Genomic DNA, 55824 nt, shown 5'->3' on the forward strand with positions numbered 1-55824 from the left:
CCGCCCACCCCCTCGCCGCCCGAACCAGCGTTGAGCTCAGGGATCTGTGCGACGACCCCTTCATACTCACCGAGGCGGGCTCGTCGGAATTGGTCTGGCGGCTGTTCAATAGCGCGCGACTCACTCCGAACGTACGCTATCGCTGCTCGCAACTGCTCAGTACACTGGATATTGTCAGCCGCGGGGACGCGGTGAGTGTGGTGTCTGAACGCTCGTTGCCTTCCATCGAGAATCCAGGGTTCGTTTTTCGGCCTCTGTCGCCTCCGATTCCAAGGCAGATCGGCCTGGCGGTGCTCGACCGCCGCCAGTCCTCGCCAGCAACCCTGGCGTTTATCGAGCTGGCCAGGACGCTGCTCGCGGTCTAGCGTCAAGCATGCCCGCCGCGGCGAAGCTTGCTCACTTGGCGGGCATGCTTGAGTTATAAATAAATCGAGGGGAACAAGATCATAACTTTCGATAATCTTACCAGCATGAATCTAATAGCCAGATTCGGCCGCCAAGGTCTTGACGTTGGTGGCGTGCCTGAGGTGAATCCGTGCTGTTGTTACATAACGAAAAAGTTACGATTTACACTTTTTGGTTTAACTACTACAATTTTTTCTGCCTGTACCAGATAGCAGGAGAGACATTAGTCACCGAGTCGCTACAAGGCGCTGGGCTTATAGCTTTGTTTGCGGTTGGTATCAGCCATATATTTTGATTGGAGTAATGATATTGTCCAGACTCGCTGAATTTCGCAAAGCCGAAAAGGCCCTTCAAGAGCAGCTCGCGCAGCTGGAAGCCTTGAAGAATGACGCCGGGCTCAAGAAAGAAATCGAATTCGAAGAGAAGCTCCAGGGGCTGATGAAGACTTATGGCAAGGGCCTGCGCGACATCATCGCGATTCTCGATCCGAATCCATCCAAGTCAGGCCTGTCGCCGGCCAAGACGCCGAAGACCCGGCGTGCCCGTGTCGTCAAGGTGTACCAGAACCCGCATACTGGCGAATTGATCGAAACCAAGGGCGGCAACCATCGCGGCTTGAAATCCTGGAAAGAGGAGTATGGTGCGAGCACCGTTGATTCCTGGTTGCGCAGCTGAGAGCCACTACAATGCAAAAGCCCTGACGTAGACTCAGGGCTTTTTTATGGGCTGAACTTCTGGCTTGCTTCGAGCGCATTACGCCGAAGGTCTTATAGTTTCAGGCTATTTCGTACTGACTGTATTTCATCCTGGCTTTCAACAAATACCTGCGCCTGTCCAGCGTAGGACAACACGTAGGCGCTCCCCTCGCTTAATGCTGCAACCAGCGTCTGCGACAATACATGACTGCCGTTCTGCGTGATTGTGCAAGTGGTTTCCAAAGCGTCGACGCCGCCCAATATGGAAGGGTGAATCTTAGTGCATGCACTTTGATATCCGCCTTGAAAAAAATCTTTTTGGATGGATTTGCGCATTTCCAGCAACACGCCTTGCAAGTTGACTTGGTGACCGGCCTCCACGGGTGTGGCGGTCAGCTCCATGACCATTACCGCGTTGCCTGAAGGGTCGTTCTTGGTCGCACGCTGCCGGGTGGTGCCCGGTGGTGTCACGGGAGCTGACGCGTCGCCAGGGAGCGACTCGATGAGCCAGCCCTGGGGCCAGGTAACCTGCGGTTCGGCCGCACTGGCCCCAAGACTTGCAGCGATGACAAACAGCGGGACAACCAGCGAAAGGAACGGTCGAAACATTGCGTTGCACTCACGGACGAATCGTCAAGTCTGAAGCGCGTCGCACCGCCAGGCAATAGCCAGGTTTGGCGATGTCGCCCCCCTTGCGTATCATGGACACACCTGCAAGGAAGCCGTCTGACGCAAGCCCAGGACCGTCGCGCCAAGCGTGCGACGCCGTTTGCCCCACTTATTTTCCGGAGGGCCCATGAGCCTGCACGAACTCAACACTTTCCCTGGCGTCACCGCCCAGCCCGACGCTGCAACGGCCAAGTTCGTCTTCAACCACACCATGCTGCGGGTCAAGGACATCACCAAGTCTCTCGATTTCTACACCCGCGTGCTGGGTTTTTCCCTGGTGGAGAAACGCGATTTCCCGGAAGCCGAATTCAGCCTGTATTTCCTTGCGCTGGTCGACAAGAGCCAGATCCCGGCGGACGCTGCGGCGCGTACCGAGTGGATGAAATCGATCCCCGGCATCCTCGAACTGACCCACAACCATGGCACCGAAAACGACCCGGCATTTGCCTACCACAACGGCAACACCGACCCACGCGGATTCGGCCACATCTGCATCTCGGTGCCGGACGTCGTCGCCGCCTGCGAGCGCTTCGAAGCGTTGGGCTGCGACTTCCAGAAGCGCCTGAGCGATGGCCGCATGAAAAGCCTGGCGTTCATCAAGGACCCGGACGGCTACTGGGTCGAAATCATCCAGCCCGCACCGCTGTAAACGCCTCGCCGGATAAAAAAACCCCATGGGCCGAAGCCCATGGGGTTTTGTTTTTCCAGCGGCTGGCGTCAGGCCGGCGCGGAGGTGCGGATCAGATGATCGAAAGCACTCAGCGAAGCCTTGGCGCCCTCGCCCACGGCGATGACGATCTGCTTGTACGGCACGGTGGTCACGTCACCGGCGGCGAACACACCCGCAATCGAGGTTTCACCCCGGGCATCGACGATGATCTCGCCACGCGGTGACAGCTCGACGGTGCCCTTGAGCCAATCGGTGTTAGGCAGCAGGCCGATTTGCACGAAGATGCCTTCCAGCGCCACGTCGCGCAGTTCACCGCTTGGGCGGTCCTTGTAGCGAAGGCCGTTGACCTTCTGCCCGTCACCAGTCACTTCGGTGGTCTGGGCGTTGGTGATCACCGTCACGTTCGGCAGGCTGTGCAACTTGCGCTGCAACACCGCGTCGGCGCGCAGTTGGACGTCGAACTCCAGCAAGGTGACATGAGCCACGATACCGGCCAGGTCGATCGCCGCTTCGACGCCGGAGTTGCCGCCGCCGATCACCGCCACGCGCTTGCCCTTGAACAGCGGACCGTCACAGTGCGGGCAGTACGCTACGCCCTTGTTGCGATATTGCTGCTCGCCTGGCACGTTCATTTCGCGCCAGCGGGCACCGGTCGCCAGGATCACGGTCTTGGCCTTGAGGCTCGCACCGCTGGCAAACTTGATTTCATGCAGCCCGCCGTCCTTGCCTGGCACCAGGCCGTCGGCACGTTGCAGGTTCATGATGTCGACATCGTACTGCTTGACGTGCTCTTCCAGGGCGACGGCCAGTTTGGGGCCTTCGGTTTCCTGGACCGAGATGAAGTTCTCGATGGCCATGGTATCGAGCACCTGGCCGCCAAAACGCTCGGCCGCAACGCCAGTGCGGATGCCTTTACGGGCCGCGTAGATTGCCGCCGAAGCACCGGCCGGGCCACCGCCGACCACCAGCACATCAAAGGCATCCTTGGCGCTGATCTTCTCGGCCTGGCGTTCGATGCCGCTGGTGTCGATCTTGGCGAGAATCTCTTCAAGGCCCATGCGGCCCTGGCCGAAGTTGACACCGTTCAGGTAGATGCTCGGCACGGCCATGATCTGGCGCTCATCGACTTCGGCCTGGAACAGCGCACCGTCGATGGCGACGTGACGGATGTTCGGGTTCAGCACCGCCATCAGGTTCAGCGCCTGGACCACGTCCGGGCAGTTCTGGCACGACAGCGAGAAATACGTCTCGAAGTTGAACTCACCTTTAAGGGAGCGGATCTGTTCGATCACTTCGACACTGGCCTTCGAAGGGTGGCCACCGACTTGCAGCAGGGCCAGCACCAGCGAAGTGAATTCATGCCCCATGGGGATACCGGCGAAACGCAGGCTGATATCGGCGCCCGGGCGATTCAACGAAAACGATGGCTTGCGCGCATCGGTGCCGTTGTCGAGCAAGGTAATCTGGTTGGAAAGACTGGCAACGTCTTTGAGTAACGCGAGCATTTCCTGGGATTTCGCGCCGTCGTCGAGGGATGCGACGATCTCGATCGGCTGGGTGACCCGTTCCAGGTATGACTTCAACTGAGCTTTAAGATTGGCGTCCAACATACGGGCGATTTCCATGTTTGAATTTCAGAAAAAACAACGCCCGAGCGAATCTCGCCCGGGCGTTTTTTGGGGCGAAGCGGCTTACTTGGTTAAGAGCGAATCGCCCTCGGATAACGCACTGGCTTAGATCTTGCCGACCAGGTCCAGGGACGGAGCCAGGGTGGCCTCGCCTTCTTTCCACTTGGCTGGGCAGACTTCGCCTGGGTGAGCAGCTACGTACTGGGCGGCCTTGATCTTGCGCAGCAGCTCGGAAGCGTCACGGCCTACACCACCGTCGTTGATTTCAACGATCTTGATCTGGCCTTCAGGGTTGATCACGAAGGTACCGCGGTCAGCCAGGCCAGCTTCTTCGATCAACACGTCAAAGTTGCGGGAGATGGTCAGGGTCGGGTCGCCGATCATGGTGTACTGGATCTTGCCGATGGCTGGCGAAGTGTTGTGCCAGGCAGCGTGAGCGAAGTGAGTGTCGGTCGAAACGCTGTAGATCTCGACGCCCAGCTTCTGGAATTCGGCGTAGTTGTCGGCCAGGTCTTCCAGTTCGGTTGGGCAAACGAAGGTGAAGTCAGCTGGGTAGAAGAATACGACAGACCACTTGCCTTTCAGGTCGGCGTCCGAGACTTCGACGAAAGCGCCGTTTTTGAAAGCGGTGGCTTTGAACGGTTTAACTTGGCTGTTGATGATAGGCATCGTTGACTCTCCGTCAGGGGTTGAAAAGTTGATGAGGTGAATCTTAGCCACTCATTCCGCTGAAGGCTCATTGGCAAACCTCATGCGAATGATTGGTTTTGGCTATCAGGAATCTATATAGATAGAAGAAATCTGTAGGCGCAGCCAAAGGTGGCGATCTGTTGATCGTGGCAATCGACGGACAGTTCACAAGGCTGGACCGATGGATCGCAGCCTTGTATTTGACGACGTTGAGTCAGGCGGTTGGTGTACGCATGGTGACGAATTCTTCGGCGGCGGTGGGATGAACGCCGATGGTTTCGTCGAAGTCGCGCTTAGTGGCGCCAGCTTTCAGGGCAATCGCCAGTCCTTGGACGATTTCCCCGGCATCCGGCCCGACCATATGGCAACCCAACACTTTGTCCGTCTTGGCATCGACCACCAGCTTCATCAGCGTGCGTTCCTGGCATTCGGTGAGGGTCAGTTTCATCGGCCGGAAACGGCTTTCGAAGATTTGCACTTCGTAGCCCTCTTCGCGGGCTTGCTCCTCGGTCAGGCCAACGGTGCCGATATTCGGCAAGCTGAACACGGCCGTGGGGATCATCCGGTAATCCACCAGGCGATATTGCTCGGGCTTGAACAGGCGGCGCGCCACGGCCATGCCTTCGGCCAGCGCGACCGGTGTCAGCTGCACGCGACCGATCACGTCGCCAATGGCCAGGATCGACGGCTCGGCGGTCTCGTACTTTTCATTGACCTGCACAAAACCTTTCTCATCCAGCGTGACGCCGGTGTTCTCCAGGCCGAGGTTGTCGAGCATGGGGCGCCGGCCGGTGGCGTAGAACACACAATCGGCAAGCAACGTTTTGCCATCCTTGAGCTCTACCCTCAGGCTGCCATCCTCCAGTTTTTCGATGCACTTGATGTCCGCGTTGAACTGCAGATCCAAGCCGCGACGCTCCAGCTCTTCGGCCAGATGCTTGCGCACCGCGCCGTCGAAGCCGCGCAGGAACAGGTCACCGCGATAGAGCAAGGAAGTTTGCGCGCCCATGCCATGGAAAATCCCGGCGAACTCCACCGCAATGTAGCCGCCGCCCACCACGAGGATGCGCTTGGGCAGTTCCTTGAGGAAGAACGCCTCGTTGGAACCGATGGCATGCTCGCGGCCTGGAATGTCCGGAATCACCGGCCAGCCGCCCGTGGCGATCATGATGTGTTGGGCGGTATGGCGTTGGCCGTTGATCTCGACTTCGTGCGGACCGGTAATCTTCGCGTGGCCTTCATGCAGCGTGACGCCACTGTTGGCCAACAGGTTCCGGTAGATGCCGTTGAGTCGATTGATTTCGCGATCCTTGTTGGCGATCAGCGTGGCCCAGTCGAAACTTGCCTCGCCTGCCGTCCAACCATAGGCTGACGCCTGCTCGAAGTCCTCGGCGTAATGCGCGCCGTAGACCAGCAGTTTTTTCGGCACGCAGCCCACGTTCACGCACGTACCGCCCAGGTAACGGCTTTCCGCCACGGCCACCTTCGCGCCGAAACCGGCGGCAAACCGCGCCGCCCGCACACCGCCGGAACCGGCGCCAATCACATACAGATCAAAATCGTAGGCCATCTTCTATCTCCTTCGGCAGGTCATCAGCATACCTGCTGTTTTCACCTGAGGCAGCGTTGCGATGGTTATGGGGGCGGAACCTGAAAAGCCAAACGGCATTTTCGCGAATTGCCTTTGTGGCGAGGAGCTTCGGCGCCTGCGATTTGGACGCATAAAAAAACGCCCCATCGGGGCGTTTTTTTAAGGCATGGCGCAGGCTATCAGTAAGCCTTGCCGGTCTTGTAGAAGTTCTCGAAGCAGAAGTTGGTCGCGTCGATGTAACCTTCGGCGCCGCCACAGTCGAAACGCTTGCCCTTGAACTTGTACGCCATCACGCAGCCGTTCTGGGCTTGTTTCATCAGGGCGTCGGTGATCTGGATTTCACCACCCTTGCCTGGCTCGGTCTGTTCGATCAGGTCGAAGATGTCCGGGGTCAGGATGTAACGACCAATGATCGCCAGGTTCGACGGTGCATCTTCCGGCTTCGGCTTTTCAACCATGCTGTGAACGCGGTAGATGTCGTCGCGGATCATTTCACCCGCGATTACGCCGTACTTGTTGGTTTCCTGCGGATCGACTTCCTGGATCGCCACGATAGAGCAGCGGAATTGCTTGTACAGCTTGACCATCTGGGTCAGTACGCCGTCGCCTTCCAGGTTGACGCACAAGTCATCCGCCAGCACCACGGCGAACGGTTCGTCACCGATCAGCGGGCGGCCGGTCAGGATCGCGTGGCCCAGGCCTTTCATTTCAGTCTGACGGGTGTAGGAGAACGAGCACTCGTCCAGCAGTTTGCGAATGCCGACCAGGTATTTCTCCTTGTCGGTGCCCTTGATCTGGTTTTCCAGCTCGTAGCTGATGTCGAAATGGTCTTCCAGGGCGCGCTTGCCACGGCCGGTGACGATGGAAATTTCCGTCAGGCCTGCGTCAAGGGCTTCTTCGACGCCGTACTGGATCAGTGGCTTGTTCACCACCGGCAGCATTTCCTTGGGCATGGCTTTAGTCGCTGGCAGGAAGCGAGTACCGTAACCGGCTGCTGGGAACAAGCATTTCTTGATCATATAAGTCCTTGAAAAGGCGGTATGTACGAGTTTCGGCGCAGTCTAATCAGCCAGCAGGCGCCTTACAATGCCTGCACTGGCCAACCGATGCCATCATAGAGAAATAAACCGTCGGATAGTTCAATCCCCTTTCGTTCCGATGGTTCCAGCGGTCCCACTGTACGCCCCTGAGCGCTGTTTGCGAGCATTTGGCGTATCATGGCCGCCTTGATCACGCCAACGAGGCAGCTAGATGTCGGCAACACAGAACGCAAACGGTTATTCGGTCACCCAGGACAAGGACGGCCAATGGTGGATTACCAACTACCACGGTGAACAAGTCGCCGGCCCCCTGCCCAGCAAAGCCATGGCGGTTGAAGTGGCCGCAGTTTTCCAGGACGAACGCTCTGCCCCGGCCCCTCGGGAGCGTGAGCAGGTGCCCGCGCGCAATAATCGCCGCAAGAAGTAATCGATCGATCCCCATCGAGGCCAGGTTGTCTTGATGGGGCGCGTGGTTTAGCTGTACCGGAATGGCCATTCGCTATAATCTCGCGCCATTCCTCCCTTCTCGATGACGATCCCATGAAAAAAATCCTGGCGCTGTTCGCAGTCCTGGCCTTGGCAGGCTGTGCCTCGGCACAAAAGACCTATCTGGATAACGGCGAACAGGGCCTGACCATCGATTGCTCGGGCGAGGCCAACTCCTGGGCGACTTGTTACGAGAAAGCCGATGCGTCCTGTGCCGGTACGGGCTACCGCATCGTCGGCACCGACGGCACGCCACAGGCCAAGGAAAGCGAGAAAACCCTTGGCGTCGACATCGGCAACTTCACCAGCCGTAGCGTGCTAGTGGTATGTAAATAATCTAGATGTGGATCTCGGCGAACTTGATGCCCAAGCCCCTCAGGGTCTCGATCAGGTCGTCGAGCCGGCTGAAAGATTCGACTTCGTCCTGGTCATCCACCAGGAAATAACTGCGCCCGGCGCTTTTCTTGAAAAATACGATCCACTCGCCCGGGCTTCCAGGGTTCTGGATCACATGGGTGGCGTGGATCAACCCTTCTGCGTGGCGCTCGCGCACCTGCTCGCGTTTCATCGACTCAACTCCATAAATGACAATGCCGCCAACGTTCACCGTGGCGGCATTATTTTTGTCGAGGGCGCAGCTTAACCGATGCCCGGCCTGCTCGTCAGGCCGAGCGTGCTCAGCCGGAGATGCAAGCGTTGGCCGCGTCCTGCACATCACCCGGGCGCACCGGCACGTTGGACATGCTTTCGTGCAACTTGATGCTGCTGCCGCTGGAGCGCTCGTCAATGTCGAATACCGCGGCCGGCAGCGCCGACAGCTTGCCGGGGACGATCATCCGGACACCGTTCTTGTGCGGCTCCATCTGCAGCGGGCCACGGGTCTTCAGCAACTTGTCGGCCACGCACTTGGCGTATTCATGGGGTTTCTTCCCGGAGATGACGCTCATGGTGGGAGGCGACTGGTTGATGTCCGATACCGATGCACATCCACCCAAGGCCAAGGCCAATACCCACACGCTGCGCTTCATATGATTCCTCCGGTAAAGACCCTCCGACAATGCAAACGCCGTTTTTCTCCGGCGCCCTGCGCTTTTTTATCCATCCCGCGCGCAGTAAATGGACGGCACCTGGAACGGGGGACGGATATTAACCCGCGGTGCTGATAAACTGCGCGCCATAATTATTGCTCCACCTTACCGTCTTGATTTGCAAGAAATGCCCTTCTGGAGGCGCCCATGAAATTCATCCACCAGCGCGAGCACCTCAACGAGGACGATATCGTCGTTATCGAATGCTCCCAAATGTGCAACATCCGTTTGATGAACGACGCCAATTTCCGTAGTTTCAAGAACGGTGGCCGGCACACTTACCATGGCGGCGCATTCGACACGTTCCCGGCCAAGATCACCGCGCCTAGCACCGGTTTCTGGAACATCACCATCGACACCGTCAGCCATCGCGCCATCAGCGTCACACGCAAGCCGACCCTGACCCACAAAATCAAGATCATCCGGCGCTCCAGCTCGAAACTGAGCTGAACAGTGCCCCAGACGAAGACAGGAACAACCGTGGCCCAGACGACTAAATACGTGATCAAGTACAAACTCAACGGCGAACGCCGCTTCGAGTTCGCGCAACTGGAAAAGGGCACCGATGAAGAAGCCTTGGCAGAGCTGAAGAAGCTGCATGGCGAGAGCGATGATGTGATCAGCGACCTCAAGGTCAGCAAGGCGCTTTAAAGACGCAGCCATATGCATCCGTGGCGAGGGGATTTATCCCCTCACCACAAAAGCTTTTCAATACCGCAAGAATCGGGGTGCCCGACAACACAGCACTTTTCAGACTGAGCAGTCCTTCCATCAAGGGTTGCAATAATGTCCCCTACGCTCCCCCTGCCCCGACCCATCGCCGACCTCGACTGTCCCGCCCTGGAACAAAGCCTCGACCAGGACGGCTGCGCGATCGTTCGCCAACTGCTGCCGGCAGCGCTGTGCCTGGAGCTGCGCGGCTTGTACAGCGACCCGGGGCTGTTTCGTTCCCGGGTGATCATGGCGCGTCATGGATTCGGCCGTGGCGAGTACCAGTATTTTCGTTACCCGCTGCCTGAGGCCATCCAACAACTGCGTCAGTCGCTGTATCCGCTGCTGGTGCCGCTGGCTAACCGCTGGAATGAATGCATGGGTTTGCCAGTGCGATATCCCGACCAGCACGCCGATTTCGTCCAGCGCTGTCACGCTGCCGGGCAACAACGTCCCACGCCCTTGCTGTTGCAATACGGCCCGCAGGATTACAACTGCCTGCATCAGGATCTGTACGGTGAGCACGTGTTCCCTTTGCAGGTGGCGATCCTGCTGTCGGCACCGGACCTGGACTTTACCGGTGGCGAGTTTGTCTTGACCGAGCAACGTCCGCGCATGCAGTCGCGTCCCCAGGTCATCGATCTGAAACAGGGCGATGCCGTGGTGTTTGCCGTGCACCAGCGCCCCGTCAAAGGCGTTCGCGGTTATTATCGGGTGAACTTGCGCCACGGCGTCAGCCGCGTGCTCAGCGGCCGCCGGCATACACTCGGGATCATTTTTCATGATGCGCAATGACAATACGCCCATCACCTTGGACCTGTTCGCCGACCAGGCGCCCACCACGCCCGGCCAGGCCGAACAGATCGGCGAGCAGTCCTTCGTGCTGCGCGGGTTTGCCTTGCCCTGGCTCGATCGGTTGCTGCCGGCGCTGGATGCAGTGTTGCAGGCCGCACCGTTCCGGCAAATGGTCACGCCCGGCGGCTTTACCATGTCGGTCGCCTTGAGCAGCTGCGGCGCGCTCGGCTGGACCACTGACCGCAGCGGCTACCGTTACACAGCCCATGACCCGCAGACAGGCCAACCCTGGCCGGACATGCCGGCGGTTTTCCGCGAACTGGCGCGCGCCGCTGCCCGGCAGGCACAGTTCGAGCATTTCGAACCCGATGCCTGCCTGATCAACCGCTACGTGCCCGGCGCGCGGATGTCGCTGCACCAGGACAAGAACGAACGCTCCCTCAGTGCCCCTATCGTCTCGATGTCCCTGGGCCTGCCGGCGGTGTTCCAATTCGGCGGCTTCGAGCGCAGCGATAAAAGCCTGCGGATCCCGCTGTTCCACGGTGACATCGTGGTCTGGGGCGGCGTGGATCGGTTGCGTTATCACGGCGTGCTGCCACTCAAGCAGGGAGAGCATCCGCAACTGGGCGCCCAGCGGATCAACCTGACGTTTCGCACCGCCGGCTGAAGGTGCCGAATTCAACCGCAAGACCCGGAGTGTTGCCGCCATGCGGGCTCGCTACTGTAGGCAAAACGGGCCAATGGATAGAACGACCATGAACAACACTTCCAACACCCTCGCCCCTGAACTCGACCCTCGTTGGGCCGCCGTGCTCGCTCGGGACCCGCGCGCCGATGGGCAATTCGTCTACGGTGTGAGAACCACCGGCATCTATTGCCACCCCAGCAGCCTGTCGCGCCTGCCCAACCCGCGCAACGTCGAATTCTTCGATACGCCGGAACAGGCCCAGGCAGCCGGGTATCGTCCCAGCAAACGCATCGCCAGGGACCAGACGCAGATCGCCGCGCAGCAAGCGGCGCGGGTCGCGGCCGCTTGCCGGCAGATCGAGGCAGCTGAAAACCTTCCTGGGCTCAGTGAACTGGCCGAAGCCGCGGGCCTGAGCCCGTTCCATTTTCATCGGGTCTTCAAGGCCGTTACCGGCCTGACGCCCAAAGCCTATGCCGCCGCCCACCGCTCACGCAAAGTGCGCGAACGCCTGGCCGATGCCGGGACAGTCACCGAAGCGCTGTACGACGCGGGGTTCAATTCCAACAGCCGGTTTTATGAAGCCGCCGATAAAGTCCTCGGCATGAAACCCGCCGACTACCGCGCCGCCGGGCAGAACACCGACATTCGCTTCGCCGTCGGCCAGTGCTCCCTCGGGGCGATCCTGGTGGCGCAAAGCGAGCGAGGCGTGTGCGCGATCCTGCTGGGGGACGACCCGGATGTCCTGGTGCGCGACCTGCAAGACAAATTCCGTCGCGCCAACCTCATCGGTGCCGACCGGGAATTCGAGCAATTGATTGCCCAGGTGGTGGGCTTCATCGAAGCACCGGCGCTGGGGCTGGACCTGCCACTGGATTTACGCGGCACCGCTTTCCAGGAGCGGGTCTGGCAAGCCCTGCGGGAGATCCCGCCAGGCAGCACCGCCAGCTACGCCGAGATCGCCCAGCGCATCGGCCTGCCCAAGGCGGTGCGCGCCGTGGCCCAGGCCTGCGGCGCCAACAGCCTCGCGGTGGCGATCCCCTGCCACCGGGTGGTGCGCAGCGACGGCAACCTGTCGGGCTATCGCTGGGGCGTCGAGCGCAAGCGTCAGTTGCTGGCGCTTGAACGCTCGTCCGAAGACTGAACGCCGATGTAGATCGCGACCGAGTCGGGGGCGTTGTACACCTCGAAATCGGTGGTGAAACGACGCAGGGTCTGCGGGTTATCGGCGAAATACGCCCAGATCAAGCCCCAAGCCTCGATCACGCAGTCAGGCATCGGCCCCTTGGCCGAGAACATCAGGTAATCCCCGCCCTCGACGTTAACGGCGGGGTAGCCTGCGCTGGTGGCATCGACCTGCACACCGGCGGTCACGTTGAAGTAGCCGGTGGCGTCGGATTCATAGTCGGAGTACACCCCATAGACGAACGATTCCGACTGCCTGGCCGGGATCTGGTCGAACAGTCCTTCGGTGAAGAATTGCTGCCACATCGGGCCGATCCTTGCCGTGTCGCCCTGTTGCTCCTCGGAGTTGCGGGTGCGCACCTGCAAACCGGCAACGGTGAACGGTTCGACTGTCTTGAGTTTCACGTCCATGGGTCAGGCTCCTTGATGAGTGAAGCCGCATGGTACCCATCCCATCGCCAGGAACAAACCCGCGTACCGATTGAAAAACTCGACTGGCCTCGGCCGGGGCACTCCTGCTAAAAGCGTTGTTTCCTTCTGCCGTCGGAGACCCGTACATGAGCCAGTGGCCAGACACGCGCATTCTTGACCTGCTCGGGATCGAGCTTCCCATCATCCAGGGGCCGCTGGCCGGGGTGACCGGTCCGGCCATGGTGGTCGCCACCTGCAATGCCGGGGGGCTGGGCTCGATGCCGGCGGCAATGCTGGATGTGGAGCAATTGCGCCAGGCGCTGACGACGATCAGCGAACAGACCGACAAACCCTTCAACGTGAATTTTTTCTGCCACCAGCCACCGGCGTTCGACGCGCAGCGGGCCGAGGCCTGGAAGCAACACCTCAAGCCTTATTACCAAGAGCTGGGCGCCGATTTCGAGGCGCCGACACCCCTGTCAAATCGCACTCCGTTCGACGATGCGGCCTGCCGGGTGCTGGAAGAAATGCGCCCCAGGGTGGTGAGCTTTCATTTCGGCCTGCCGGAAAAATCGTTGCTGGATCGCGTCAAGGCCACCGGGGCGAAAATCCTCTCTTCGGCCACCACCGTCGACGAAGCGATTTGGCTCGAACAGCACGGTTGCGACGCGATCATCGCCATGGGCTATGAAGCCGGCGGCCATCGCGGGATGTTCTTGAGCGACGACCTCAACACCCAGGTGGGCCTGTTCGCCTTGCTGCCGCAGGTGGTGGACGCGGTGAAAGTGCCGGTGATCGCCACCGGTGGTATTGGCGATGCACGGGGAATCGTCGCGGCGTTTGCCCTTGGCGCGTCGGCGGTGCAACTGGGCAGCGCCTATCTGTTCACGCCAGAAGCCAAGATCAGCGACTCCCATCGCCGGGCGCTGCACACGGCCAAGGAAAGCCAGACCGCCGTCACCAACCTGTTCACTGGTCGCCCCGCCCGGGGCATCGTCAACCGGGTGATGCGTGAAGTCGGCCCGATGAGCCCGCTCGCGCCGGCCTTTCCTCTGGCGGGCGGTGCATTGATGCCCCTGCGTGCCAAGGATGACGCGGACTTCGCCAATCTCTGGGCCGGCCAGGCTTTTCCCATGGGTCGCGAGCTGTCGAGCGGCGAGCTGACCCGGCGCTTGGCCGAGGAAGCGCTGGCCCGTTTCAAGGGCTGACTGGACGGCGACGTCTACACGAGCAAGGCCGCTCCCGCAAATGCAGCGTTCCGTTTGTGGTGTATTCGCTATATATTCCGCTATATAGCGATACCGCCCCACGGAGCCTCTTTCATGCGCCTCACCCGCTTTGCGCCGTTGCTGCTGATCCCGCTGCTGGCCATTGGCACTGCCCAAGCCGAGGAAGTCCAGGTCGCCGTTGCGTCCAACTTCACCGCGCCGATGCAAGCTATCGCCAGCGATTTTGAAAAGGACACCGGCCACAAACTGACAGCCGCCTTCGGCGCGACCGGGCAGTTCTACACCCAGATCAAGAACGGCGCGCCGTTCGAGGTCTTCCTCGCCGCCGACGACACGACGCCGGCCAGGCTGGAAAGCGAAGGCGATACGCTCAAGGGCTCGCGCTTCACCTACGCCATCGGCACGCTGGCGTTATGGTCGGCCAAGGCCGGTTATGTCGACAGCGAGGGCCAAGTCCTGCTCGAGAACGGATTCCAGCATCTGTCCATCGCCAACCCGAAAGCCGCGCCCTACGGCCTGGCCGCCACTCAGGTACTGGAAAAACTTGGGTTGACCGCGCAAGTCAAAAGCAAAATCGTCGAAGGCCAGAACATTACCCAGGCCTATCAATTTGTCTCCACGGGCAATGCCGAGCTGGGCTTCGTGGCCCTGTCCCAGGTGTACAAAGACGGCAAGCTGGCGAGCGGTTCAGCGTGGATCGTCCCGCCCGAGCTGCATGATCCGATCAAGCAGGACGCGGTGATTCTCGGCAAAGGCCGGGACAACCCCGCCGCGCTCGCATTGTTGGAATATCTCAAGGGCCCAAAAGCCGCCGCGATCATCCAAGCCTACGGTTATCAACGCTAAATGCCGCTGACCAGTGCCGACTACGCCGCCATCTGGCTGACCCTGAAACTGGCGTCGCTGACCACGGTCATCCTGCTGCTCATCGGCACGCCCATTGCCCTGTGGCTGTCGCGCACCCGGTCATGGCTGCGCGGGCCTGTGGGCGCGGTAGTCGCCCTTCCGCTGGTGCTGCCGCCCACTGTTATCGGCTTCTATCTGCTGCTGGCGTTAGGACCCAATGGCTGGATCGGCCAGTTTACCCAAGCGCTCGGGTTGGGCACCCTCACCTTCAGCTTTACCGGACTGGTGATTGGCTCGGTCATTTACTCCATGCCCTTTGTGGTGCAGCCGTTGCAGAACGCTTTTTCCGCCATCGGCAGTCGTCCGCTGGAAGTCGCCGCCACCCTGCGCGCCGGCCCCTGGGACACGTTTTTCAGCGTGGTCGTGCCCCTGGCCCGGCCCGGCTTCATCACTGCGGCGATTCTCGGTTTCGCCCACACCGTCGGCGAATTTGGCGTGGTGCTGATGATCGGCGGCAACATCCCGGAAAAGACGCGGGTGGTGTCGGTGCAGATCTACGACCATGTCGAAGCCCTCGAGTACGCCCAAGCCCACTGGCTGGCGGCGGCGATGTTGGTGTTTTCCTTCCTGGTGCTGCTGGCGTTGTACTCCAGCCGCCGGGCACGCGCAGGTTGGAGCTGATCGATGATCCAGGCGAAATTTCAACTCAGCCATGGAGATTTTTCCCTGGACCTGGACGTGCGGCTGCCCGGCAATGGCGTGACGGCGCTGTATGGCGAGTCCGGCTCCGGCAAGACCACGTGCCTGCGCTGCATCGCCGGGTTGGAGCGGCCGACGCAGGGTTTCATCGAGGTCAATGGCCAGGTGTGGCAGGACAGCGAGCGCGGCGTATTCGTGCCGCCCCATCAACGCGCGTTGGGGTACGTCTTCCAGGAGGCAAGCCTGTTCGAGCACCTTTCGGTAAGCGACAACCTTTCATTCGGTCTCAAGCGGGTGGCACCGGCGCAGCGACGCGTGGACATGGACCACGCGACGCAACTGCTGGGCATCGGTCATTTGCTCGACCGGCGACCGTACAACCTGTCCGGCGGCGAACGCCAGCGCGTGGGCATCGCCCGCGCCCTGCTCACCAGCCCCCGCTTGTTGCTGATGGATGAGCCGCTGGCGGCTCTCGATACGCGGCGCAAGAATGAAATCCTGCCGTACCTGCAACGGCTGCATGACGAGCTGGACATACCGATCCTCTACGTCAGCCATTCCCAGGACGAAGTGGCGCGCCTGGCTGATCACATCGTCCTGCTCGACGCCGGCCGCGCCCTGGCCAGCGGCCCGATCGGCGAAACCCTGGCCCGGCTCGACCTGCCCCTGGCTCAAGGCGATGACGCGGGCGTGGTAATCCAGGGCAGCGTCAGCGGCTATGACCCCGCGTACCAATTGCTCACCTTGACACTGCCCGGCAGCCAGCTCCAGGTGCGCGTCGCCCATAAGCCAATGGCTGTCGGCCAGCCGCTGCGCTTCAAGGTCCAGGCCCGGGACGTCAGCCTGAGCCTGGCGAACGACGCGCAGACCAGCATCCTCAATCGCTTGCCGGTCACGGTGGTCAGCGAACTGGCCGGCGACAACGCCGCCCATGTCCTGATCCGACTGGAAGCCGCCGGCACGCCGCTGCTGGCGCGCATCACCCGTTACTCCCGGGACCAGTTAAAGCTTCAACCCGGCCAGGTGCTGTGGGCGCAGATCAAGGCAGTGGCGGTGTTGGCGTAGAACCTAGGATTGGGGCGACAGCAGAATCTCGGCACGACCGCAACGGGCAGCGGTCAATGAATTCACAGGCCACTGAATTCGTCGCCAAGGATCAATCATGCCCGACACGCTACTGCCCGATGCACTCCCGGCCGACCTCCACTATGTCGATGACACCGCCCCGGGCATCACCCGCAAGAAATTGCGCGGCAAGTTCTGCTATTTCGACCCGTCGGGCCAGCGCCTTACCGACCCTGCCGAAATCCAGCGCATCAACGCCCTTGCCGTTCCGCCGGCCTACACCGATGTGTGGATCTGCACCGACCCGCGCGGCCATATCCAGGCCACCGGGCGCGACGCTCGGGGACGCAAGCAGTACCGCTATCATTCGCGCTGGCGCGAAGTGCGCGATGCCGACAAGTATTCACGCATGCTGGAATTCGGACGCACCCTGCCCCGCTTGCGCAAACGCCTGGAGGAAATCCTCGCCACACCCGGTTTCAGCCGCGATAAAGTCATGGCGACGGTCATCACCTTGCTCGACGTGACGCTGATCCGCGTCGGCAACACGCAATACGCCCGGGACAACCGCTCCTATGGCTTGACTACCCTGCGCAACAAGCACGTCGAGGTCAACGGCAGCGCCATCGCGTTCCAGTTCCGCGGCAAGAGTGGCGTCGAACACCAGATCACCGTGAAAGACCGGCGCCTGGCGCGAATCGTCAAGCGCTGCCAGGAAATTCCCGGACAAAACCTTTTTCAATACCTGGACGAGAACGGCGAGCGTCACGCCATCACGTCTTCGGATATCAACGCCTACCTCAAGACGCTCACTGGCGCGGACTTCACCGCCAAGGATTATCGCACCTGGGCCGGCAGCGCCGCGGCGCTGGACGGGCTGCGGACGTTGCAATGGGAGACCGAAACCGAAGCCAAGCGCCATGTCGCCGAGATGGTCAGGCAGGTCGCACGGCAGTTGGGCAACACGCCCGCCGTCTGTCGCAAATGCTACATCCACCCCGCTGTGTTGGAAGGATTCATGCGCGGTGTATTGCGCGAACTGCCTAAACCTCGGGTGCGCAAAGGCCTGAGTGCGCAAGAAGCCGCGCTGACGATGTTCCTGCAACGCATGACCCAAGCGGTCGAAGCCTGTTGAGCGAAGCGCTGGATGAGTGACCGCTCTGGATTTGCCCGCGACGCAGTGGAACATCCGACAGCAGGCGAACTCCCAACTGTACAGAGCCGCTGATCCGCAGACTCGTCACCGCGTCAAGCCGAGAGGAGTTTCAGATGTCCGAACACATTGTCCATTTCCATTGCCAGATCGACCAGGGAACCACCGAACGCTTCCGGGACAACTGCCTGGAAGCCATCGAAAAAGGCGCCGACTCGCTGATGCTCAACCTGTCTACGGTCGGCGGCAGCACCAATTTCGGCTTCACCCTCTACACCTTCATCAAGTCCCTCCCCGTCCCAGTACGAGCGGTGAATGCCGGCAACATCGAGTCGATGGGCATCGTCATGTACCTCGCCGCCAGCGACCGCACCACCACCCCGCACTCACGCTTTCTGATCCACCCGATGAATTGGTATTTCGGCCAGAAATCGGTGGACCATTCGCGCCTGCGCGAATACTTGTCCAGCCTGGACAACGACGTGGCGCGGTATGTGGAAATCTATGTAAAGGAAACCGCCGGCGCCGCCACGCAACTGGATATTTTCAAATGTCTCTGCGCGGAGGAGCGCGTGATCCCGGCAGAAAACTCCTTGGCCTTCGGCATTGCCCACCGCGTGGAACAAGTGGTGTTTCCAGCCGAGGCCAAGCATTGGAAAGTCAGCGGCGGCGAGGATTGAAACAATCCGGGAACGATGAACAAATACAATTTGCCAGCGCCAGGTTTATTAACAAAATCGATACTGTATAAGTTCAAGCGAAACGGCTGTCCAAGTTTTACGTTGCGGTATTTTCAACTCGATGCCATTCGTCGCCAGCGAAACGTTTTTTTTAAACTTCCCTGGGCAGTTTTCTTTCACAGTACTGCGAGGCACGATTTACTCGCTTAACCAAAATGAGGAATCTCGAAATGGCTAATAGCGGAAACAAAAACCCAGGTAACTTCGCAAACGACCGCGAGAAAGCATCCGAAGCCGGCAAGAAAGGCGGACATGCTTCTGGTGGCAACTTTGCCAACGACCGGGAAAAAGCCTCTGAAGCCGGCAAAAAAGGTGGCGAACGCAGCCATGGCGGTGGCAGGAAATCGTAACCCGGAGAACCGTTGGGGCGCGGCCTGACCGCGCCCTGGCGCTTAACCCTGTCGAGGTCATGCATGAGCCAGGATCGATTCATCGTCAGTTTCATCGCCGACGGCCAACCCGACAACCGGGTGCTGGAGTACGATGCCGAGACTCTCAGTCCCGAAAAAGCCGAGGCACTTCTGAGGGTTACGTTTGCAGAACTAAAGAGCGTCAAGATAACTGACGTTCAAGTTCAGAAAAGAACCAAGCCAAACGAAACGAAACATGATGTGCCGGGGCACTTTAAACAGCCGTAGCCTATATAGACCCGCCCTGACCAACTCCCAGCCTATATATCTCCCGCTGGGCTGCACAGCAGCCCTGATAATTATTCAATAAACACATACATCGATCGTTCCCACGCTCCTGCGTGGGAATATCGCCAGGGACGCTCCGCGTTCCGCTTACGGAGGGTGACGCAGAGCGTCACGGGATGCGTTCCCACGCAGAGCGTGGGAACGATCAACTCATCGGAATAGTAGTCTGGGGACCGCTTCGCGATCCAACGGGGATAAATCCCCTCACCACAAAAGCATCCAGCAGATTCGCTTTCAATGGGCATGCCCCGTCGGATCCTTGATCTGCCACACCTGCCCCTTCTGCCAGGCATCCGCGCCCGGATCGATCGTCGGCGCGTCGATACCAGCGCGGGCGCGTTTTTTCGCTTCGCTGTCGATGCCCATCCGGCGGTCGCGCTCACGGACCAGCTGCGGGTCGATCTGGCCATCGGCGGTGAAGCCCATCATCAACTGCGGGACGCCGTAAGGCAGCGCATTGCCTTGTTCGGTATGCCAGGTGTGCCAGGTCTTGCCGTAGGTGCTGACGAGGTTTTTCATCAAGCGGGTCTCTGCCACTTCGGGTATGCCCGGCGCAACCAACTGCCCCGACTTCACCTCGTGCACATGGCTGTGCCACAGCTGCTTCTCGCTGGCCGGCAAGCCTTCGAACAGCCGCTTGCTGATGATGTATTCCACGCCCATCAGCTTGGCATTGGCGCTGTTGGCATCGAAGATCGCACACTGGAACACCTCTTCGTTCAACGCCGTGCAGTAGTGATGCGCTTCCATTTGCCCGGACATTCGCCCGTTGTAAAAATGAAAGCCATCCAGATAGGTATCCAACGCCTGCAACGGAGGCTTGTTCTGCATGATCCCCGCCCCCGCCTCCAGCGTCGCGGTGGTCGGACTCTTCGCAGCGCCCGGGGCGTCCACGGCTGAATCGCTATTGCCACCCGCGCAGCCCGCCAGTCCTACAGTCGCCGCGCACAGCATGGCCCAGGTTCCATGAACGATCTTGCCTGACATCTCGACTCTCCTTCCCATGATTGTCCATGAGAAAAGCGGCCAAGGTTCGAGGTTTGATTTTTCCCTTTGGGCAAGCGACGAGCGGCGGTTATTCGCGAGCGCTGTAGGCCTGTTTCACCGTATCGATCCAAGAGGGATCCAGGCGCAATTGCTCCGGGTCCAGGCCCAGCGCCTGCATCTTTTGCTGATGCTCGTCGGCTTCGCGATTCAGGGAGGCCTGTTCACTGGAATTGGCGTCCAGCTGGTGCATCTGGGTCAGGCCCAAATGATAGAACCGCAACAGCTTCATCGCCGCCGGGTCTTGCGCCTGCACGCCGGCTTTCACTTGGTGCATCACATTGGTGATGCTCATCAGGCTGCGCTTGAGTTGCCAGCCGTAGACCGCCGCCGCCATCCAAGGCTGGGACCAGAAATACACGCGCATCAGTCCTGCCATCACCAACACCGCAGCGAATACCCCACCCACGTTGAAACGAAAATTATCACCCCCAGGGGTTCCGAACAGCATCACGGCCAAGGTGGACAGCAGCATCGCCAGCGCCAGGAACACCACCGCAATGATGAGGGTGCTGCGCCGCGTCTGCTGCCGGTAGGCCGCCGCGTCCCACGGTTTGATCTCGAACATCGCGTCGCAATTTCCTTGTGTGGCGTGAAAAGACTCGCGCATTATCGCCTGCCCGGTCGATTTAGCTATGCTGGGGCTCATTTTGTGAGGCAACCAACCCGAAGGACCCGGATCAAAGTCCATGGCGATACCGCGAGGATCGTGCGATCTTTCTGCGTGGACGTTTTTTTCAAGATGCCGCTCGTCGTGTGTACGGCATCGTTTTCAAGGAAAGCTGAATGACTCAAAGACATGTAATCAACGCCTCGGTAAGCCCCAAGGGCAGCCTGGAGACCTTGTCCCAGCGCGAAGTCCAGCAACTGAGTGAAGCCGGTTCCGGCAGCATCTATGATCTTTTCCGCCAGTGCGCCCTGGCTATTCTCAACACCGGCGCCCATGTCGATAACGCCAAGACCATCCTGGAAGCCTACAAGGACTTCGAGATCCGTATTCACCAGCAGGACCGGGGCGTGCGCCTGGAGCTGCTGAACGCGCCGGCTGACGCGTTCGTCGACGGCGAGATGATCGCCAGCACCCGCGAAATGCTCTTCAGCGCCCTGCGCGACATCGTCTACACCGAGAACGAACTGGACAGCCAGCGCATCGACCTGAGTACGTCCCAGGGCATCAGCGACTACGTCTTCCACCTGCTGCGCAATGCCCGCACCCTGCGCCCAGGCGTCGAGCCGAAAATCGTCGTGTGCTGGGGCGGCCACTCGATCAATACCGAAGAATACAAATACACCAAGAAAGTCGGCCACGAACTGGGCCTGCGCAGCCTGGACATCTGCACCGGTTGCGGGCCGGGCGTGATGAAAGGCCCGATGAAAGGCGCCACCATCGCCCACGCCAAGCAGCGGATCCAGGGCGGCCGCTATCTGGGCCTGACGGAGCCGGGCATCATTGCCGCCGAAGCGCCAAACCCGATCGTCAACGAGCTGGTGATCCTGCCGGACATCGAGAAGCGTCTCGAAGCCTTCGTGCGCGTCGGCCACGGCATCATCATCTTCCCGGGCGGCGCCGGCACCGCCGAAGAGTTCCTGTACTTGCTGGGCATCCTCATGCACCCGGCCAACCAGGACCTGCCCTTCCCGGTCGTGCTCACCGGACCGAAAAGCGCAGCGCCGTACCTGGACCAACTGCACGCGTTCGTCGGTGCAACCTTGGGCGAGGCCGCGCAGAAGCACTACCAGATCATCATCGACGACCCGGCCGAAGTGGCGCGGCAGATGACCCAGGGCCTCAAGGAAGTGAAGCAGTTCCGCCGCGAGCGCAACGACGCCTTCCACTTCAACTGGCTGCTGAAGATCGACGAAGGCTTCCAGCGCCCGTTCGACCCGACTCACGCCAACATGGCCAGCCTGGGCCTGAGCCGCGACCTTGCGCCCCACGAACTGGCCGCCAACCTGCGCCGGGCGTTTTCCGGAATCGTCGCCGGCAACGTGAAGGACAAGGGTATCCGCCTGATCGAAGAGCATGGGCCGTACGAGATCCACGGCGACCCGGCGATCATGGAACCCCTTGATCGCCTGCTCCAGGCGTTCGTCGCCCAGCACCGGATGAAATTGCCGGGCGGCGCGGAATATGTACCGTGCTATCGCGTGGTGAGCTGACCTGAGTCACGAAGCAAGTCTGTGGGAGCAAACTCCCACAGGCTCTAGCGGTGTGTTGAAAGACGCATCGATCCGTCCTTATCAACTTCGACGCCAATGCCCTGGTAGTCCGCGATCTGGGAATGTAGCGTCACCACCGGGTGCGTATGCGTGGCGGTGACCACCATCACGTCCGCGCCCGCCGCCTCGCCGGCCTTGATGCCGGCTTCGGCATCCTCAAACACCAGGCATTGCTGCGCGGTCACCTGCAAGCGCTGCGCCGCCAATAAATAACAGCTGGGGTTCGGCTTGCCGGCGCTCACGTCTTCAGCGGTCACCATCACGTCGGGCCGTGCAATCCCGGCCGCTTCCATGCGGCGCAAGGCCAATGCCATGGGCGCCGAGGTGACAATCGCCCATTGCGTCGGCGGCAGGCGCTTGAGGAAGGCCAGTGCACCGGGCACTTCGACCACCCCATCCACGTCCTCGATTTCTTCCCGGGTGAGCTGCTCGGCCTCGGCCTGGGCGTCCACGCCTGGCAGACGCTGGCGGGCCACGGTATCGACAGCGCGCACGCCATGGATCGTCGGCAGGAATTTCGCCACGTCCAAGCCATGGCGCAGGGCCCAGCGCGTCCAGATCCGCTCGGTGGCGGCGATGGAATTGAGCAGCGTGCCGTCCATGTCGAAGAGGAAGGCGCGGTAGCTGGCGGATGGAAGTTCTACAGACATCGAAATCCCCATGAATGACAAGATCAACGGCGGGCACTGTAACACCCGCTAAACCCGCTCAAGGTATCTAGACCAAACGCTCGATCCGCTGATGCTGCCAGACCCGTTTGTAATACAGCGTCTGCAACAACAGCATGCTCAGGTACGCCACTGGAAACGCCATCCACACCCCTTGCAGGCCGAAGTGCGCGTCCAGCAAGTAGGCCGCTGGCACTTGCACGCCGAGGATGCAAAAAATCGAGATCGCCACCGGTACCAGCACCGTGCCGCTGGCGCGCATGATGCCGCCGATGATTGCCTGGAAGCCGAACACCAACAGGCTCCAGAGCATGATATGCAACAAGTGTTCAGCCTGGACCCGCGCCGCCGGATCGGTGATGAACAGCCCCAGCAGCCAATGGGACATCAGGTACCCGAGCAGCACCAGCCCACCCGTCAGCCAGACATTGATCAACAACCCGGTTCGCAGGATCGGCCCCAGCCGCTCCAGACGCCCGGCGCCAATGGCCTGGGCGCCAAGGATCGAGGCGGTGATGGCAATCGACAGCGCCGGGAACTGCACGTAATTGACGATCTGCGTCACCGCGCCGTAGGCGGCCGTGGCCTGGGAGCCGTGGGAGTTGACCAACGCCAGGATCACCAGCTCCGACAGCGAAATCACCACCATCTGCAGCCCCGTCGGCAAACCGATGCGCAGCACTTTGCCAAGAATCACCCGGTCCAGGCGCATCGCGGCGAACAACGCACGGTCCGGCGCCAGGGCATGCTTGCGGCGGTTCAGGCGCCACACGAGCATGCCCATGGCCGTCGCGGTGCCCACCAACCCGGCCCACGCCGCGCTCTGGATGCCCATCTGCGGCAATCCCAGCCAGCCGCGAATCAGCGCCGGCGTCAGCATCAGTCCGACGCTGGTGGATACCAGTAACGCCAGCAGCGGCGACAGGGTGTCGCTCACACCGCGCAGCAGCTGGGTGAAGAGCACGAATACCAGCAACATCGGCAGGATCCACATCATTACGCGCGCATAGGAAATGGCATCTTCAAGCACATCGTCCGGCGTCCCCAGTCCTTGCAAGGCCTCACGGGCGAAGACACTGCCAAGGACTGCCGCCACCAATCCGATGATCGCCCCCAGCAACAGCGTCGAACCGGCAATCGCTTTCACCGTGCCGGTCTCGCCAGCGCCGTAGGCCTGGCCGATCAATACCCCCGCGCCGGCGCCCAGACCGATCACCAGGGCGATGAAGAAAAACACGATGGGAAACATGCCCGACACCGAGGCCAACGCCTGCGTGCCAAGCATCTGGCCGATGTAGATGCTGTTGAACGTGCCGGACATCGATTGCAGGAAATTGGACAGGACCATGGGGGCCAGGAACAGCAGGTAGGTTTTCCAGAGCGGCTGGGCAGACATGGGGGCTCGTTGGCAGGTTCAGAATCCGATGCGGGGTAATTTAGCTCAATCCTTCCATTCTGTTTCAGAGAATCATCTGGCGGTCACTGTTGTGGCGAGGGGATTTATCCCCGCTGGGCTGCGCAGCAGCCCCCAGGTTCAAGGTATTGCGGCCAGTTGTTCAAGGCAGCCCATTTTTTGGGCCGCTTCGCGCCCCAGCGGGGATAAATCCCCTCGCCACATTGGTACTGCTCCAGCTCATCTGGCTTCTCGACATTTCTCCGCTTTCGTTTATTCTTAGATAGCAATGTGCCATTATTTTTTCCAGAACCGGACGACTGGTACTCAAGACCAAGTCGGCATTGCAGATAACCAGTTATTCGCAAATATCCTCTGGCAACACCTGTTCAAGGACCGAACCATGACGTCGCATTCCCACGACCACTCCCTCGCCCAAACCCCGCCGCGCATCGTCTGGCACGCCGTTATCGTGGCCGTTGCCGCCAGCGTCGGCGTGCTAGCGGTCAATGGCACGAGTGTGCAGAACATCGGTTTGAGCGTCGTACTCCTGGTCCTTGGCGTGGCTGTCGGTGTCTTGGCCGCGCGGTCGCAACGGCTTCAGCTTGACGAGGCAGTCGTCGCCGCCATCGCCCGTCGCGAGCAGGAGGCCGCCGACCATGGCGCCCATAAAGCCACCGCGCAACTCAACGAAGTGATCCTCGGCGCGATGCCGATCTGGGCCAAGCAAGTTGAAAGTTCGCGCCAGCAAACCGAAACCGCGATCGTCTCGCTGACCAGCCGCTTCATTGGCATTTCTTCGCGTCTGGAAGAGACCGTGCAAGCCTCTGAATTGGCCGCCGGCGAGTTGACCGGCAACAGCAGCGGTGGCGCCGTACAAGTCCTGGCGCAGAGCGAAGGCGAATTGGTCAAGGTTATCGACTCGTTGAAAACGACCCAGGCCAGCCGCGATGAAACCCTGACCCAAGTGCGCAACCTGACCGCTTACACCGGCGAGCTGCGGACCATGGCCGCCGATGTCGCGGCGATTGCCGCCCAGACCAACCTGCTGGCCCTCAACGCCGCCATCGAAGCGGCCCGGGCAGGCGAAGCCGGACGCGGTTTTGCCGTGGTGGCCGACGCTGTGCGCGCCCTGTCGAGCAAATCCAGCGAGACCGGCCAACAGATGTCGGCCAAGGTCGACGTGATCAATACCGCCATCACCCAACTGGTACAGGCCGCCTCCAGCGGAGCCGATCAGGACAGTCAGTCCGTGGTTGTGTCCGAAGGCAGCATCCAGCGCGTGCTCGAGCGTTTCAAAAGCGTCACCGGGCGCCTCGCCGACTCGGCCGACATGCTGCAGCGCGAAAGCTTCGGCATTCGGGACGAGCTCACCGAAGTGCTGGTCAACCTGCAATTCCAGGATCGGGTCAGCCAGATCCTCAGCCACGTGCGCGACAACATCGAGGACCTGCATGTGCATATTCAGCAGGCCAGCCAGTCGCCCGAACAGGCCGTATCCATCGACGCCCGGCAATGGCTGGCGCGCATGGAAACCACTTACGCCACTGACGAGCAACGCCGTAATCACCACGGCGGCTCGGCTGCGCAACAAGCTTCACAGGAAATCACCTTCTTCTAGGAGCCCCTCATGGCTAAAAGTGTATTGGTTGTCGACGACTCCGCGAGCGTCCGGCAGGTGGTCGGCATCGCGTTGAAAAGTGCCGGCTACGACGTCATCGAGGCCAGCGATGGCAAGGATGCGCTGGGCAAGCTCAACGGCCAGAAAGTGCACCTGATCATCAGCGACGTGAACATGCCGAACATGGACGGCATCACCTTCGTCAAGGAGGTCAAGAAGCTGGCCAGCTACAAGTTCACGCCGATCATCATGCTTACCACCGAATCCCAGGAATCGAAGAAGCAAGAGGGTCAGGCCGCAGGCGCCAAGGCCTGGGTGGTCAAGCCGTTCCAACCGGCGCAGATGCTGGCGGCGGTCTCCAAGCTGATTCTTCCTTGATGGTCGGAGGCTTCAATGCCGCTGCTGTACGAAATAGACGATGACACTGCGCAGGTGCAGATCGAAGGCGAACTGACGATCTACACCGCCGCCGACCTCGCCGCGCAATGGCTGCCGCGACTGGGGGCAACGCCACGAATGGTGGTGGACCTGTCGCAGGTCACCGAGATGGACGGTGCCGGCTTGCAGCTGCTGCTGATGGTTCAGCGCGAAGCCCCCAAGGCCGGCACCGAACTGACGGTGACCGGCCAAAGCAAAGCTGTCACGGAAACACTCGCCCTGTGCAACCTGGTTGCCTAGAGCCTCCGCAACACGTCGGACACGACAAAGGATATGAGCGTGAGCATCAATCTCGATCAGGCACAACAAACCTTCATCGTCGAGGCCCGGGAACAATTGCAGGCGATGGAAGAGTCGCTGCTGCAACTGGAGAACGACCCCGGCGACGATGACGCCATCGGCGCGATCTTCCGGGCGGCCCATACGATCAAGGGTTCGGCAGGGCTGTTCGGCCTGGAGCCGATCGTCAGCTTCACCCACATCGTCGAAGACGTACTCGATCGCCTGCGCGAAGGCAGCGTCACCGTGGACCCGGGCCTGATCGCGGTGCTGCTCAAATCTGGCGATCATATGCTCGAGCTGATCGACGTGGTTGCCAACCAGGGCTCGACGTTGCAGCCCCCTGCCCTGGCCCGGGAAATCGAATTGTGCCAGATGCTGCAGGAATACCAGGCGCCCACGATCGCAACCGAACCGACGCCGACGCAGCAAGCCGAAACGACCGAGCCCGGCGAAGCGAGCCTCTGGCACATCTCCCTGCGCTTCGGCCCGGAGGTGTTTCGCAATGGCATGGACCCGCTGTCGTTCCTGCGCTATCTGCAAACCCTCGGTGAAATCCTCGATATCACTGCGCTGACTGACGCGATGCCAGCGGTCGAAGCCTGGGATGCCGAGTCGTGCTACCTGGGTTTTGAGATCGAGTTTCGCTCGGCGGCCGGTCATGCCGCGATCAACGAAGTCTTCGATTTCGTCCGCGAAGATTGCCTGATCGAGATCGTTGCCGCGCAAGACATCGAGCCCGAAGCCAACACGGGCCTGGTCGCCAGCGCCCAGGCGCAGGTCGACGAAAGCACCGCGATGGTGACCACGGGCGAGCTGATGCCGGACCAACGCAGCAGCCCACGCATGCCAGCCCAGGTCTCGCCTGACAAACAAGCCGTCACCAGTGACAGCAAAGGCAAAGATGGGACTTATGTAAGAGTCAACGCAGACAAACTCGACGAACTGATCAACCTGGTCGGCGAGCTGGTCATTGCCAGCGCTGGCGCCAGCCTGCTGGCCCGCACCTGCCAGAACGATCCGTTGCAGGAAGCCACCTCGTCGGTCTCCGGGCTGGTGGAAGAAATCCTCGACGGCGCCCTGCGCCTGCGCATGATCCCCATTGGCGAGACCTTCAACCGCTTCCGTCGGGTGGTGCGCGATGTCAGCCAGGAGCTGGGCAAGGACATCGACCTGATCATCAGCGGCGCGGAAACCGAGCTCGACAAGACCGTGGTGGAAAAGATCGGCGACCCGCTCATGCACTTGCTGCGCAACGCGATGGACCACGGTATCGAAACTGCCGAGGCGCGGCGGGCGACCGGCAAACCGGCCAAGGGGCATCTGCACCTCAACGCCTATCACGACTCGGGCAGCATCGTGCTGGAAATCGCCGACGACGGCGCCGGCCTGAACCGCGACCGCATCCTGGAAAAAGCCCAGGAGCGCGGACTGATTGCGCCGGGCGCGAGCCTGTCCGACCAGGAAATCTACAACCTGATTTTCGAGCCCGGCTTCTCCACCGCCCAGGCCGTGACCAACCTGTCCGGACGTGGCGTGGGCATGGACGTGGTCAAGCGCAACATCACCCTGCTGCGCGGCACGGTCGACTTGGACAGCCAGCCCGGCAAGGGCACCGTGGTGCGCATCCGCCTGCCGCTGACCCTGGCGATTATCAATGGTTTTCTGGTCGGCATCGGCCAGTCCACCTATGTGATTCCGCTGGACATGGTCCAAGAATGCATCGAGCTGAGCGAAGACGATGGCCTGGCCAGTCGCGAGCAAGGCTACCTCGACCTGCGCGGCGAAGTGCTGCCGCTGGTGTACCTGCGCGATCACTTCCACCACGAAGGCCCGGCTTCACGTCGGCAGAACGTGGTGGTGGTGCGCTACGCCGATCTCAAGGCCGGGCTGGTGGTGGATGACCTGCTGGGGGAATTCCAGACCGTGATCAAGCCCTTGGGCAAGCTGTTCGGCGCCCTGCGCGGCATCAGCGGCTCGACCATCCTGGGCAGCGGCGCCGTGGCGTTGATCCTCGACGTACCCGCCCTGCTCACCCAGATCGCCCAAACCGAAACTCGCTACACCCCAACTCAATTACAACAAGCCAACGCTCGCTGACGCTTCAACACTCCATGGAGAGGTATTCCCAATGAAATGGTTCTACAACCTTAGAATCGCCACCAAACTGATCACCTCGTTCCTTGTGGTGTTGGCGCTGACCGCCGTCATGGGCGTGTTTTCGATCATTCAGCTGGGCCAGGTGAACGGCACCACCACCGAGATCCGCGAGAACTGGATGCCATCCATGCGCGCGGCCTCGGGCATGCGCTTTTACGCAGCGAGCTTTCGCCTGAAGGAAAACCGCCATATCTCAGCCGATTCCGAGCAGGAACGGCTCACCCTGGAACAGGAAGCTGAAGACGCCAAAAAGGGCTTCGAAACCCGTCTTGGCACTTATGAAAAACTGCTGTCCAGCGGCGAAGATCGCCAACTGTTCGAAACCACGCGCAACGATTGGGCTGCTTACCTGGTGGTCAGCAAGGATCTGTTCGCGCTGTCGCGGCAGAACCAGACCGAGCAAGCCATGGTGCTGCTCAAAGGCGAGTCCAAGCGTCAGTTCGACCTGGTGACGAACGACCTGCAGAAACTGGTCGAGCTCAACGACGCCGGCGCCGGTGCCGCCAGCGAGCACGGCACCATCCTGTATGAAAAAGCGCGCCTGTCGATCATCGCCGTACTGGCTGCCGCCCTGCTGGTGGGCCTGGGTCTGGCGCTGTTCATCTCGCGGATCATTTCCCGCCCGTTGAAGCAGGCCGCCGCCGTTGCCGAGCAACTGGCCGAAGGCAACCTGAACGCGAAAATCGAAGCAGGTTCCAAGGACGAAACCGGCATGGTGCTCAGCGCCATGCAGAACATGGTCGGCAAGCTGTCGCACATCATCGGTGAAGTGCGCAACGCGGCGGACAACCTTGCGAGCGCCTCCGAAGAAGTCAGCGCCACCGCACAATCGATGAGCCAGGCCACCAGCGAACAGGCGGCCAGCGTCGAGGAAACCAGTGCGTCCATCGAGCAGATGAGCGCCAGCATCAACCAGAACACCGAGAACGCCAAGGTGACCGACGGCATGGCCAGCAAGGCCGCCAAGGAAGCCACAGACGGCGGTGAATCGGTGCAGCAGACCGTGGTGGCGATGAAGAAAATTGCCCAGCGCATCAGCATCATTGACGACATCGCCTACCAGACCAACCTGCTGGCGCTCAACGCCGCCATCGAAGCCGCCCGCGCCGGCGAACACGGCAAAGGCTTCGCAGTGGTGGCCGCCGAAGTGCGCAAACTGGCCGAACGCAGCCAGGTCGCCGCCCAGGAAATCGGCGAGCTGTCGTCCAGCAGCGTCGACATGGCCGAGAAGGCCGGGAACCTGCTCAACGAAATGGTCCCGTCCATCAACAAGACCTCGGACCTGGTGCAGGAAATCAGCGCCGCCTCCGAAGAACAGGCCGCTGGCGTGGCGCAGATCAACACGGCCATGACCCAGCTCAACCAGGTGACCCAGCAGAACGCTTCCAGCAGCGAAGAACTGGCCGCCACCGCCGAAGAAATGAGCAGCCAGGCCGAGCAACTGCAACAGGCCATGAGCTTCTTCACCTTGGACACGCCGGCCAAGTCCGCCATGCAAAGCGCCAGGGTCGATAACACGCCGGGGCCATCCAGCCGTAAACCGACGCGGGCACCGACACCGGCGATGCCCAAGGCGTTTGCCTACAACATGGCCAGCGCGCCGGACGAATCGGAATTCACCCGGTTCTGATGGCCCGGTCCCACAGGCTTGCTTAAAGGAGAAAAGGCAATGGGCGCCATCGCGACCACACGTCAAACCGTCAGCGCGGTCGAGGAAGAAGCGCAGTACCTGACGTTCATGCTTGGCACTGAGATGTTCGCCATCGGCATCCTGTGCATCAAGGAAATCATCGAATACGGCAACCTCACCGTGGTGCCGATGATGCCGGCCTTCGTGCGCGGGGTGATCAACCTGCGCGGCGCGGTCGTGCCGGTGGTGGATCTGTCGGCGCGTTTCGGCCGACCGAATTCCGCCATCAGCCGGCGCAGTTGCGTGGTGATCATCGAGGCCGCCAGCGCCGACGGACAGGCCCAGGACATCGGCCTGTTGGTGGACACTGTGTCGGCGGTGCTGGAAATCCCGGCTTCGCAGATCGAGCCGCCACCGAGTTTCGGCGCGAAGATCCGCGCCGACTTCATCAGCGGCATGGCCAAGGTCGATGGCAAGTTCGTCATCGTGCTGGAGGTAGACCGGGTGCTGTCCATCGACGAGATGTCCGAACTCGCCCAAACCAGCCCCGCCGCGCTGGAAGCGCCTGCCTCATGAGCACAGCCACTTGCAAGGAACGCACGGTGAATTCAATGGCGCTCAGCGACCGGGAGTTCGGCCAGTTCCAATCCTGGCTGTACCAGGCCGCCGGCATCAACCTGTCACCGGCCAAGAAAGCCCTGGTGGCCGGGCGGCTGTTCAAGCGCCTCAAGCACTATGAGCTCGACAGCTACGGTGAGTACTTCGCGCTGATCATGAACGGCCAGCGCGCCGATGAACTGCAGGTGGCCCTGGACCTGCTTACCACCAACGAAACCTATTTTTTCCGCGAACCCAAGCACTTCGATTTCCTCCGCGACCAAGTGCTGCCCCATGCGACGCCGGGCAAGACCTTTCGCCTGTGGAGTGCGGCCAGTTCATCTGGCGAGGAACCCTACAGCCTCGCCATGACCCTGGCCGAAAGCCTGGGCACCACGCCCTGGGAAGTCATCGGCTCGGACATCAGCACCCAAGTGCTGGCCAAGGCCCGTTCCGGGCACTATCCGATGGAGCGCGCCCGCAACCTGCCCCATCCATTGCTGGTGAAATACTGCCTCAAGGGCACCGGCCGCCAGCAAGGCACGATGCTCATCGACCGGGCGCTGCGCAACCGGGTCAACTTCATCCAGGTCAACCTCAACGACACCTTGCCGGAGCTGGGGGAGTTCGACGTGATTTTCCTGCGCAATGTGATGATCTATTTCGACCAGCCAACCAAAAGCAAAGTGGTCGCCCGGCTGATTCCTCGGCTCAAGTCCGGCGGGTATTTCATCGTCAGCCATTCGGAAAGCCTCAACGGCGTGTCCGATGCGTTGAAGCTGGTCGCCCCTTCGATTTATCGCAAGCCATGAGCGCCGTGATGAAGGAGGTGGCCGAGGTCTATCTCGGGCCGGGTGAGTTTCGCTTCGCGACCTGCCCGACCCGGCTGCGCACGATTCTCGGATCCTGCGTGGCAATTACCCTCTGGCACCCACAGCGCAAGATTGGCGGGATGTGCCACTTCATGTTGCCCAGCCGGGTGCGTTGCTCCACGGCGCTGAACGGGATGTACGCCGACGAAGCCATCGAATTGTTCATTCGCCAGGCACGGGCCCATCACACCAAGCCCGAGGAATATCAGCTCAAGCTGTTCGGCGGCGGCGAGATGTTCCCTGAGCTGCAACGCCACGTGGCATTCGGCGACGTGGCGCGGTCGAACGTCAACGCGGCGCTGGAAATGGCTGCGCTGTATCGCCTGGACCTGATCGCCCACGACATGGGCAGCACCGGTCATCGCAGCATCATTTTCGACCTCTGCACGGGCGACGTCTGGGTCAGGCACCAACCGATAAGGACCCTGCATTAACCATGTCAGGCAAAAAGATAAATGTATTGCTGGTGGATGATTCCGCCGTGGTCCGCCAGGTATTGCTGGCGATCCTCAGCGACACGCCGGACATCACCGTCATCGGCGCGGCCTCCGACCCGATCTTCGCCATGGATAAACTGGCGAAGGAATGGCCCGACGTGATTGTGCTGGACGTGGAAATGCCGCGCATGGACGGCATCACCTTCCTGAAGAAAATCATGAGCGAGCGGCCCACGCCGGTGGTGATCTGCTCATCATTGACGCCCAAGGGCGCGGAAACCACGTTGCAAGCCATGGCCGCGGGCGCGGTGGAAATCATCACCAAGCCCACCAGCGGCCTGAAGAACTTCTTGTTGGAGTCGGCGCCGGAACTGGTGTCCGCCATCCGCGCCGCCGCCCAGGTCAACGTCCGTAACCTGGGCAAGCGCCCTGCACCGGCCCCGCTGACACCGGCGACCAAACTCACCGCCGACGCCATGCTGCCCGCCGCCAACGGCCACGCCATGGCCCAGACCACCGAACGCATCGTCGCCATGGGCACCTCCACCGGCGGCACCCAGGCGCTGGAAGCGGTGTTGACCGCCCTGCCCCGCGTGTGCCCTGGCATCGTCATCGTCCAGCACATGCCGGAGAAATTCACCGCGTCGTTCGCCGCCCGGCTCAACAGCCTGTGCCAGATCGAAGTGCGCGAAGCGAAAAACAACGACCGCATCCACCCGGGCCTGGCCCTCATCGCCCCCGGCGGCAAGCACATGATGGTGACCCGCAGCGGCGCGTTCTACCACGTGCAAGTGGTGGACGGCCCGCTGGTCAACCGCCATCGCCCTTCGGTGGACGTGCTGTTTCGCTCGGTGGCCAAGTTCGCCGGCCGCAACGCCACCGGCATCATCATGACCGGCATGGGCGACGACGGCGCCCGCGGCCTCAAGGAAATGCTCGACGCCGGCAGCGCTACCGTGGCCCAGGACGAAGCCAGCTGCGTGGTGTTCGGCATGCCCAAGGAAGCCATCAAGCTCAACGCCGCACAGCGGGTGATGCCTTTGCAGGAGATTGCGCAGGTGATATTGCATCGCTGATCGACGCCTGACCCGTGGCGAGGGAGCTTGCTCACTCGCCACAAAAGCTCTTCTACACTGGCGAAATCGTCGCCAGCACACCGATCAGCAACGTCAACGCCAGGAAACCACCCAAAAATATCGCCATCTTCGCCATGAGCTTTCTCCCAATAGAGTCATTGCGCCGTGACCGAATTGTGGAGCGGGAACTGATACCGTTACAGATGCACCTGCCGCCAAAAAATGCGGATCAGCGCATAAACCCAATGACCCGGGAAACCAGGAATGGACAAGTACGCCATGATCCCCGCTATCATGCCGCACGCCCATCCGAGGGGCGTGTTGCAAGCCACCCTAAAGGACTCAGGTATGACCCTTCTGCCGTCACGCGCCACCCTCTTCTTCTCCGGTATTTTGCTCAGTTCCGTATGCCTGGCCGAAGGCGAGCCGGCAGAAAGCGTTATCAAGGACTCGACCAAATCCGCGGTCTCGTCATTCATCACCGCCGGCAAGAACCTCTTGGGCGGCGTCAGCGAAGGCGTGCTCGATGGTCGCGAATCAGTCCAGGGCACCGACGGCGCAGCGATCATCTCCTCCGACGAGCAGATGAAAGATCGCATCAATGTTGAAGTGCTGAAGCTGGAGCCCAGCGATGAAAACGTCACCATCACCCTCGGTTTCAAGAACAGCACCGACACCCAACTGCGCCTGATCAACCTCGGGCAAACCGGTGCGCTGCTGGCCATCGACCAAGCCGGTTACGCCAACCGACTCACCGGGCTGGACAACGCTGACGAAGTCACCGTCCCACCGAAGACCGCCGTGCGACAGAAGTTCGTGTTTGAAGGCATGAACGAGGCGATCAGTTCCGTGCGTGTTTGGGGGAAGGATTATTCGGTGAAAAAGTAGTCCGGTTTACGACGATCGCGCAGAGCAACCATTGCGCCTTCAGGGCAAGGGATCATTGATAAACCCCCTGCCCGATGCGGCTCAGGTAGCCCATCACCGACTCAAAGCCCAGCGAGTTTTTGGTCAGTTCCAAGGGCTCCTGACCGTTCAAGTACTTACAGGGTTTGTTCAGCCAGTCTTCGGCCAATGATTGGCTGCCAAATACCTCAATGGCATGTTCCAAGGCTCGGGCGTATTGAGTCTTCGCATCCTGGCTCTCAGGCATTGATCTGTCCTCACAAATGAGATCACGCCGAATCGTAAGTGCAGTACTTCCGAAGGCCAACCCTAAAAACTCGTCGGAGATTTCGTCCATCTACCGAAAATGCTGCCATCTTCCGTAGGACGCACACCACCGGTGGCGAGGGAGCTTGCTCCCGCTGGGCTGCGCAGCAGCCCCCTTGAACCCTCTGTATCCACGACACAGAGCAATACAAACACCCCGCTAAATGACATATCCCAGATACACGGCAAGGGCCAAATGGCCCCGTCCGAACAGGCCTGTCCCGCTTGCTTCGTCCCGACGCGCTCAACGCATCGCCGGGCCGCAAGCAGCGTGACAACCGCCACGGCACGCCCCGCGCAACGTTGCCTTGGGGCACACCCCTTCTTATCTGGAGAACTGTCATGACCCGTACAAAAAACTCGAACGCCGCTCGCTTCGCCCTTGCCGCACTCGCCCTGTCCGGCGGCTTGAGCCTGGCCCAATCCGCCTTCGCGGTGGACGCCCTGCCCCAGGGTTATCAGCTGGCTTCGGCGGAAAAAACCTCCGAAGGCAAATGCGGTGAAGGTAAATGCGGCGCTGCCGAATCGGGCAAAAAAGTCACCGACGCGGAAGGCAAGTGCGGCGAAGGCAAATGCGGCGCCGACGAATCCGGCAAAAAAGTCACCGCGGCGGAAGGCAAGTGCGGTGAAGGCAAATGCGGCGATGCGTCCTTTGCCCGTACCGACACCGACGACGATGCGCGCGTGTCGCTGAAAGAATTCCTCACCGTCGCGCCGACCCAGCAAGCCGAGTTCGAGAAGATGGACACCAACCATGACGGCTACCTGTCCGAGGCGGAAACCTACAAATACCGGACTGGCCAATACACCGCCAACGGCAAGAAAGTGCCCACCGAGCTGTTCATCCACATGAGCAAAGCCAAGGAGTAAATCCTTCGCTCCCGCCCTCCCGGTGGATCACACCGGGAGGCTTTGGTTATCCCTGGAGAACAGCGATGAGCACTTTCACCTCACCCAACGGCGCCGGGCTCGGTCTACGCCGAGCCATGCTTGGCGATCTGCTGGAAATGCCTCCGGGGGCCGTGGACTTCCTCGAATGCGCCCCGGACAACTGGATCGGCGTCGGCGGCGTCTACGCCGAGCAACTGGACCAACTGGCCGCACGGCACCCCATCACCTGCCACGGCCTGTCGCTGTCCCTCGGCGGCCCGCAACCACTTGACCTCGACCTGCTGCGCGGCACCCGGCGTTTTCTCGATCGCTACGCCGTGGCGATCTACAGCGAGCACCTGAGCTACTGTTCCGACAGCGGCCACCTCTACGACCTCCTGCCGATCCCTTTCACCGAAGAAGCCATCCACCACGTCGCCGCCCGCATACGCCTGGCCCAGGACATACTCGGCCAACGCATCGCCGTGGAAAACATCTCGTATTACGCCGCGCCCTTCCAGGCCATGAGCGAAATCGACTTCCTCACCGCCGTACTCGAAGAAGCCGACTGCGACCTGCTGCTGGACGTCAACAACCTCTACGTCAATGCGATCAATCACCGTTACGACGCCCAGAAATTCCTCGCCGCCCTCCCCGCGCAACGCGTCAGCTACTTGCACGTCGCCGGTCATTACGACGAAGCCGACGACCTGAAGATCGACACCCACGGCGCGGCGGTCAAGCAAGACGTCTGGAGCCTCCTGTACCAGACCTACCAACGATTCGGACCCGTGCCGACACTGTTGGAACGCGACTTCAACTTCCCGCCCTTGTCGGAATTGCTCGCCGAAGTCGAGCAGATCAAACAGCTGCAACAACTCGGCTGCCCGGCCACACCGGAGGCCCGCCATGCCTGAACAACTGCTCGAACAACTCAACTGCATGGCCAATTACGTCCGCAACCCCCATAACCCGCCCCCGCCAGGGCTCGAAGCCCGACGCCTGGCCATCTACCGCCGATTATTCATCGGCAACATCGAATCACTGCTGGCGGCCAGCTTCCCGGTCATCCACCGAACCCTGCCGCGCGCCGACTGGCAACGGTTGGTCCACGACTTCTACGCCAACCACCGCAGCCAGACGCCCCTGTTCACACAGCTCGCCGGCGAATTCGTCACCTACCTGGAACAACACCCGGACCTGCACGACGTCCCCGCGTGGCTGCCCGAACTTGCGCAACACGAATGGAGCGAAAGCGCCCTGCTGCTGAGCGACGCGGTGGAGCCGTCCCACAATCCCCACGGCGATTTGATCGACGGCGTGCCCGTGGTGTCCGGATTGGCTTGGGTGCAGGCGTATGAATGGCCGGTGTGCGACATCGGGCCGGATTACCAGCCCACCGAAAAACCTGCGGCTCCGACGTTGGTCCTGCTCCAGCGGCGCGCCGGGCGAGTGACGTTTTCGCGCCTTGCGCCGATGGCTTATGCGTTGTTGGTTTCGCTGATAGAGAACCGACGCAGCGGACGGGAGCATCTGGTGGCGCTGGCTGATGCAGCTGGGGTGACGGTGCGGGAGTTGATGCCGATGGGGGTGGCGGCGCTTGAGGGGTTCAAGGTGCAGGGGATTGTGTTGGGGACGCGTTGGGGGTGAGTTGTGACGATTCCTACGCGACTCTCGGAAATGGTCACCTGTTCGGGGGGAGTGCTTGAACCTATAGTCAATCCCGTCGCCGCGAATGGCGACCGGGTTTGGCGACCTGGGTATCGGTCAGTCCATTAACCTGATCGGAGCAAGACCATGAAAAGATACATCCCCATCACCGGTATCGACTGCGAACCGGCTTCCCTGCTGATTGACAGTCAGGCACCGCTTGATGTGCTGCATGCGACGGCTGATTACCGTATTCGGGTGGTGACCCAGGTTCTGGAAAATATTGCGTTTCGTGCTGAGATTGGAAGCGATACGGTGGTGCTTTCGGATTTCGCGCAGCTGTTGGTGATTCCCTTACGGGATGGGTGTGATTTGTTGGAGGTGATTGGGCGGCGGCTTCAGGAGCAGGTTGAGGCTTGATGGGGGAACGGGCGTTTGCAGGCGCCCGTTTTTAGGGGCTCAGATGGGCGTTTTGGAATGGCGTGCCTGGATGTTTTATGCGCTTGGTGCTTCGGGCATTTTGGAGAGTACTGAACGGCAGCGATCGGCCAGCAGCAAACATCCTGCTTTGGGCGCTTTCGGCTAGGAGCGTTAATTCTAAACGACTGCTTTGGGGCGCCTCAGTACCAGCTATGATGTCTTTATCCGGCATTGTGGAACGGTACATACATGGCCCCAGCCGTCCTGGCGAAAGGTGCAAGCTTCGACACCTGTTGATGACAGCTCGCTGCAAGCTGCCATTTCGTGGCGCTCAATTTCACTTCCAGGAAATTTATGCGGATATGCAACAAGCCTGGTCGAAATGATCCTTGCCCTTGCGGTAGCGGCCGCAAGTTCAAAAAATGTCATGGGTCCATCGACAGTCTCGACATAGTGCGAAAGCTGAATGGACCGCGCATGCACCAAGAGATGCAGATGACACTCGCTCATCATGAAGCCCAAGAGTTTCAGAGGCGTGAGCAACAGGGCCTCGGTAGGCCGATCATTTCCACGGAGTTCCATGATCACAGAGTCATAGCCGTCGGTCAGACGATGCATTTCTCACAGATGTGGAAAACGTTTCACGACTTCCTGAACGACTATCCGAAGATCGTCTTGGGCAGAGAATGGTGGACGTCAGAGGGAAGCAAGCCTCCAGAAGAGCAACATCGCATTCTCACTTGGGCGGTCCGCAGCCATGAGCACTCGAAGGCTCATTTGGAACAGATGGGGCCAGGTGTTGCTCAGCCGATGACGGGGGCCATTGGTGTCTATATGCGCTTCGCATATGACCTTTACAGCTTGAAGCATGCCATCGAGGTTCAGAAGCTGCTTATCGACCGAATCAAATGCCCCGAGAACTTCCCCGGCGCGTTGTATGAGGTGCGGGTCGCCGCCGCCCTACTTCGGGCAGGCTTCAGCCTGCAGCACCAAGATGAAACTGATAGACGTACTACTCACGTTGAGTTCATCGCTACGGATACTAAGTCCGGTGCGATCTACGCTGTTGAGGCCAAGCGACGAGAAGGCACGCGGATGAAAATCAACAGGCAAATGAATCGCGCCTTGAGCAAAAAATCGGATCATCCTCGCGTTGTTTTCATTGACACAAACGACGGACGCCTGGAACTGGGCAGGGACAAGCCCAATCCAGTAGCGCTTGTGGAGGCTGAAAACCTCTTAAAGCTATATGAGCGAGACCCAACTGGGCAAAAACTACCGCAGGCATATGTCATAGTCACCTACGATCCAGAGGAGCATCACCTTGATGCCATTGATCTGCCTTCCGGAGTGCTGCTATGGGGCTTTCACCTCGAAGATCTTCACCCCGGGCTGAAAAACCTGCTTCAACAGGTCAAAATTAGGCGCAGGCATGCGCCAGTCTTTGCGCTACTGGAGTCCATGCAGAAGCACCGGCGCATTCCCGCTACGTTCGATGGAGAGGCCGAGGCGTTCTCAGGTGGAACTCCCAAGGCACGGCTACAGGTTGGTCAGCGGATGGAAGTGCCAGGACCTAACGGAGCGCAGATCGAGGCGACGCTAGAGAATTGCGTTGTCATGCATAAGTTGGGAGAGGCATTGTGTGTCGTTTGCAGCGACGATCAACAACGCTTCATAGTCAAGATTCCGTTGACGGATGATGAACTAAAGGCCCACGCCCAGCACCCTAAGACTTTCTTCGGCGTTATTGATAGGAATGCTGGGCGCTCATCTCCTAAGACTGGCTTGGACTGGTTCGACTTCTTCTGGGAAACATACTCGAGCAGCACAAAAGAGAAACTGATCGAGTTCATGGGCCATGCGTCTGGCGTTGAACGATTGAAGGAGATGACCCAAGAGGACCTGGCCGACGAATATTGCGCTCGAATGGCAAACGCAATGATGAAATCCCAAATGGGAAAGATGTGATCCATTCTTCGGCCAAGCCTCGCAAGACTCTAGTGGCTGAGGATGACAAGCGTCATCGCCCTGAATAAGCTTTGAATGCTCCCCGCGAGTCGGCTCATGCTATTTCTCACAACGATTTAACGACCGCACCGGGTCGATTGGAGCCTGTCGCGACAGGCAGGATCGGCTAAGCGGTCGCTAGGCTCAACATGCTGTACGGTCCACCAGGAGACTAGCCGTGGAATTCAAAGCGCTTTCGCTGTCCTATCTCGACGAGCTTTCCACCGTCATCTTGACGAGCACGAACATCACATTTGTAAGAGAGAAGTTGAGTTTTCTACTCGATTATTACCAAGTCATCAATTACGAGATGAAATATGACCGGGCATTTTGGCGGGCACGAAGATGCCCGAGCGACACGGGTTTTGAGCTCGTCGGTGAACTGAACCATCCTCCTTCGAAACACACTGTCGCTGGCCGGTTGAATGAGGCAAATGCCCCCGTCCTCTATTTGTCAACCAACCTGATGTCTACCTTTGAAGAAATAGGTGCTTCGCAGGGTGACTTCTTGCATGTGGCAGCGTTTGAGCAACTGCCTAACGAATTGCTGAGATGTGCAATGATCGGCGAGATTACTCATATTCATCGCTGGGGCTCAGGCTTAACCTCAGAGATGGTTGGGCAATTGATTAACAAGCAGCTGAATCAGATGCCCCATGATTTCGGAAAGAGCTTCGTGTTCACTGACGCATTTCTTTCCTCAATCCTCAAGGACAGATCAGCCCGGCACACGCAGTATCTTCATTCAAGAACGCTTGCCAGCCTTCTCTTCGAGCGTAATCCTGGCATTGATGCAATTGCCTACAGCGGTGTCGCCTCTGAAGCATCAAGGAATTATGCGATCAAGCCGATGGCGGCTGAGAGAACTTTGCAGATTTCAGCGAACTTCGTCGTCAAAATCATCAAAAAATACAAGTTTGGAATGTACGATTTTGACGTGCTCCGAAATGCTCAGGGGGTTGAGTCCGACGGCCGCATCATCTGGTAATGCCAACTGTTGATGGTGAAGGCCGCGATCGACTGAGGGTTCAACCGATTGGGGCCCTTGGTAATAGGAAGAGACCGGCCAATTGCAGTCAAGGGCGAGGGCTTTTATCAACCCAATACAACCGGTCAGCCCCTCCGGAAAGACGCGCATTCAAACACGGGATATTTTGATGCTTGACGTAAAGAACAGTACCGAATACGAGAAGGTTGCTCAGCAGGTCTACGAAGCAATCCTTGCTCTAGATGACGTTCAGACGATTGAAGTGTTTCACAATGTCCAGATCACCGGACGCTCAGGCGTAGCGCACCAGATCGACGTTTACTGGCGCTACCTCAAAGACGGCACAGAGCATCAGGTGCTGGTGGAGTGTAAATACTACCGCTCGACAATCGACCTCATCCACGCTCGCAACCTCCTTGGACTGCTTACTGATATTCCCAATAGTCAAGGCGTATTGCTCACCACAGTGGGCTTTCAGAAAGGCGTAGTGAATCTGTGCAATTACTACGGGATAAGTCTGAAGCGACTGCGCAATCCACAAGGCTCAGACTGGGATGGATTCATTCAGAAGGTCGAAATCGAAGGTAGATTTCATAAGACTGACTATCTTGACTTTTCACTCAAGATCGATGGGAAGAACGATGAATCGATCCGCACCTTGGGTGCTGATAGTCGTATATCCGTAAACCTTCAAGAAGCTCAGGTTCAGGACGGTACTGATTCTCCGGTAGGTACAGTCACATGGTTGGATCGGAACGTGCCCTTCGTTGAATCGCAAATTGACAGGCCCTTAACCGTCACACTGACACCCCCCAACACCTACATCATACTGCCGTCAGGGCAGCGACTCAAAATCCTTAGCCTTCATGTTCAGTATGTGCACTCGAGCAAAATCATAAATTTTGGCGTTGACGCTATGGATTTGGTCAGAGGTGTTTTGGAAGATTTCAATACCAAGGAAATTGACCATACCCTCCACTATTAAATTGAGCGCAAACAAGCCGATCACGGATATCGGTCTGTGGGGATTCCGTGGAATATTTGAGTGGAGCAAATGAACTTTCAAACGCCCTTTGTAGCCCACGCAGGACCGCTTCTGGCCGAAAGCAGACGCTCAAAAACAGGTTGATATCATCTCGCGCTACTACCGCGTAGTTAACAGCCGGCGCGTAACGATGAAAACCGAACGCCCATGCTTTTCATCCCGCAGAATAATGGCCAAGGTTGACGGTGCCCGCGGTATACCGGGCACCGCTCCCTATATGGGAAAAAGACTTATACACCTACCTACCAGTTGTAACTCACTTTGGCGGTAATCTCGCGACCCGGGTTGTAGAAGTTCGCTGTGCCGGAACCGACCACGTGCTGCTCATCCAGCAAGTTGCTGACGTTAACCGCAAGGTCGGTGCCCTTGGCGATTTCGTAGTTGAAGGCGGCGTCGAACAGCGTGGTGCCATCGCTTTTGCCGGAGTTGGCTGCATCGAAGTAATAAGAGCCGACGTAGCGCGCACCCAAGCCAACGCTGACATCAGTGCCGGGCACGTCGTAATAACTCCAGAGCGAAGCGGAATGCTTGGGTGCCGTGGTGAACTCATTACCCTTCAGGGAGCTGCCGTCGTACAACGAACCGCGCAATACCTCGGACTCCATGTAGGAGTAGCCACCAATCAGGCTGAGGTTCTGCGTCACCTGCGCCTTGGCCTCCAGGTCGAGGCCACGCACCTGCGATTCGCCCACTGTCTGTTGCTCAATGATGCCGCTCGGCAGCACCACGGCGATGGTGACGTTTTCCTGGGTCAAGTCATACACGGCTGCGGAGAACAGTGCGTCCATCCCCATCGGCGCATACTTCACGCCCACTTCGTACTGCCTGCCCGTCTGCGGCGTTACGCCAACCTGGGGCGGCGAGACGGATTCCACCATGCTCACATAAGTGGACACCTCATCGTTGACGATATAGGTCAACGCACCTCGGTAGGAGGTTTCGGAGAAGTTGTCTTTCTCAGTGGATTGCAAGCCTTTGCTGGTAAGGTCCATCGAGTCGTTGCGCATACCCGCGGTGACGATGAAACGCTCGTAGAACGACAGGTTCTGCTGAAGGAATACGGCCTTGGTGGTCGCGTCTCGCTTGTTGACGGCATACGGCGTGATTGAGCGTGAGACGCCAGTAAACACGGGATTTGCAATGTCAATCGGGGTCGTCAGGGCGTAGACCGAGCTTTCCTTGGTGGTCGAATCGAGGTACTCCACGCCCACCAGGCTGCTGCTGTCGATGTTCTCGAAGCGGGCATCGTATTGCAGCATCAGATTGCCGTTGAACTGGTCGGCCTCAGTGTCCGTTCCAAACAGAAACCGGTCAACGGTAGTACCGACACGTGCGGCGCTGTCGCTGATGTAAACGTAGCCAAAATCATCGGTCAATTTGCTGTAGCGCAGGTTGCTGCGCAGTACGAAGCCGTTGTCGAAGTCATGGGTGACGTTACCGCTGAGGCTGGTGCGCTCGACATCGTGAAAGTTGTAGCTGGGCTCACCATAAAACTTGCTGCGGTCGTATTCCTTGTCCAGCGGATAGCCGCCACTGTTGGGCGAACTTTCAGTTTTCAGATAGTCCAGAATCACGGTGGCTGACGTGTAGTCCGTGGGTGCCCAGGTGAGGCCACCCATCACCAACTGGTTGTCGTCCTGTGAGTGATCGTACTCGCGGTCGCTGTTTTGGCCTTTGGCAGTAAAGCGGCCAGCCACGGTTTTCTCATCGTTCAGCGCATCCCCCACATCGATGCCTGTCTCGACATGGTCAAACGAACCGTAGGTCACATAGCCTTGGCCAAACTGCTCGAAGCGCGGCTGTTTGGTCACAAAATTTACCGAGCCGCCCGGGTCCGCTGGCCCAAACAGCGTGGAGTTGGCACCTCGCAGAATCTCTATGCGTTCATAAGCGAACGGATCTTCGCGTACGCCGCGCATCGAACTCAGGGTCAAGCCGTCACGGTAGGTGGTGGCCTGGAAGCCCCGGATCTGGAAATAGTCGTTGCGGTCATCCGTACCATAGAAGTCACTGACCACGCCCGGCGTATATTGCAGCGCCTCTTCCGTGGTGCTGACGCTGCGTTGTTCCATTTCCTTGTTGGTAACAACCGACACCGAGGCCGGTGTATTGAGAATGCTGGTTGCCACCTTGCCGCCAACCCAGAGCTCCTTGGCGACTACCGAGTTGGCATCGTCGTCGGCACTGACCCTGACCTTGGCATTGATGATGAGGGGTGCAAGACGGTATTCCTCGACGTCCACTGCGTCGAGCTCCAGCGGGCCGGCGGGCTTCGGTTGAGGCGACAGTAGATAGGCATTCGGGCCTTGCTGTTCGATTTGCAATTCGCTCCCCTGCAGCAACGATGACAGCGCTGCCGACGTATCGAGCGTGCCATTCACGCCAGCAGTGGTGCGGTTCGCTACACTCGACGCGTCGAACGAAAGACTGATGCCAGCCTCGCGGGCAAAGCGGTCAAGCGCCGGCGCCAGTGGGCCGGCAGCGATGTTCCACTGCTTGGCTTGATTGCTGTGGTCAACGCTCGACGTCTGTGCCAGCGATGGCAATGCGTAGCTGCTTACGATCAAACCCAGAATCGCACCCTGCAAGGCACGATTTAATGGATGGCGCTGTGAAACAGGGGACGAACTCATTTTCTCGCTCCAAGAAAGGACATCGGCAGACTGGCCTGTATTCCGGCCTTCCTTAGAGGTCGAACGAGAATGAGAAGCTACCTCATTATTTTTCAGATAACGCGAAGTTTTTGATGGGCTCAGGTGGCAGCGGTCACGGTCACCCAATAACGGGTTCGATAATCAATGTTCAGGTGCAGTGACTGCGCGATCAATGCCAGGACCTGATCGTTGTCGGCGAGCTGGAAGGTGCCGGAAACGCGACGATCAGCGACCTCTTCGGCGCAACGCAGTACCCCGGGGCGATAACGCGACAACTCCACGATGAAATCATCGAGGCGCATATTGCGCGCACTGATCACCCCGTCGCCCCAGCTCCATAGATCAAGGCCGTTGTCCCTGAACACTCGGGCGCCACTGGATGTGAACAGCAGCTGGTTTCCTGCCTGGACGCTGCGGCTCGCAGGCGTTTGACTGGAGCCGGGAAAAACCGTGACTGATCCTTCCTGAGCCGCGACCAGCGTGCCATCGTCAAGCTCGCGTGCCAGAAAGCGGGAACTCTGAGCACGCATGATCCCGTCACGGGATTGCACCCAGAACGGTCGCGCTTGAGGCGAGTGTCGATCCGCGCCGACATTCACGATGATTTCACCACGTCGCAGGATTATCAGGCGTCGCTGGGCGTCGAAATCGCTGTCGACGGCGCTATCGCTATTGAGTTGGATAAGGCTGCCATCATCGAGTTGGAAGCGTCGCTGCTCGCCGGTACTGCTGCGCTGCCGCGCAAGCATGGCGGGTACGGGCGTATAGTCCCGGCCGAGCCAGGCTGCAGTGCTAACAGTGGCCAATAGGCCCAGTAGCTTCAGGCTTTCCCGCCGGCGCATTCCATGATGGGTGCCGTTAAGGGTTTGTCGAGCCAGTTGAGCTGGCACGCCGGCGAATTCATCCCCAAGCGTTTCCACACGCTGCCACGCCAACACATGCTCCGGGCTCTGCTGCAGCCAGTGCTCAAAAGTGCGCTGTGTTTGTTCATCGGCTTGATTGAAGCGAAGGCGCACCAGCCATTGGATCGCCTGCTCGACAATGGCCGGATTGAGCGCCTGCGGCTCACGCCTCGACATAACGCAAGCGATAGCAGTGTTGCAGGGCCGTGGCCAGGTCGCGTTCCACCGTCGCCCGGGAAACACCCAGCTTTTCGGCTATTTGCGCGCAGGTTAGACCGTCGAGTCGGGCAAATAAAAATGCCTGGCGAACTCTTGGTTTAAGCATGCCGAGCATGCGGTCTATGCGCTCAAGCGCATCAAGAATCATCAGCCGGCTTTCTTCCGAGGGAACCTCGTGTTGAGGCAGCAACATGACGCTTTCCAAGTAGGCGCGTTCGAGTTCGCGACGACGATACTGATCAATCATCAGTCCGCGGGCGATGCTGCTCAAATAGGCGCGTGGTTCACGCAAGGGGCTGGACTGCCGGGATTTGAGCAGACGTACGAAGGTGTCCTGCGCCAAATCCGCTGCGTTATCGCGACATCCAATGCGTCGGATTAGCCAGCCCTGTAACCACGAGTGGTGGGTTCGATAGAGCAGCCCTAGATCGGCAGTACCTAGTGTTTCATCGCTGCGCATCGGAATCCCGGAAAATACATGATTGATAATTAATCGCATTCTACTCAGGCGATAGGCCTTAGGCAAATACGTGGCGCTCAGGTGTCCGCTTTTGGGCGACCGCTAGCCTTGCGCCCCACCCCAAGACAAAACATCTTTCGATAATCAGAAGGCGACGTTCCCAGATGCATCCCAAAATGCTGCCTCAATGACAATGACGTCCCAAATCCCACCTCCCCTGCGATGCATTCAATAGACAACTCAGTCGTTTCCAGCAACGCCTGCGCTCTGGCCACTCGTTCTGCGGTCACCCATTTGGATACGGTTGTGCCAGTCGTTTCCTTGAACCGACGGGTAAAAGTCCGCCTGCTCATTTTCGCCATCCCGGCCAGAACGTCGAGGGAGAGGTCGCTGGACAGGTTCATGCGGGCCCACGTCAGGACGTCGGACAGATGCGTTTCGCCAGGTAATTGCGGCACCGGATGCTCAACATACTGCGCTTGGCCTCCGGGCCTGTGGGGTGGTGTCACGAGCATTTTCGCGGTGCGATTCGCCACGTCCGCGCCGAGTCGCTCGCGTACCAGGTGCAGGCAACAATCGATCGCCGCGACGGTTCCGGCGGACGTCACAATATTGTCGGCGCTGACGTAGAGCACCTCGGGTTTGAATCGAACCTTGGGAAAACGTTGCGCAAATTCGTCACGGACGGCCCAGTGGGTGGTTGCCTCCTTTCCATCGAGCAGCCCGGCATCGCCGAGGACGAACGCTCCCAAACACAATCCGACGATGAGCTTGCCTTGCGCGTTGGCGAGCTGCAGCGCTTCCACGAGTTGGGGCGATGCGATGAGGGATTGATCGCCCCACGCGGGGATGATGATGACGTCGCAGGCTTCCATCAGTTCCAGGCCGAGGCTTACCGCCAGGCCCACGCCTTGGTCGGTACTGACCATCCCGGGCAGTTCTGCGCAGTAATTGATTTCATACCGAGGCTCATCGGGCGCGGATTGGACGGTTCCCAATACCATTCCGGGCACGGAAAGGTGGAAAAGGCTGACGCCTTCAAAAGCTAGAACGGCAACGCGTATGGGGAGCATCAGGCAGCCTCAGTTCGCCCCGCAGGGCTCAAGCCGAACAACGTTGATCAGTTGGCCCGATTATATCGAATTATGTCATTTGGGCCACTGTTGACCCCGGAGGCATTCGGCAAGAATGGATGCCTCGATGCAACCAACAGGATTGATTCCCATGAAACTCAGAACTTTACCGCTTGCCTTCAGCATTGCTTGTGCCGTCGCCGCTACTCCGTCCTTTGCCAGTTCAAACGCGCCCAAGGCGCCTGACGCCTCTCATAAGTTGGATCTGCAGCAGGTTCGTAACGCCACGGTGAAAATCACGTACGGTGGTACCACGTTCCTGATTGATCCGATGCTGGCAAAAAAAGGCGCCTACCCGGGTTTTGAAAATACTTATCGAAGCAACCTTCGCAATCCCCTGGTTGATCTGACGGAATCGCCAGAGAAAGTTATCGCCGGGGTCGACGCTGTCATCGTCACCCATACGCACCTTGATCACTGGGACGATGCCGCGCAAAAAGCGCTGCCTAAAGACATTCCGTTGTTCGCCCAGCATGAAGAAGATGCGCAGCTGATCCGTTCCCAGGGTTTCAAGAACGTACGCGTGCTGACAGATGAAGCGGAGTTCGGCGGCGTCAAAATCACCAAGACCGGCGGCCAACATGGCACCGACGAAATGTACGCTGTACCTGCGCTCGCAAAACCGCTAGGCGAAGCCATGGGCGTGGTTTTCCAGGCGCCGGGCTACAAGACTCTCTACCTGGCCGGTGACACGATCTGGCGTAAAGAGGTCGACCAGGCCATCAACCAATACCACCCGGAAGTTATCGTGCTCAATGCCGGCAAGGCAAAAATGGCGGGGTTCGACGGCTCGATCATCATGGGTGAGGAAGATGTGCTTCGCGCTTCAAAGGCCGCGAAAAACGCGCAGATAGTCGCGGTGCACATGGACGCAATCAACCATATGTCCCTGACGCGTGAAGAGTTGCGCGCCTACGTCAAGAAGCAAGGGATTGAGGGTCGTGTAGACATTCCGGAAGATGGGGCTTCGCTGGAGTTCTAAAAATCGAAAAGGGACGGGTCTATTTGGCAAGTAAATCCGTCCGCTTTTCTAATTGAATTTCCCTCCGCTCACGCCTGCGCCGAAAATCGCTCCGCAGCCCGCCTCTCAAACATCGCCTGCTCCGTCTCCCGCGTCGCCCGCTCGCCCTTGTACGCCAGCTGATTGAAAAACAACCCGTCCGAATATTCCTGTATAGACACCGACCCACGGTCTTTCAGCAGCGGGGCCAGATCGATCGTGTTGGCGAAGTTTTCCTTGGTCAGGCTGTAGAGGCCCAGGTAGCTGCCGGACCATGGCGAGTCTGCGTCGACCAAGTCGATGGAGGCGTCGCGAACTGCGATGGCGGCGGCTTTCAGGTCCTTGGAGTCGTTGAGCAAATCGGTCAGCCGCTGGATATCGGTGCTGCTGAGCTTGCCGCCGGTATTGAGCACTTTCAGGCTGCCATCGGCGTCGACCGTGAAGCCGTATTTCTTGCCAGCCAAGTCTGGATGGGTCGCCGAAAGCGCGGATTGAAAATCCTCGAACGAGGATTTCAGCGTACTCGTCGCGCCTTTGAGGATCTCGGCGTATCGAGGAAAGTCCGGTGATTGGGATCGACCGACCCAGGTCTCGATCACCACGGGCATTGGCATCGTCGACTGGGCTTCTTCGCTGGGATGGAAGATGGCCGCTGGGCTTGCGTTGGACAGGGCTAGTTTTGCCGCGTCTGTCGGCGCCTGGGTCACGAGCGGTTGCTCGGAGCGCGTCAGGTTGGTGTTGGCGGGTGGGATATAAGCGGAGCTGACGGAAAGTACCATTTCATCGGTCCATGATTGGGGGATTCAGAAGGTTATCGACGGCAACGGATCCAACTTTAGGAATCGCTCCATTTGCAGGCTTACTCGGTCGACCCCTACCCTCCGACGATTTGAGGTGGAGAAGACTTAGCCTTCAGGCATAACCGCTTGCCCTCTAGCAACGCAACGTAATCGATAAGAAACCTGCGAAAGTCCTCCTTGAAGATGCCGTTGTGCGCTTTTATCAGCTCGTTATCGCTATAAGCAACCACGACTGGGCTGAACGGTTTGCTCCGGCCAGGCGATGCGGCCAAGGTCGCACCGGCGAACGGAACACCAGGGTTGGTCAGGTCAAAACCCAAGGCCTGTTGGCAATAATCTGTCGGAAACTCATAGGAAGCTGTACTGGGCTGTAACACTAGCGAATGCGTTCGTTGTGGTTCGTACTCTCCCAATGCTGTCACCCACTCAGCTTTTTCCTCATCGCTTGAAAATGCCGGCCTGAACCAGGCGCTGATACGCCGCCCGAGCGGAAAGAACCATTGCCGCGCCCAATCCTTCTCCCCCGAAAACACCAGAAGCACAGGCGTCTGTGCAGGGCCGTAGGTATATCTGGACTGCAGACTTCGCAGGCGATCGAATTGTGCGGCTTCAAACGCTGGATTGATCAGTACGGTGACATCGCCCACGCTGGCCACCGGCATCTGGGCCGGCTGCCCCTCGTGTAGCAGGAAATTTTCTTCCAGCGATTGCGCGACGGATTTGTAAAGGACCTGCCCACCGAAACTATGGCCAATGCTGACCAGGCCCATGAGATGCTGCCGATCGCCTTGGTTACGTTTCTTGTATATCTCGCTGAGGCGCAAGATGAACTCCCGAGCCGCACCATCCCCTACCCTCTCCGCGGCAGCCTTGCGCCCCCAGAATGTTGAGTAATCCAGCAAACCGGGGAGCGACTCACCTCGCCAGGAAAGATAGACACCCACGACCTTTACATCGCCCTCAATGTTCAACGTCTTTCTGGCGTCCCGGTAAATTTTGTCTTTCAGTTTTTGATCTACCGCCTTAACGGTGATGTGGAAATCGCTGCGGTTGGTGTCGTCGTCGGCTGCGTTATGGTGCCAGCCATGGACAAACAGCAGCACGACCACATTGGCGTTCGCCGCGCTGTCATCAATCGCATTGAGGATACTTTCCGCCTTTGTGCGATCCCAAAAATTGCCAGAATCATCTATTTCCACGTCGACATTCGAAAGGTCATGCAGGGGTTGCAATGGCGCCTGCTGAAACGGCCGATGTCCGTAATTGCAACCGGCTACAACAACGGCGGCGACACCCAGCAAGGTTGCCAGGCCTGCCATTCTTCGCTTGTCTGGAAGATGGGTCATTAATTCACTCCGCTATTTTTAATGCCGATGGCTAGACAAGTGTAGGTGCCCCCAGGATTTAACCCCGCCCCGACCGAGCATCGAGCCTTAACCCCTCTGCATCAACGCTCCCAGAGTATTTCAAGCTTTATCCCTCAGACAAATCCTGCGAAACTTAAACGCTAATCGTTCTCAACATTATTAGCACCTCAGGATTCGCTCATGCCGACTTGCACCACCGCGCCGCTTCATTTCATCCCTGCCCGCGATCTTTTGGCCATGGCTATCTGCATGGCCACCCTCGCCCCCGCCTACGCCGAGGACAGCAGCGCCAACCCGCAGAATGCGCAACCGGTCACGCTGGAACTGGGGGCGACTGAGGTCACCGGCAATCAACTTTGGACTACCACGGAAGGCACCGAGTCCTACACCACTGGCGCGATGTCGACAGCAACCAAGCTGCCGCTGACGATGCGTGAAACCCCACAAGCCGTCACTGTCATCACGCGCCAACGCATGGACGATCAGGCGATGACCGACATCAACGACGTGGTGGCTGCGACGCCCGGATTGTTCCTGGATTTTTCCGGTGGCCCTGGCCGGCAGACCTACAAGGCGCGCGGTTTTGATATTGATAACCTGATGTATGACGGCATCCCGACGGGCTACGACGGCTATTCCGCCGGCTCCCAGCCTAACCTGGCGATGTTTGATCGGGTCGAGATCGTGCGCGGTGCCACCGGTCTGGTGACGGGCGCGGGCAACCCATCGGCGGCGATCAATCTGGTTCGCAAGCGGCCACTGGCCGAGCAGAAACTCACCTTGACCGGTGCGGCCGGCAGTTGGGACGACTACCGTGGCGAGGTCGATGCCTCCAGCCCGCTCAACGACAGTGGCACGCTGCGCGGCCGGGTCGTGACGTCTTACCGCGACGCCAACAGCTTCATCGATAATGTCGAAGAGGATCACGGCCTGTTTTATGCGGTCACCGAAGCAGACCTGAGCGAAGACACCACCCTGACCCTGGGTTTTTCCCATCAGAAGGACAAGACCAATTACTTCTGGGGCGCCTCGATGATCGGCCAGGACGGCCATCACTTGGACCTGCCGCGTTCTTACAATCCGGGCACCGATTGGGAGAACAAGGATCAGGAGATCAATACGGTATTCGCCGAGGTCCGTCATCGCCTGGCCTACGACTGGAACCTTCAGGTCAACGCCAACTATTCCGAACAGGACGCATTGTTTTCCGGCTCCTACCAATCGCGCTGGGTCAACAACACATTGGCCCGCACGGTCTACCAAGCGACCTACGATGAAAACCAGGCCGGCGTGGATGCCTTTGCCAGCGGGCCCTTCGAGGCGTTCGGGCGTACGCATGAACTGGTGGTGGGCGCCAGCAAGCGCATCAATGACAAGACCACCCACAACTACAGCCCGTACAACCTTAATTGGCCGATCAACGCGGGTAAACCGGACTTCGTCCACACCAACAACCAGCGCGACGTGACCACTCAGGACGGTGTCTACATCACCACTCGCCTGAGCTTGGCCGACCCTTTGAAGTTGATTCTCGGCGGACGCCTGGACTGGTACGAATACGATAACCGTGATGGCGACGGCGACTTCAAAGTCACTCGCAACGTCACCCGTTACGCCGGTTTGATCTACGACCTGGACGACCATCACTCGGTCTACGTGAGCTACAGCGACATCTTCACGCCGCAGACCGAAAAGGACATCTCTGCCAGCCCGCTCAAGCCAATCATCGGCAAGAACTACGAGATCGGCATCAAGGGTGAGTACTTTGACGGCACGCTCAATGCAAGCCTGGCGGTGTTCCGCATCGACCAGGAAAACCGCGCCGTGTCGATCGTCACGGGAAACTGCCCCCAGGCAACCTGTAGTGAAGCCTCCGGCGAGATCCGTAGCCAAGGCATCGACTTCGAACTGCAGGGCGCCTTGACCGAAAACTGGCAGGTCGGCGGTGGCTATACCTACGCGCGAACCCACACCATCAAGGACGCCGCCAACCCGCAGAAGGTCAACAAGCAGTTCGACCCCGACGTGCCTGAGCATCTGTTCAAGCTGACCACCACCTACAAGTTCCAGGGCCCGCTGGAAAAACTGCGCGTAGGCGGCAACATCTCTTGGCAGAGCCGCCTGTACAACGACATTAAGCTGGCGGATGGCAGCCAACACCGCCTCGAACAGGGCAGCTACGCGGTGACGGACCTGATGGCTGGGTACAGGGTCAGCGAGAACTTGGATTTGCAGGTCAATGCCAACAATATCTTTGACCGCCGTTACTACTCGGCGATTGCCACGTCCGCCGAATATGGAGGGGATTCCTATGGCAATCCGCGGAATATGCTGTTGACTGCTAAGTACAGTTTCTAGCGGGCGGCTGGCTTGGCAGGGTTGGTTAGTTCCGATTTTGCCAAGCCTTCGCTGCATCAAGGCTTACCCATTCCCAAGTTACCAACTGTCTCGGTAATCGAAGGCTATTTGATAGTCATAGCGCCCCCAATCAATCGAGTGCTGAAAATGTGGTTGAAGGATTGCTACCCAGTCCACGAGGACATCGAATCCTCCATTATTTATATTGTTTTCGAATGGAATATCTAAAGCCTCAACGACAGCGCCGTCGTCGCCTAAATCTTCTGAGTACTCCTCCCCCTCGAAAGATTCGGTTTGCTTGCTATACCACTCAAGTCTCAGTTTGAGTCCCATTTGATCCTCACAAGTATTTTTTTATGCTGCGGTTTTTTTTGGCGCCATCGGTCTGCTCGCCAGTAATAGGATCGAATGCCCCTAGATGGCTTCCATCACTCGAGCGATAAGCTTCCAGTTCACCATGTGAAGCGTCCCATTCGTAGATTGTTCTGCCTTTCGCATCAAACCAGCGATCCCGTAAGCCTCCACCTCCTTGCATGGGAGTCTTCTTTTTACCCCTCTTCAAGCCAGGAAAGCCTGTAATTTCATGTGTTTTCGGAGCGGGATGGTAGCTATGTCCGCTCTCGGCTAGCCCTTTCGGCGAACACTCAAAACCACATAAACCGGCCGAACCCCAGAATCCGCCGGAAACACCAGGATGAAATCCTTGTACTCCGGCGGATAGATCGGGTTGACGATGATGCTGTCTGCCACTGGCGTCGGCGGGTAGATCCAGATATGCGGGGCTTGGGGCGCGGCCTCCAGGGCGGGGATGCCGAGGGTGTCGGAGGGGTCGATGGCCGGGGTCCAGATCAGTTCGATGCCGTCGCCTAGGTCGGCGACGTATTGGTCGGCGCGAGGCGTGAATTGGACGACGTCGACCATTTCCCAGTCGCGGTTCTGCCCGGTGTAGAAGCCATAGCCCTTGAGGCTGCCGTCGGCCTGTTGCTCGATAGTCAGGCGCATGCGGCTGCGGGCCTGCTTGAGGTTGCGCAGTTGTTCTTCGCTGTAGAGGGCGCTGTCGCCCAGGCTGGACGGCCAGAGCAAGGCAACGATGCCGGTCAACAGTGCCGCGCCGACCGTGCCGCCAACTGCTCCAGTCGTTGCCACAGCGGAGCCGCTTAGCGCGAGTCTGCCCAAGGTAACGGGGATTGCACTTGCGCCGATCTGCTTGAGGGGAATGGTTCCTGCAGCGTCGGGGCTTCTACCGCCCAGCCACGTCAGCTCACCGTACTGCTTGACCAGGTCCGGCGGGATGTAACCGTTGGGGTGGCTGTAATCAATGATCCCGTTGGGTAACGCGCAGCTTTTGGCGAATACGGACCCGATGGTGACGAGGGGCTTTTTATCCACCTTGGCCCAGCGTTCTTGCTCATAGGCGGCTTGGCGGGCAAGCATGGCTTCATGACCGCGTTGGAGCGCTTCGTACTCGGCCACTTCGCTGGAGGTCATGTCTCGATAGGAAGCGGTGTGCCCTTCGCCGGAACGTGGGTTACGGATCCTGGGCAGGTCTTTTGGGCGTGTGGTCACGAGTCGCGAATCTCATCCTGAAAATCCAGGACGGACGCTAACGCAGGCAATAAAACCGGCGATGTAGGAGGTTTCCTTTACTACTAGCTCCGTTTTCATCAAGCGTTGTAGGGCCGAGAATCAGCGCTCAAGACTCGCCGGCGAAAACACGGCCTGCCCCACACGAACATGGCCGGCATGCGCTATCCTGCGCTGCGTAAAACACCAGCACGCAATTGCTGTTCACGGCCTTACAAGCAGCCTTAAAGGTTGCTCCAGGATGTCTGCATGTTGATAGGTCATCGGTTCGAACGCACCGCGCGGGATGACCTGCACATCCACTCGATTAACCGGGTGCAGAGCGGGTTCGTGCTGCTGACAAGCGCGATGGCTTTGATCTTTCCAGTGGCGGCCGTCCTGGCGATTGCCACAGCAGATTCGCCACTGGCGAGTGTGGACCCGCTGGCTTCACTTCTGACCGTGCTCGGGCTGCTATTGATTCCTGCCGCTGGCCTGCTCCTACTGATTTACTCCGGCACCCACGAGACCTTGCTGTTATCGCGCCTGGACGCTGAAGGCAAACGCCGCACCCGAAATTTTTTCGGACGTCGCGAGCGAGTGCATTCGGTGTTCAGGATCGATGCCGCCAAATACCTCGAACTTCGCCGCCGCCCCGAGGCCGAGCCAGCCCGCACCCAGTTATGGCTGGTGCTGCGCGATGGCACCGAGCATCGCCTGACGACCGACAACGTTCCGGTAACGCCGGGACGCAAACACACCGACATGTGGTTGAACGAACTGGCCGACTATTTGAAGGTGACAGTCCCCACCGAAGTGGTCATGGGTTCGGCGACCGGCGCGCCGGCTGCCTATAGGCCAGCTCCAACCCCCGCGAAGATCGCCAGGCAGCGCAAAACAAAGACACCCATGCCTTGCGCTGATACGAGTGATCGACTGGGCATCCCCGCACGCGCCCTCCTCGCCTTGCTTGGCACCTTCCTCGCAGTGTTCGAGCTGACCCGGATCATCGCATTGATGAGCGCGCTGTTTACCGGGCGACTGCGCATCGGCATCTCCCGCCCGACGACCTTCTATTGGACCGAGCAACCGATGGCCTTCTCATTCCACGTGCTGATCGGCATAGCCGAGTTGCTGGTTATTGGCGTCATCGCCTGGGGTTGCCTGCGCGTGGCGATCCAGGGGCGGATGAAATCCGATCCTGGATGACGAGCACGCTTACCGACTGCCCTCTTCCACGCCCGGCGACTGCGCCAAAAACTCCGCTATCAGCGACACGACCTGCTGTTGAATCACCTCACGAGCACGACCGTTGTCGCCGTCCCGGCAGATGATGCCATCGCCCGGCACTTCCTCCTCTAGCATTTCCTGCGCGCCAGGTTTGCACCGCGACATGAAGCTGAAATGGCTGGCATCGCTGATCTCCACGTAACGGCTGGATGCCGCCGGCAAGCGTTTGGCGAGGTTGGCCGATTCCAGCTCGGCGGGAAGCTCGTGCGAGGGCACGCCCGCCGCGATCACCAGAGCGGGCACCGGCAATGCGGCGAGGCTTTTGTCGGTCA

The 55824-nt window shown here is 59.4% G+C and carries 60 protein-coding genes and 1 pseudogene (1 of these 61 only partly in view); 39 read left to right on the forward strand and 22 right to left on the reverse strand.

Translation table 11 applies throughout. The features are described from left to right. Both HU762_RS24310 and HU762_RS24315 read left to right on the forward strand, forming a co-directional pair. A partial coding sequence (locus HU762_RS24310) for a LysR family transcriptional regulator substrate-binding protein (protein WP_186641219.1) occupies positions 1-365 on the forward strand: 365 nt, incomplete at its 5' end. A gap of 349 nt (positions 366-714) precedes the next feature. Further along, complete coding sequence (locus HU762_RS24315; RefSeq protein ID WP_186641221.1) at positions 715-1080, forward strand: histone-like nucleoid-structuring protein, MvaT/MvaU family; 366 nt, start codon at positions 715-717, stop codon at positions 1078-1080. A 92-nt stretch (positions 1081-1172) separates the two neighbouring features. Here HU762_RS24315 and HU762_RS24320 read toward each other — a convergent pair whose 3' ends face one another. Continuing rightward, positions 1173-1709, reverse strand: coding sequence for a DUF4946 domain-containing protein (locus HU762_RS24320; RefSeq protein WP_186641223.1), 537 nt, complete (start codon positions 1707-1709; stop codon positions 1173-1175). 187 nt (positions 1710-1896) lie between these two features. Between HU762_RS24320 and gloA the strand changes: the two genes are divergently transcribed. Further along, entirely contained in the window at positions 1897-2418 is a 522-nt protein-coding gene (gloA, locus tag HU762_RS24325) for a lactoylglutathione lyase (protein WP_186614634.1), read from the forward strand. 68 nt (positions 2419-2486) lie between these two features. On the opposite strand, the gene ahpF is transcribed toward gloA, so the two are convergent. The 4 genes from ahpF to galU form a co-directional block, all read right to left on the reverse strand. Then, complete coding sequence (gene ahpF / locus HU762_RS24330) at positions 2487-4049, reverse strand: alkyl hydroperoxide reductase subunit F (protein WP_186641329.1); 1563 nt, start codon at positions 4047-4049, stop codon at positions 2487-2489. A 123-nt stretch (positions 4050-4172) separates the two neighbouring features. Beyond that, a complete protein-coding gene (ahpC, locus tag HU762_RS24335) occupies positions 4173-4736 on the reverse strand; it encodes an alkyl hydroperoxide reductase subunit C (RefSeq protein ID WP_020294651.1) in 564 nt (187 codons plus the stop codon). 235 nt (positions 4737-4971) lie between these two features. Then, positions 4972-6327 carry a glutathione-disulfide reductase gene (gene gorA / locus HU762_RS24340; RefSeq protein WP_186641225.1) on the reverse strand — a complete coding sequence of 452 codons (1356 nt, stop codon included), beginning with the start codon at positions 6325-6327 and terminating at the stop codon, positions 4972-4974. A 200-nt stretch (positions 6328-6527) separates the two neighbouring features. After that, positions 6528-7367: a UTP--glucose-1-phosphate uridylyltransferase GalU gene (gene galU, locus HU762_RS24345; RefSeq protein ID WP_003182953.1), complete on the reverse strand. Its 840-nt coding sequence runs from the start codon at positions 7365-7367 to the stop codon at positions 6528-6530. A gap of 232 nt (positions 7368-7599) precedes the next feature. On the opposite strand from galU, the gene HU762_RS24350 reads away from it, so the two are divergent. Then, positions 7600-7815: a hypothetical protein gene (locus tag HU762_RS24350; protein ID WP_186641227.1), complete on the forward strand. Its 216-nt coding sequence runs from the start codon at positions 7600-7602 to the stop codon at positions 7813-7815. Between the two features lie 113 nt (positions 7816-7928). After that, positions 7929-8210, forward strand: coding sequence for a hypothetical protein (locus HU762_RS24355; RefSeq protein ID WP_186641229.1), 282 nt, complete (start codon positions 7929-7931; stop codon positions 8208-8210). Position 8211: 1 nt separating this feature from the next. Here the strand turns inward: HU762_RS24355 and HU762_RS24360 are convergent, their stop codons facing one another. Both HU762_RS24360 and HU762_RS24365 read right to left on the reverse strand, forming a co-directional pair. After that, positions 8212-8442, reverse strand: a complete 231-nt coding sequence (locus HU762_RS24360; RefSeq protein WP_186614642.1) for a hypothetical protein — start codon at positions 8440-8442, stop codon at positions 8212-8214. Between the two features lie 109 nt (positions 8443-8551). Beyond that, complete coding sequence (locus tag HU762_RS24365; RefSeq protein WP_186614644.1) at positions 8552-8902, reverse strand: hypothetical protein; 351 nt, start codon at positions 8900-8902, stop codon at positions 8552-8554. 207 nt (positions 8903-9109) lie between these two features. Here HU762_RS24365 and HU762_RS24370 point away from each other — a divergent pair, with 207 nt between their 5' ends. The 5 genes from HU762_RS24370 (at position 9110) to ada (ending at position 12297) form a co-directional block, all read left to right on the forward strand. Continuing rightward, positions 9110-9412, forward strand: a complete 303-nt coding sequence (locus HU762_RS24370; RefSeq protein WP_186614646.1) for a DUF1883 domain-containing protein — start codon at positions 9110-9112, stop codon at positions 9410-9412. Between the two features lie 30 nt (positions 9413-9442). Beyond that, positions 9443-9613: a hypothetical protein gene (locus tag HU762_RS24375; RefSeq protein WP_186641231.1), complete on the forward strand. Its 171-nt coding sequence runs from the start codon at positions 9443-9445 to the stop codon at positions 9611-9613. 135 nt (positions 9614-9748) lie between these two features. Further along, on the forward strand, positions 9749-10468 hold the full coding sequence (locus tag HU762_RS24380; RefSeq protein WP_186641233.1) for a 2OG-Fe(II) oxygenase: 720 nt from the start codon (positions 9749-9751) through the stop codon (positions 10466-10468). Then, complete coding sequence (alkB, locus tag HU762_RS24385; RefSeq protein WP_186641331.1) at positions 10458-11135, forward strand: DNA oxidative demethylase AlkB; 678 nt, start codon at positions 10458-10460, stop codon at positions 11133-11135. Before HU762_RS24380 ends, alkB begins: the two co-directional genes overlap by 11 nt. Before the next feature lie 88 nt (positions 11136-11223). Further along, entirely contained in the window at positions 11224-12297 is a 1074-nt protein-coding gene (gene ada / locus HU762_RS24390; protein ID WP_186641235.1) for a bifunctional DNA-binding transcriptional regulator/O6-methylguanine-DNA methyltransferase Ada, read from the forward strand. Here the strand turns inward: ada and HU762_RS24395 are convergent. After that, positions 12261-12749 (reverse strand): GyrI-like domain-containing protein, encoded by a 489-nt coding sequence (locus tag HU762_RS24395; protein WP_186641237.1) that lies wholly within the window; start codon positions 12747-12749, stop codon positions 12261-12263. The genes ada and HU762_RS24395 overlap by 37 nt on opposite strands. Before the next feature lie 146 nt (positions 12750-12895). Here HU762_RS24395 and HU762_RS24400 point away from each other — a divergent pair, with 146 nt between their 5' ends. The 8 genes from HU762_RS24400 to HU762_RS24435 all read left to right on the forward strand — a co-directional run bounded on the left by HU762_RS24400 (position 12896) and on the right by HU762_RS24435 (position 19119). After that, complete coding sequence (locus tag HU762_RS24400) at positions 12896-13957, forward strand: nitronate monooxygenase family protein (RefSeq protein WP_186641239.1); 1062 nt, start codon at positions 12896-12898, stop codon at positions 13955-13957. Between the two features lie 114 nt (positions 13958-14071). Next, entirely contained in the window at positions 14072-14824 is a 753-nt protein-coding gene (gene modA / locus HU762_RS24405) for a molybdate ABC transporter substrate-binding protein (RefSeq protein WP_186641241.1), read from the forward strand. Beyond that, positions 14825-15505 carry a molybdate ABC transporter permease subunit gene (gene modB / locus HU762_RS24410; protein ID WP_186641243.1) on the forward strand — a complete coding sequence of 227 codons (681 nt, stop codon included), beginning with the start codon at positions 14825-14827 and terminating at the stop codon, positions 15503-15505. A 3-nt stretch (positions 15506-15508) separates the two neighbouring features. After that, the gene (gene modC / locus HU762_RS24415) at positions 15509-16588 is read left to right on the forward strand and encodes a molybdenum ABC transporter ATP-binding protein (RefSeq protein ID WP_186641245.1); all 1080 of its coding nucleotides are present in this window, start codon (positions 15509-15511) and stop codon (positions 16586-16588) included. Between the two features lie 97 nt (positions 16589-16685). Then, on the forward strand, positions 16686-17723 hold the full coding sequence (locus tag HU762_RS24420; protein WP_186641247.1) for a DNA topoisomerase IB: 1038 nt from the start codon (positions 16686-16688) through the stop codon (positions 17721-17723). A gap of 134 nt (positions 17724-17857) precedes the next feature. Then, positions 17858-18421, forward strand: coding sequence for an ATP-dependent Clp protease proteolytic subunit (locus HU762_RS24425; protein WP_186614670.1), 564 nt, complete (start codon positions 17858-17860; stop codon positions 18419-18421). Positions 18422-18651: 230 nt separating this feature from the next. After that, entirely contained in the window at positions 18652-18831 is a 180-nt protein-coding gene (locus HU762_RS24430; protein WP_186614672.1) for a general stress protein, read from the forward strand. 63 nt (positions 18832-18894) lie between these two features. Then, positions 18895-19119 (forward strand): hypothetical protein, encoded by a 225-nt coding sequence (locus HU762_RS24435; RefSeq protein WP_186641249.1) that lies wholly within the window; start codon positions 18895-18897, stop codon positions 19117-19119. A gap of 294 nt (positions 19120-19413) precedes the next feature. Here HU762_RS24435 and HU762_RS24440 read toward each other — a convergent pair whose 3' ends face one another. Together HU762_RS24440 and HU762_RS24445 are read right to left on the reverse strand one after the other, a co-directional pair. Beyond that, positions 19414-20166 carry an OBAP family protein gene (locus HU762_RS24440; RefSeq protein WP_186641251.1) on the reverse strand — a complete coding sequence of 251 codons (753 nt, stop codon included), beginning with the start codon at positions 20164-20166 and terminating at the stop codon, positions 19414-19416. An 88-nt stretch (positions 20167-20254) separates the two neighbouring features. Beyond that, positions 20255-20791 (reverse strand): DUF3087 domain-containing protein, encoded by a 537-nt coding sequence (locus HU762_RS24445; protein WP_186641253.1) that lies wholly within the window; start codon positions 20789-20791, stop codon positions 20255-20257. Between the two features lie 218 nt (positions 20792-21009). Here HU762_RS24445 and ppnN point away from each other — a divergent pair, with 218 nt between their 5' ends. Further along, on the forward strand, positions 21010-22383 hold the full coding sequence (gene ppnN / locus HU762_RS24450; protein ID WP_186641255.1) for a nucleotide 5'-monophosphate nucleosidase PpnN: 1374 nt from the start codon (positions 21010-21012) through the stop codon (positions 22381-22383). Between the two features lie 44 nt (positions 22384-22427). Here the strand turns inward: ppnN and HU762_RS24455 are convergent, their stop codons facing one another. Together HU762_RS24455 and HU762_RS24460 are read right to left on the reverse strand one after the other, a co-directional pair. Further along, positions 22428-23093, reverse strand: coding sequence for an HAD family hydrolase (locus tag HU762_RS24455; RefSeq protein ID WP_186641257.1), 666 nt, complete (start codon positions 23091-23093; stop codon positions 22428-22430). A 67-nt stretch (positions 23094-23160) separates the two neighbouring features. Next, positions 23161-24507, reverse strand: a complete 1347-nt coding sequence (locus HU762_RS24460) for an MATE family efflux transporter (protein WP_186641259.1) — start codon at positions 24505-24507, stop codon at positions 23161-23163. 400 nt (positions 24508-24907) lie between these two features. On the opposite strand from HU762_RS24460, the gene HU762_RS24465 reads away from it, so the two are divergent. The 10 genes from HU762_RS24465 (at position 24908) to HU762_RS24510 (ending at position 34502) form a co-directional block, all read left to right on the forward strand. Continuing rightward, on the forward strand, positions 24908-26125 hold the full coding sequence (locus HU762_RS24465; RefSeq protein WP_186641261.1) for a methyl-accepting chemotaxis protein: 1218 nt from the start codon (positions 24908-24910) through the stop codon (positions 26123-26125). A 9-nt stretch (positions 26126-26134) separates the two neighbouring features. Further along, the gene (locus HU762_RS24470) at positions 26135-26503 is read left to right on the forward strand and encodes a response regulator (protein ID WP_003203044.1); all 369 of its coding nucleotides are present in this window, start codon (positions 26135-26137) and stop codon (positions 26501-26503) included. A gap of 15 nt (positions 26504-26518) precedes the next feature. After that, positions 26519-26803, forward strand: a complete 285-nt coding sequence (locus HU762_RS24475) for an STAS domain-containing protein (RefSeq protein WP_186641263.1) — start codon at positions 26519-26521, stop codon at positions 26801-26803. Positions 26804-26842: 39 nt separating this feature from the next. Then, positions 26843-28942, forward strand: a complete 2100-nt coding sequence (locus HU762_RS24480; protein WP_186641265.1) for a chemotaxis protein CheW — start codon at positions 26843-26845, stop codon at positions 28940-28942. Positions 28943-28973: 31 nt separating this feature from the next. Beyond that, positions 28974-30632, forward strand: coding sequence for a methyl-accepting chemotaxis protein (locus HU762_RS24485; RefSeq protein ID WP_186641267.1), 1659 nt, complete (start codon positions 28974-28976; stop codon positions 30630-30632). Between the two features lie 39 nt (positions 30633-30671). Next, entirely contained in the window at positions 30672-31208 is a 537-nt protein-coding gene (locus tag HU762_RS24490) for a chemotaxis protein CheW (RefSeq protein WP_186641269.1), read from the forward strand. Further along, positions 31205-32041, forward strand: a complete 837-nt coding sequence (locus tag HU762_RS24495) for a protein-glutamate O-methyltransferase CheR (protein ID WP_186641271.1) — start codon at positions 31205-31207, stop codon at positions 32039-32041. The genes HU762_RS24490 and HU762_RS24495 overlap by 4 nt, the downstream gene beginning before the upstream one ends. After that, positions 32038-32535 (forward strand): chemoreceptor glutamine deamidase CheD, encoded by a 498-nt coding sequence (gene cheD / locus HU762_RS24500; RefSeq protein WP_186641273.1) that lies wholly within the window; start codon positions 32038-32040, stop codon positions 32533-32535. Before HU762_RS24495 ends, cheD begins: the two co-directional genes overlap by 4 nt. A 2-nt stretch (positions 32536-32537) precedes the next feature. Continuing rightward, positions 32538-33614, forward strand: a complete 1077-nt coding sequence (locus tag HU762_RS24505; RefSeq protein ID WP_186641275.1) for a chemotaxis response regulator protein-glutamate methylesterase — start codon at positions 32538-32540, stop codon at positions 33612-33614. A gap of 348 nt (positions 33615-33962) precedes the next feature. Continuing rightward, positions 33963-34502: a hypothetical protein gene (locus HU762_RS24510; protein WP_186641277.1), complete on the forward strand. Its 540-nt coding sequence runs from the start codon at positions 33963-33965 to the stop codon at positions 34500-34502. A gap of 52 nt (positions 34503-34554) precedes the next feature. Here the strand turns inward: HU762_RS24510 and HU762_RS24515 are convergent, their stop codons facing one another. Further along, a complete protein-coding gene (locus HU762_RS24515; protein WP_225923582.1) occupies positions 34555-34767 on the reverse strand; it encodes an MbcA/ParS/Xre antitoxin family protein in 213 nt (70 codons plus the stop codon). A gap of 401 nt (positions 34768-35168) precedes the next feature. On the opposite strand from HU762_RS24515, the gene HU762_RS24520 reads away from it, so the two are divergent. The 7 genes from HU762_RS24520 (at position 35169) to HU762_RS24550 (ending at position 41746) form a co-directional block, all read left to right on the forward strand. Continuing rightward, positions 35169-35696, forward strand: a complete 528-nt coding sequence (locus tag HU762_RS24520) for a hypothetical protein (RefSeq protein WP_186614704.1) — start codon at positions 35169-35171, stop codon at positions 35694-35696. Positions 35697-35761: 65 nt separating this feature from the next. After that, on the forward strand, positions 35762-36613 hold the full coding sequence (locus HU762_RS24525; RefSeq protein ID WP_186641281.1) for a DUF692 domain-containing protein: 852 nt from the start codon (positions 35762-35764) through the stop codon (positions 36611-36613). Next, positions 36606-37346 carry a putative DNA-binding domain-containing protein gene (locus HU762_RS24530; protein ID WP_186641283.1) on the forward strand — a complete coding sequence of 247 codons (741 nt, stop codon included), beginning with the start codon at positions 36606-36608 and terminating at the stop codon, positions 37344-37346. The genes HU762_RS24525 and HU762_RS24530 overlap by 8 nt, the downstream gene beginning before the upstream one ends. Before the next feature lie 147 nt (positions 37347-37493). Next, positions 37494-37766, forward strand: coding sequence for a hypothetical protein (locus tag HU762_RS24535; RefSeq protein ID WP_186641285.1), 273 nt, complete (start codon positions 37494-37496; stop codon positions 37764-37766). A gap of 354 nt (positions 37767-38120) precedes the next feature. Continuing rightward, entirely contained in the window at positions 38121-39734 is a 1614-nt protein-coding gene (locus HU762_RS24540; RefSeq protein WP_186641332.1) for an SEC-C domain-containing protein, read from the forward strand. Between the two features lie 217 nt (positions 39735-39951). Next, positions 39952-40761 (forward strand): RES domain-containing protein, encoded by an 810-nt coding sequence (locus HU762_RS24545; protein WP_186641287.1) that lies wholly within the window; start codon positions 39952-39954, stop codon positions 40759-40761. Between the two features lie 169 nt (positions 40762-40930). Further along, complete coding sequence (locus HU762_RS24550; RefSeq protein ID WP_186641288.1) at positions 40931-41746, forward strand: restriction endonuclease; 816 nt, start codon at positions 40931-40933, stop codon at positions 41744-41746. 302 nt (positions 41747-42048) lie between these two features. On the opposite strand, the gene HU762_RS24555 is transcribed toward HU762_RS24550, so the two are convergent. The 4 genes from HU762_RS24555 to HU762_RS24570 all read right to left on the reverse strand — a co-directional run bounded on the left by HU762_RS24555 (position 42049) and on the right by HU762_RS24570 (position 47114). Beyond that, positions 42049-44439, reverse strand: a complete 2391-nt coding sequence (locus HU762_RS24555) for a TonB-dependent siderophore receptor (protein WP_186641290.1) — start codon at positions 44437-44439, stop codon at positions 42049-42051. 119 nt (positions 44440-44558) lie between these two features. Further along, positions 44559-45539: a FecR domain-containing protein gene (locus HU762_RS24560; protein WP_186641292.1), complete on the reverse strand. Its 981-nt coding sequence runs from the start codon at positions 45537-45539 to the stop codon at positions 44559-44561. After that, positions 45526-46041: a sigma-70 family RNA polymerase sigma factor gene (locus tag HU762_RS24565; RefSeq protein WP_186641333.1), complete on the reverse strand. Its 516-nt coding sequence runs from the start codon at positions 46039-46041 to the stop codon at positions 45526-45528. Before HU762_RS24565 ends, HU762_RS24560 begins: the two co-directional genes overlap by 14 nt. A gap of 77 nt (positions 46042-46118) precedes the next feature. After that, a complete protein-coding gene (locus HU762_RS24570; RefSeq protein WP_186641294.1) occupies positions 46119-47114 on the reverse strand; it encodes a helix-turn-helix domain-containing protein in 996 nt (331 codons plus the stop codon). A 151-nt stretch (positions 47115-47265) separates the two neighbouring features. Here HU762_RS24570 and HU762_RS24575 point away from each other — a divergent pair, with 151 nt between their 5' ends. Beyond that, entirely contained in the window at positions 47266-48156 is an 891-nt protein-coding gene (locus HU762_RS24575; RefSeq protein WP_186641334.1) for an MBL fold metallo-hydrolase, read from the forward strand. A gap of 68 nt (positions 48157-48224) precedes the next feature. Here HU762_RS24575 and HU762_RS24580 read toward each other — a convergent pair whose 3' ends face one another. Beyond that, positions 48225-48953, reverse strand: a complete 729-nt coding sequence (locus HU762_RS24580; protein ID WP_186641296.1) for a hypothetical protein — start codon at positions 48951-48953, stop codon at positions 48225-48227. Between the two features lie 95 nt (positions 48954-49048). Then, the gene (locus HU762_RS24585; protein ID WP_186641297.1) at positions 49049-50320 is read right to left on the reverse strand and encodes a hypothetical protein; all 1272 of its coding nucleotides are present in this window, start codon (positions 50318-50320) and stop codon (positions 49049-49051) included. Between the two features lie 201 nt (positions 50321-50521). Here HU762_RS24585 and HU762_RS24590 point away from each other — a divergent pair, with 201 nt between their 5' ends. Beyond that, complete coding sequence (locus tag HU762_RS24590) at positions 50522-52699, forward strand: TonB-dependent siderophore receptor (RefSeq protein WP_186641299.1); 2178 nt, start codon at positions 50522-50524, stop codon at positions 52697-52699. A gap of 78 nt (positions 52700-52777) precedes the next feature. Here HU762_RS24590 and HU762_RS24595 read toward each other — a convergent pair whose 3' ends face one another. Together HU762_RS24595 and HU762_RS24600 are read right to left on the reverse strand one after the other, a co-directional pair. Next, positions 52778-53032 (reverse strand): colicin E3-like toxin immunity protein, encoded by a 255-nt coding sequence (locus tag HU762_RS24595; RefSeq protein WP_186641301.1) that lies wholly within the window; start codon positions 53030-53032, stop codon positions 52778-52780. A 7-nt stretch (positions 53033-53039) separates the two neighbouring features. After that, positions 53040-54265 (reverse strand): annotated as a pseudogene (locus tag HU762_RS24600) (colicin E3/pyocin S6 family cytotoxin). A gap of 267 nt (positions 54266-54532) precedes the next feature. Between HU762_RS24600 and HU762_RS24605 the strand changes: the two are divergent. Then, a complete protein-coding gene (locus HU762_RS24605; RefSeq protein WP_186641302.1) occupies positions 54533-55471 on the forward strand; it encodes a hypothetical protein in 939 nt (312 codons plus the stop codon). 9 nt (positions 55472-55480) lie between these two features. Here HU762_RS24605 and HU762_RS24610 read toward each other — a convergent pair whose 3' ends face one another. Next, on the reverse strand, positions 55481-55824 hold the final stretch of the coding sequence (locus tag HU762_RS24610) for an alpha/beta fold hydrolase (RefSeq protein WP_186641304.1). Its footprint extends 712 nt past the window's final position; the window shows 344 of its 1056 coding nt (coding positions 713-1056); its start codon lies off the right edge, out of view — the gene reads right to left on this strand; its stop codon occupies positions 55481-55483.

The sequence above is a fragment of the Pseudomonas sp. SWRI92 genome, from assembly GCF_014268685.1.
In the GTDB taxonomy this organism is placed as follows: Bacteria; Pseudomonadota; Gammaproteobacteria; order Pseudomonadales; family Pseudomonadaceae; genus Aquipseudomonas; species Aquipseudomonas marvdashtae.

Excerpts from the sequence above, each read along its gene's own strand:
- HU762_RS24320 (WP_186641223.1), bottom strand. The coding sequence starts at position 1,709 with ATGTTTCGACCGTTCCTTTCGCTGGTTGTCCCGCTGTTTGTCATCGCT.
- gloA (WP_186614634.1), top strand. The coding sequence starts at position 1,897 with ATGAGCCTGCACGAACTCAACACTTTCCCTGGCGTCACCGCCCAGCCC.
- ahpF (WP_186641329.1), bottom strand. The coding sequence starts at position 4,049 with ATGTTGGACGCCAATCTTAAAGCTCAGTTGAAGTCATACCTGGAACGG.
- ahpC (WP_020294651.1), bottom strand. The coding sequence starts at position 4,736 with ATGCCTATCATCAACAGCCAAGTTAAACCGTTCAAAGCCACCGCTTTC.
- gorA (WP_186641225.1), bottom strand. The coding sequence starts at position 6,327 with ATGGCCTACGATTTTGATCTGTATGTGATTGGCGCCGGTTCCGGCGGT.
- galU (WP_003182953.1), bottom strand. The coding sequence starts at position 7,367 with ATGATCAAGAAATGCTTGTTCCCAGCAGCCGGTTACGGTACTCGCTTC.
- HU762_RS24350 (WP_186641227.1), top strand. The coding sequence starts at position 7,600 with ATGTCGGCAACACAGAACGCAAACGGTTATTCGGTCACCCAGGACAAG.
- HU762_RS24355 (WP_186641229.1), top strand. The coding sequence starts at position 7,929 with ATGAAAAAAATCCTGGCGCTGTTCGCAGTCCTGGCCTTGGCAGGCTGT.
- HU762_RS24360 (WP_186614642.1), bottom strand. The coding sequence starts at position 8,442 with ATGAAACGCGAGCAGGTGCGCGAGCGCCACGCAGAAGGGTTGATCCAC.
- HU762_RS24365 (WP_186614644.1), bottom strand. The coding sequence starts at position 8,902 with ATGAAGCGCAGCGTGTGGGTATTGGCCTTGGCCTTGGGTGGATGTGCA.
- HU762_RS24370 (WP_186614646.1), top strand. The coding sequence starts at position 9,110 with ATGAAATTCATCCACCAGCGCGAGCACCTCAACGAGGACGATATCGTC.
- HU762_RS24380 (WP_186641233.1), top strand. The coding sequence starts at position 9,749 with ATGTCCCCTACGCTCCCCCTGCCCCGACCCATCGCCGACCTCGACTGT.
- alkB (WP_186641331.1), top strand. The coding sequence starts at position 10,458 with ATGCGCAATGACAATACGCCCATCACCTTGGACCTGTTCGCCGACCAG.
- ada (WP_186641235.1), top strand. The coding sequence starts at position 11,224 with ATGAACAACACTTCCAACACCCTCGCCCCTGAACTCGACCCTCGTTGG.
- HU762_RS24395 (WP_186641237.1), bottom strand. The coding sequence starts at position 12,749 with ATGGACGTGAAACTCAAGACAGTCGAACCGTTCACCGTTGCCGGTTTG.
- HU762_RS24400 (WP_186641239.1), top strand. The coding sequence starts at position 12,896 with ATGAGCCAGTGGCCAGACACGCGCATTCTTGACCTGCTCGGGATCGAG.
- modA (WP_186641241.1), top strand. The coding sequence starts at position 14,072 with ATGCGCCTCACCCGCTTTGCGCCGTTGCTGCTGATCCCGCTGCTGGCC.
- modB (WP_186641243.1), top strand. The coding sequence starts at position 14,825 with ATGCCGCTGACCAGTGCCGACTACGCCGCCATCTGGCTGACCCTGAAA.
- modC (WP_186641245.1), top strand. The coding sequence starts at position 15,509 with ATGATCCAGGCGAAATTTCAACTCAGCCATGGAGATTTTTCCCTGGAC.
- HU762_RS24420 (WP_186641247.1), top strand. The coding sequence starts at position 16,686 with ATGCCCGACACGCTACTGCCCGATGCACTCCCGGCCGACCTCCACTAT.
- HU762_RS24425 (WP_186614670.1), top strand. The coding sequence starts at position 17,858 with ATGTCCGAACACATTGTCCATTTCCATTGCCAGATCGACCAGGGAACC.
- HU762_RS24430 (WP_186614672.1), top strand. The coding sequence starts at position 18,652 with ATGGCTAATAGCGGAAACAAAAACCCAGGTAACTTCGCAAACGACCGC.
- HU762_RS24435 (WP_186641249.1), top strand. The coding sequence starts at position 18,895 with ATGAGCCAGGATCGATTCATCGTCAGTTTCATCGCCGACGGCCAACCC.
- HU762_RS24440 (WP_186641251.1), bottom strand. The coding sequence starts at position 20,166 with ATGTCAGGCAAGATCGTTCATGGAACCTGGGCCATGCTGTGCGCGGCG.
- HU762_RS24445 (WP_186641253.1), bottom strand. The coding sequence starts at position 20,791 with ATGTTCGAGATCAAACCGTGGGACGCGGCGGCCTACCGGCAGCAGACG.
- ppnN (WP_186641255.1), top strand. The coding sequence starts at position 21,010 with ATGACTCAAAGACATGTAATCAACGCCTCGGTAAGCCCCAAGGGCAGC.
- HU762_RS24455 (WP_186641257.1), bottom strand. The coding sequence starts at position 23,093 with ATGTCTGTAGAACTTCCATCCGCCAGCTACCGCGCCTTCCTCTTCGAC.
- HU762_RS24460 (WP_186641259.1), bottom strand. The coding sequence starts at position 24,507 with ATGTCTGCCCAGCCGCTCTGGAAAACCTACCTGCTGTTCCTGGCCCCC.
- HU762_RS24465 (WP_186641261.1), top strand. The coding sequence starts at position 24,908 with ATGACGTCGCATTCCCACGACCACTCCCTCGCCCAAACCCCGCCGCGC.
- HU762_RS24470 (WP_003203044.1), top strand. The coding sequence starts at position 26,135 with ATGGCTAAAAGTGTATTGGTTGTCGACGACTCCGCGAGCGTCCGGCAG.
- HU762_RS24475 (WP_186641263.1), top strand. The coding sequence starts at position 26,519 with ATGCCGCTGCTGTACGAAATAGACGATGACACTGCGCAGGTGCAGATC.
- HU762_RS24485 (WP_186641267.1), top strand. The coding sequence starts at position 28,974 with ATGAAATGGTTCTACAACCTTAGAATCGCCACCAAACTGATCACCTCG.
- HU762_RS24490 (WP_186641269.1), top strand. The coding sequence starts at position 30,672 with ATGGGCGCCATCGCGACCACACGTCAAACCGTCAGCGCGGTCGAGGAA.
- HU762_RS24495 (WP_186641271.1), top strand. The coding sequence starts at position 31,205 with ATGAGCACAGCCACTTGCAAGGAACGCACGGTGAATTCAATGGCGCTC.
- cheD (WP_186641273.1), top strand. The coding sequence starts at position 32,038 with ATGAGCGCCGTGATGAAGGAGGTGGCCGAGGTCTATCTCGGGCCGGGT.
- HU762_RS24505 (WP_186641275.1), top strand. The coding sequence starts at position 32,538 with ATGTCAGGCAAAAAGATAAATGTATTGCTGGTGGATGATTCCGCCGTG.
- HU762_RS24510 (WP_186641277.1), top strand. The coding sequence starts at position 33,963 with ATGACCCTTCTGCCGTCACGCGCCACCCTCTTCTTCTCCGGTATTTTG.
- HU762_RS24515 (WP_225923582.1), bottom strand. The coding sequence starts at position 34,767 with ATGCCTGAGAGCCAGGATGCGAAGACTCAATACGCCCGAGCCTTGGAA.
- HU762_RS24520 (WP_186614704.1), top strand. The coding sequence starts at position 35,169 with ATGACCCGTACAAAAAACTCGAACGCCGCTCGCTTCGCCCTTGCCGCA.
- HU762_RS24525 (WP_186641281.1), top strand. The coding sequence starts at position 35,762 with ATGAGCACTTTCACCTCACCCAACGGCGCCGGGCTCGGTCTACGCCGA.
- HU762_RS24530 (WP_186641283.1), top strand. The coding sequence starts at position 36,606 with ATGCCTGAACAACTGCTCGAACAACTCAACTGCATGGCCAATTACGTC.
- HU762_RS24535 (WP_186641285.1), top strand. The coding sequence starts at position 37,494 with ATGAAAAGATACATCCCCATCACCGGTATCGACTGCGAACCGGCTTCC.
- HU762_RS24540 (WP_186641332.1), top strand. The coding sequence starts at position 38,121 with ATGCGGATATGCAACAAGCCTGGTCGAAATGATCCTTGCCCTTGCGGT.
- HU762_RS24550 (WP_186641288.1), top strand. The coding sequence starts at position 40,931 with ATGCTTGACGTAAAGAACAGTACCGAATACGAGAAGGTTGCTCAGCAG.
- HU762_RS24555 (WP_186641290.1), bottom strand. The coding sequence starts at position 44,439 with ATGAGTTCGTCCCCTGTTTCACAGCGCCATCCATTAAATCGTGCCTTG.
- HU762_RS24560 (WP_186641292.1), bottom strand. The coding sequence starts at position 45,539 with ATGTCGAGGCGTGAGCCGCAGGCGCTCAATCCGGCCATTGTCGAGCAG.
- HU762_RS24565 (WP_186641333.1), bottom strand. The coding sequence starts at position 46,041 with ATGCGCAGCGATGAAACACTAGGTACTGCCGATCTAGGGCTGCTCTAT.
- HU762_RS24570 (WP_186641294.1), bottom strand. The coding sequence starts at position 47,114 with ATGCTCCCCATACGCGTTGCCGTTCTAGCTTTTGAAGGCGTCAGCCTT.
- HU762_RS24575 (WP_186641334.1), top strand. The coding sequence starts at position 47,266 with ATGAAACTCAGAACTTTACCGCTTGCCTTCAGCATTGCTTGTGCCGTC.
- HU762_RS24580 (WP_186641296.1), bottom strand. The coding sequence starts at position 48,953 with ATGGTACTTTCCGTCAGCTCCGCTTATATCCCACCCGCCAACACCAAC.
- HU762_RS24585 (WP_186641297.1), bottom strand. The coding sequence starts at position 50,320 with ATGACCCATCTTCCAGACAAGCGAAGAATGGCAGGCCTGGCAACCTTG.
- HU762_RS24590 (WP_186641299.1), top strand. The coding sequence starts at position 50,522 with ATGCCGACTTGCACCACCGCGCCGCTTCATTTCATCCCTGCCCGCGAT.
- HU762_RS24595 (WP_186641301.1), bottom strand. The coding sequence starts at position 53,032 with ATGGGACTCAAACTGAGACTTGAGTGGTATAGCAAGCAAACCGAATCT.
- HU762_RS24605 (WP_186641302.1), top strand. The coding sequence starts at position 54,533 with ATGTTGATAGGTCATCGGTTCGAACGCACCGCGCGGGATGACCTGCAC.